The sequence below is a fragment of the Bradyrhizobium sp. genome (assembly GCF_016219575.1).
In the GTDB taxonomy this organism is placed as follows: Bacteria; Pseudomonadota; Alphaproteobacteria; order Rhizobiales; family Xanthobacteraceae; genus Bradyrhizobium.
In genome coordinates this window covers 280,856-330,359 of sequence record NZ_JACRMG010000023.1, presented here as the reverse complement: position 1 = coordinate 330,359, position 49,504 = coordinate 280,856, and the positions used below count along the sequence as shown (strand labels likewise).

Genomic DNA, 49,504 nt, shown 5'->3' with positions numbered 1-49,504 from the left:
CCGGCTAACCCTGCGCAGATTAGCTTTACGCAGGAACCCTTGGACTTTCGGCGACAGTGTCTTTCACACTGTTTGTCGTTACTCGTGCCAGCATTCGCACTTCCAATACCTCCAGGAGCCCTCACGGGTCTCCCTTCGCAGGTCTATGGAACGCTCCGCTACCGCGTACACTTGCGTGTACACCCTAAGCTTCGGCTCGTGGCTTGAGCCCCGTTACATTTTCGGCGCAGGAACCCTTATTTAGACCAGTGAGCTGTTACGCTTTCTTTAAAGGATGGCTGCTTCTAAGCCAACCTCCTGGTTGTTTTGGGATTCCCACATCCTTTCCCACTTAGCCACGAATTAGGGGCCTTAGCTGTAGGTCAGGGTTTTTTCCCTCTCCACGACGGACGTTAGCACCCGCCGTGTGTCTCCCGGATAGTACTCTCAGGTATTCGGAGTTTGGTTAGGTTTGGTAAGACGGTAAGTCCCCCTAGCCCATCCAGTGCTCTACCCCCTGAGGTATTCGTCCGAGGCGCTACCTAAATAGCTTTCGCGGAGAACCAGCTATTTCCCAGTTTGATTGGCCTTTCACCCCTAACCACAAGTCATCGGAGCCTTTTTCAACAGGCACCCGTTCGGTCCTCCAGTGAGTGTTACCTCACCTTCAACCTGCTCATGGCTAGATCACTAGGTTTCGGGTCTAATACAACGAACTTGACGCCCTATTCAGACTCGCTTTCGCTACGCCTTCGCCTATCGGCTTAAGCTTGCTCGTTAAATTAAGTCGCTGGCCCATAATACAAAAGGTACGACGTCACCCAGAACGTATCTTGGGCTCCGTCTGTTTGTAGGTGTCCGGTTTCAGGTCTATTTCACTCCCCTCGTCGGGGTGCTTTTCACCTTTCCCTCACGGTACTGGTTCACTATCGGTCGCTGAGGAGTACTTAGGCTTGGAGGGTGGTCCCCCCGCGTTCAGACAGGATTGCACGTGTCCCGCCTTACTCGAGCATCAATGTTTGCATTACTTGTACGGGGCTATCACCCTCTGAGGCTCTGCTTTCCTGACAGATTCCAATTGTCGCACATTGATGACTGGCCTGGTCCGCGTTCGCTCGCCACTACTAACGGAGTCTCTGTTGATGTCCTTTCCTCCAGGTACTTAGATGTTTCAGTTCCCTGGGTTTGCTTGAAACCTCCTATTTTATTCGGAAGTCTCATACCTTCACTTGATAACCAGAAATCCAAAACCTCGCAGGTTTCCCCGCACGATCTGGCTTCTCGCATTTCTGGTCGAACACCAAGACACAAGGTCTTGGAGTTCTGGCTATCGAAGGTGGGTTTCCCCATTCGGAAATCCGCGGATCAAAGCTTCTTCGCAGCTCCCCACGGCTTATCGCAGCGTAGCACGTCCTTCGTCGCCTCTCAGCGCCAAGGCATCCACCGAACACCCTTAAGGCACTTGATTGCTCTCATTATCAATGTCCACACACTCGGCAGAATGTATGCCGCACATCTGTTTGGGACCGAGATCCCGAACGCGCACCCTCGATGAATGCTCTGTCGCGGCCGGACATTGACTAGAAAGACCAGCTTGCTTCGTAAGATCGTTCCGATAGCCAGGCGGTCAAGCTTGGCTAAAAGGATCATTTACAACTCGTCATCTGCCTCACGGCTGATAGCGAGCGCCGAAATGATCCGGAGATAATGAAGTACCGCGCGATTGCTCGCACGATCCAACTCGGATCGATCTCCTCTTTACGATGTCAGAAATCACGCAATCACAGTCTTTGGTGAAGACTTGCGAAATGCGAAGTGATGTTTCGCGGACGACGGTCGAGATGTCGGTGATCAAACCATCTGGTGGAGCCAGACGGGATCGAACCGACGACCTCATGCTTGCAAAGCACGCGCTCTCCCAGCTGAGCTATGGCCCCGTAACCAGAAGACGAATGCTCACTCGATGAAAGTGGTGGGCCTGGGAAGACTTGAACTTCCGACCTCACGCTTATCAAGCGCGCGCTCTAACCAACTGAGCTACAAGCCCCTAACGCATATCCTTTGAAGGATTAGGGATCTTGCTCGCGTGCGGCCGGCGCAAAGCGCCAACGTGATCGCACAGCGCAGCCCCCTGGCGCGTGTTCGTCCGCGAAGAAAGAGAAACGAAGACGGCGAAATCCCGCCAATGGAGCTCAACAATCCTGAAACTGTTGGCCCCTGAATGTTTCTAAAACGGTCCGATAGCGAGCGTGAGCTCTCTGAAGGACCATCCTTAGAAAGGAGGTGATCCAGCCGCAGGTTCCCCTACGGCTACCTTGTTACGACTTCACCCCAGTCGCTGACCCTACCGTGGCCGGCTGCCCCCTTTCGGTTAGCGCACCGTCTTCAGGTAAAACCAACTCCCATGGTGTGACGGGCGGTGTGTACAAGGCCCGGGAACGTATTCACCGTGGCATGCTGATCCACGATTACTAGCGATTCCAACTTCATGGGCTCGAGTTGCAGAGCCCAATCCGAACTGAGACGGCTTTTTGAGATTTGCTAAGGGTTGCCCCTTCGCTTCCCATTGTCACCGCCATTGTAGCACGTGTGTAGCCCAGCCCGTAAGGGCCATGAGGACTTGACGTCATGGGTTGCGCTCGTTGCGGGACTTAACCCAACATCTCACGACACGAGCTGACGACAGCCATGCAGCACCTGTCTCCGGTCCAGCCGAACTGAAGAACTCCGTCTCTGGAGTCCGCGACCGGGATGTCAAGGGCTGGTAAGGTTCTGCGCGTTGCGTCGAATTAAACCACATGCTCCACCGCTTGTGCGGGCCCCCGTCAATTCCTTTGAGTTTTAATCTTGCGACCGTACTCCCCAGGCGGAATGCTTAAAGCGTTAGCTGCGCCACTAGTGAGTAAACCCACTAACGGCTGGCATTCATCGTTTACGGCGTGGACTACCAGGGTATCTAATCCTGTTTGCTCCCCACGCTTTCGTGCCTCAGCGTCAGTACCGGGCCAGTGAGCCGCCTTCGCCACTGGTGTTCTTGCGAATATCTACGAATTTCACCTCTACACTCGCAGTTCCACTCACCTCTCCCGGACTCAAGATCCTCAGTATCAAAGGCAGTTCTGGAGTTGAGCTCCAGGATTTCACCCCTGACTTAAAGACCCGCCTACGCACCCTTTACGCCCAGTGATTCCGAGCAACGCTAGCCCCCTTCGTATTACCGCGGCTGCTGGCACGAAGTTAGCCGGGGCTTATTCTTGCGGTACCGTCATTATCTTCCCGCACAAAAGAGCTTTACAACCCTAGGGCCTTCATCACTCACGCGGCATGGCTGGATCAGGGTTGCCCCCATTGTCCAATATTCCCCACTGCTGCCTCCCGTAGGAGTTTGGGCCGTGTCTCAGTCCCAATGTGGCTGATCATCCTCTCAGACCAGCTACTGATCGTCGCCTTGGTGAGCCATTACCTCACCAACTAGCTAATCAGACGCGGGCCGATCTTTCGGCGATAAATCTTTCCCCGTAAGGGCTTATTCGGTATTAGCACAAGTTTCCCTGTGTTGTTCCGAACCAAAAGGTACGTTCCCACGCGTTACTCACCCGTCTGCCGCTGACGTATTGCTACGCCCGCTCGACTTGCATGTGTTAAGCCTGCCGCCAGCGTTCGCTCTGAGCCAGGATCAAACTCTCAAGTTGGACTTGAACTTTGAACCGGCTGATCACAACGTTTGACGAGGTCCACACCAAAATCGCCCGCGATTCACATCGCTGACGACCCGATCTCAATGAAGAGATCATGGTGTAACCTTTTAAAACGTGTACCGCCGAAGTCTTTCGTCCGGCCCCGAACGTTGAAAACCGAAGTTTCCAAGTATTCGAGACCCGCAAGGACTCCGCCGTCCACGTTTCTCTTTCTTCATCTTCACTTGTCAAACAGCCCGGGGTCCGAGAACCCCAACTCCCCTTGGCGGGGAGGTCCGCAAAACTCTCATTCGACGGCAAATGACAACCGATGGGTATCGGCTGTTGATTCACTCATCATCATGAGGAGCTTGACGGGCACGACAAACTGCCTTGGCCAAGGGGCCAATGCAGCGCCGCGCTCAGTGGTCGGGTTATAGGCCCGCCCAATCGGCGTTGTCAACGCCTATCGTCAACAAAACTTCACATCGAAAGCGGGAATCTTTGGCAGCGAGGAAACCCCTTTATTTCGGGGCTTTGCGCCGTACTTGAGCCACAATCCTGCGACGTTCTGAGACTAGTTAAGTATTGAATCGCCGGGACGCCAGAGGGGGCTGCCGGCGGTTTGACTGGGGGAATGGCGGCCAGTATTCGCTGCTCCCCATACGGCCGAGAAACATCGAGAGCTCTGCGCACCATTGACCTTCGAGATTCCGGCCGCTCTTCAAGGGCCCCTGATTCCCGAATTCCATCCGTGCGACGCGCCATGCTCCGGAGGTACCCCTTTGATCGGGGGTGCGTGCGGGACCGGGGTTTGAGCGACGAGGTAATCGAATGTTAACGGAACTTGGGGGGACGGCGGCTTGAGCCAACGGACGTCACGTGGGGGCGGATACGGGCGCGAGGCAGGGATCATCGATCTCGGCCACGAGCCGCCGCTTTCCGTCGACGGTACCGAGGCCGCGGTGATCGATCGCCGCCGCGTCTCCGTACAGTGGTTCAGCGGCACCATCCTGACGGGCCTGTGCGGCGCAGCTCTGATCGGCGGCGCCGTTTTCGCGTCGCTCGACGGCGAGATGACCTTCGCCAAAATCCCCGAACGCGTCGAGGGGGCGTTGCGCGGGGGATTCGGCGCCAACGACAAGACCGCAAGCCTGCACAAGAGCGACCGGCTGCCGCCGCCCAGCGAATCCTCCGCCGCGCGCAACGTCATCCGCGTCTCGACCGCCACCCGCGTCGGCAACCGCGACGTCATGCGGGTGCGGCCTTTCATCCGCATCTCCGGCAATCTGTCGATGGCCACCAGCGACCTGTCGGCCAAGATCCCGCCGTTCAACGCCCAGCGCATGCTGACCGATGTCGGCTCCCCCACCCAGACCGCCGCCGACGATCCCAACAATCCCGATGCCGTCGAGCCCGACGCCGAAGTCTCCTTCGTGATGAAGGATCTCGGCACGATCCTGCCGAAGGCCAAGATCGCCGCCAACGTGCCGCTGGACGAGATCATCCTGCGCGTGCGCGACGCCTCGAACTGGCGCGGCAATTCCGGCGGCGTCCGCTACGCCACGCTCGCCAACGCCACGGCCGACGCCAGCGGCGTGAAATCGGACATCAAGCTGGCCTATGCAACCGAGGGCGTCTCCTCCGACCCCTATGCCGGCTTCGAGACGCGCGTGGTGCCGGAAAACGTCACGCTGCTGCCGAAGACCAAGGACCAGGTCACCGGCGGCAATCCCACCGGCGAACGCGTCCATACGGTCAAGAAGGGCGATACCGTCACCTCGATCCTGCGCGACCAGGGCGCAACGCCCGAGGAAGCCAAGGCGATCGCCTACACGCTCGGCGCAAAGGGCCGCGACGGCGGCCTGAAGGAAGGCCAGAAGGTTCGCATCCTGATGGTGCCGGCCTCGCAGACGCCCGGCGCCAGGCTGCAGCCCTATCGCGTGATGGTCGCCAACGACGCCGCCATCGAAGCGGTGGCCGCGCTGTCGGATCTCGGCAAATACGTCGCCGTCGACGTGCAGAGCATGAACACCGTCACTGAAACCGCGGCCGCCGATGACGATGACGACGACGACGGCAGCGGCGTGAGGCTCTACCAGAGCATCTACGAAACCGCGCTGCGCAACAAGGTTCCGGCCAACGTCATCGAGGACATGATCCGGATCTACTCCTACGACGTCGACTTCCAGCGCAAGGTGCAGCCCGGCGATTCCTTCGACGTGTTCTACGCCGGCGAAGACGAAGGCGCGACGATCACGGAAAGGAACGAGGTGCTGTACGCCTCGCTCACGGTCGGCGGCGAAACCAAGAAATACTACCGGTTCCAGACCCCCGACGATTCCGTCGTCGACTTCTATGACGACACCGGCAAGAGCGCGAAGAAATTCCTGGTCCGCAAGCCCGTCAACAACGCCATCATGCGCTCCGGTTTCGGCGGCCGCCGCCATCCGATCCTCGGCTATGTGAAGATGCACACCGGCGTCGACTGGGCCACGCCCTACGGTACGCCGATCTTCGCCTCCGGCAACGGCGTGGTCGAGAAGGTCGGCTGGGAAGGCGGCTACGGAAAGTATGTCCGCATCAAGCACAACAACGGATACGAGACCGCCTACGGCCACATGTCCGCCTATGCCAAGGGCATGGAGCCCGGCAAACGCGTTCGCCAGGGCCAGGTCATCGGTTTCGTCGGTTCGACCGGCATGTCGACCGGCGCCCACGTCCACTATGAAATCCTGGTCAACGGCCGCTTCGTCGATCCCATGCGCATCAAGCTGCCGCGCGGCCGTTCGCTGGAGGGCGGAGTCCTTGCCGGCTTCGAGAAGGAACGCGATCGCCTCGACGGCATGATGCACAACCGCGGCGGCGCCGGCGCGCGCGTCTCGGATGCGACGGGCACCACCAGCGTCCGTCAGGTCAGCAACCGCTGACGAAGTGAACTCCCCGCCCCCCCGATTCAAGGCTGCCCAACTGGCGGCCTTTCATTTTGTGGCACTGGCTTGTGGCACTGGCTTGTGGCAGTGGCGCGCCGTCTATCCCGTGATCGGCGCCGCCAGCGCCTCGTCCACGCCGGCACGAGCAAAATCGGCGAAGTAGCGCTTGATGCGATCGGTATCGGTGTGGATCGAGAACCGGCGCACGCTTCCCCAGCTTATGTCGATCACGAAGACACCGAAATTTCCTCCCGCCGATCCGTCGGGCAGACCGAAGAAGTCGCGCCACTCGACCACGGCGGTCGTGTTCCAAGGCCATCCGGAGACGTGAATATCGTCGACCTCGAAGCGCAGGTCCGGGAACAGCCGATGCAGCCGTGCATACCACTCGTCGACCTTCGCCTTGCTCTCGCGGCGACCGCCGAGCGCATGGTCGCCGGCAAATTCGTGCCGGAGCGGTTCGGCGAACTGGGCGGTGACGTAGGCGATATCGCCCCTCGAAAGCCTGGCGAGCGTGTTGCGCAGCCGCCGCTCGACAATCGCATGATACATCGTGGCACCTCGACGCTTTGCTACCGCAGCGAATGCTATCTCTAAAAGTTGCATTATGCAACTTACTATGATAGCCGGACGAAATGAGAAGAACGCCCTTCGACACCATGAACTGCTCGCTTGCGAACGCGCTCGACCAGATCGGCGACTGGTGGACCCTGCTGATCCTGCGCGAGGTCATCATCGGCTGCGACCGCTTCGACGGAATCCAGGCGGCACTGGGCATCGCCAGAAACATTCTCACCGTTCGCCTCACGAAACTGGTCGAACACGGCATTCTCGAGCGGCAGAGCATTTCACCCGGCGGCAAGCGCACCGCCTATCGGCTGACCGAAAAAGGCGGGGAGTTGTTGCCGGCCCTGCTGGCCCTGATGCAATGGGGCGACCGCTGGATCAGCGGCAAGGGCAGAGAGCCGATGATCGCGACGGAAGCCGCGACTCCCCGGCGCCTGCCACGCCTGATCCTGCGCGATGCCAAGGGCAAACCACTCGGCGCTGCGGATATCAGGTTCCGGCCGGGTCCCGGAGCGAGGCCAGCGACGAAGTCGCATCTCGATCGGCTGCAGCGGTCGCGCAAGGGCTAACGCAGCGATTGTTTCCACGCGGCGGAATGTCGGGAGGCCGCGAGTGTCTTTGAGGCCAGTCGCCGTCGCGAAAAGTCGCAGCGATACTGCGCGATAGTCCTTGCAGCTCTACGGACAGCGGTTCACTCTCGCAATCAACAAGAGACGAGGGCGGAACGCGGGCATGCAGGCATATATCGCGCGGCGGCTATTGGCGCTGGTGCCGGCGCTGTTCTTCGCCAGCCTGATCGTGTTCGTCATCGTTCGTCTCGTACCGGGCAGCATCATTGACATGATGCTGGCGCAGAACGACGTCGGCGCCGACAAGCTCAGCCGCGATCAGCTCATCGCCACGCTCGGCCTCGACCGGCCGATGTGGCAGCAATATTTTTCCTGGATCGGCGGCATCCTGCTGCAGGGCGATTTCGGCAAGTCGCTGTGGCAGAACACGCCGGTGCGGGAACTGCTCGCCCAGCGACTGCCCGTTACCTTTCAGCTCGGCCTGATGGCGCTGATCGTGGCGCTGCTCGTCGCGATCCCGATCGGCATTTACTCGGCGATCCGGCAGGACACCGCGGGCGACTATCTCACCCGCTCCTTCTCCATCCTGATGCTGGCGGTGCCGAGCTTCTGGATGGGTACCATGGTGATGGTGTTCCCCTCGATCTGGTGGGGCTGGTCGCCGCAGGTGAAATTCGTGCCGTTCACCGAGCATCCCATCGAGAATGTCAAGCAGATGATCCTGCCGGCGCTCATCCTCGGCATGGCGCTGTCGGCGATCACCATGCGCCTGACCCGCACCATGATGCTGGAGGTGCTGCGGCAGGACTATATCCGCACCGCCTGGGCCAAGGGATTGTCCGAACGGCTGGTCGTGATCCGCCACGCGCTGCGCAACGCGCTGATCCCCGTCGTGACCCTGGTCGGCCTGCAGGCGCCGATCCTGATCGGCGGCGCCGTGATCGTGGAGCAGATCTTCGTCATTCCCGGCATGGGACTTCTGCTGCTCGACGCCATCAGCCAGCGCGACTATCCGATCATCACCGGCGTGAGTCTCGTGATCGGCTTCTGCGTGATGCTGATCAATCTCGTGGTCGACCTTTCCTACGGCCTGCTCGATCCCAAGGTGAGATACCGCTGATGACGCTGGCGATCGACATCCCCGCTGCCGGCGCACGCAAGGAACGCAACGGCGTCATCCGCTTTATCGTCCGCCTGTTCCGCGAGAAGCCGCTGGGCGCGGCCGGCGGCGTCATCTTCGTACTGTTCCTGTTCTGCGGCATCTTCGCCGACGTGCTGGCGCCCTACGGCATGAACCAGATATCGCCGCGCACGCGGCTGATGGCGCCGTCCTGGGCGCACTGGTTCGGCACCGACAATCTCGGCCGCGACATGCTCTCGCGCTGCCTCTACGGCGCGCAGATCTCCGTCATCATCGCCTTCACCACCGCAACGCTCGCGACCGTCATCTCGATCGTGGTCGGCATCGTCACCGGCTATCTCGGCGGCAAGATCGACCTGGTCGTGCAGCGCTTCGTCGACGCCTGGATGAGCTTTCCCGATCTCATCATCCTCCTGGTCGTCGTCTCCGTGCTCGGCCCCGGCGTGCCGCAGATCATCTTCACCCTCGGCTGCCTGCTCGGCATCGCCGGCTCGCGCATCATCCGCTCCGCGGTCGTCTCGGTGCGCGAGAACATGTATGTGCATGCCGCGCAATCGATCGGCGCCTCCACCGGCCGCATCCTGCTGCGCCATATTCTCCCGAATATCATGCCGCCGATCATCGTGCTGTTCACGACCCGCGTCGGCACCGTGATCCTGGCGGAGTCCAGCCTGTCTTTCCTCGGCCTCGGCGTGCCGCCGCCGACCCCGACCTGGGGCGGCATGCTGTCGGGCTCGGGCCGCACCTTCATGTTCCAGGGACCCTGGCTGGCGCTGGCGCCCGGCCTGTGCCTGACCGTCGTCGTCTACGCCACCAACGTGTTTGGAGACGCGCTGCGCGATCTCCTCGATCCGCGCATGCGCGGCTCGCGATAGTTCAACCGATCAAAACGGGAGGGAAGCCATGAAAAAGTTCAGGACAGCGCTGCTCGCGGCAGCGTCGATCGCGGCGACGCTCGCCTTCACCAGCCCCGTCTCGGCGCAGTCGGAGCAGCCGCCGAAGCCCGGCGGGACGCTCGAAATCGGCACAGTCTATGTGACGCTGTCGGCGCTGTCCTGGGACAATGCCGACTGGAACTGGAAGCACAATCACGACACCGGCCAGGTCTATGAGCAGCTGTTTGCCGCCGACCTCTCCAAGTCGAAGCGGCTCGGCGGCAAGCATCCCTTCTATGCCGATGCGTGGCTGCCGACCGACGCGATCCGCGGCGAGCTCGCCGAGAGCTGGGAGTGGAAGAAGGACCCGCTGCGCATGGAGGTGAAGCTGCGCAAGGGCGTCATGTTCCCCGAAAAGCCCGGCGTGATGGCGGCGCGTGAATTCGTCGCCGACGACGTCGTCACCACCTTCAACCGCCTCGACAAGAGCCCGAAGAAGATTTCCACCTATTTCGACCACGTCGAGAAGGTGGAGGCCGCCGACAAGCACACCGTGGTGTTCACCTTCAAGAACTACAACGCCGAATGGGACTACCGCTTCGGCTGGGGCTACTATTCCGGCATCATCCCGAAGGAAGTCGCCGACGCCGGCGCCGGCAACTGGAAGAACGTCAACGGCACCGGGCCGTTCATGCTCGCCGACTTCGTCCAGGGCAACTCCAACACTTACGTGAAAAACCCGAACTACTGGGACAAGGAAAAGATCAACGGCATCGAGGTGAAGCTGCCGCTGGTCGACAAGCTCGTGTTCCGCACCATCAAGGACGAGGCGACCTACCTCACGGCGCTACGCACCGGCAAGCTCGACATCCTCGAAAGCATCCGCTGGTCGGCGGTGGACGAACTGAAGAAGAGCGCGCCGCAATTGCAGTGGTCGAAATGGCTGTCGATGAGCGGCACGTTCCTCGCCATGCGGGTCGACACCAAGCCGTTCGACGACGTCCGCGTCCGCCGCGCGCTCAACATGGCCATCAACAAGCAGGAGATCGTCAAGGATTATTACGGCGGCAACGCCGAGCTGTTCGCCTACCCGCAGCACCCCGATTATCTCGGCTATTTCGAGCCGCTGGAGGCGATGCCGGATTCGATCAAGGAGCTCTACACCTACAATCCGGCAAAGGCGAAGAAGCTGCTGGCGGAAGCCGGCGTGCCCAACGGCTTCACCTTCAAGGTCCAGGTCTGCTCCTGCTCGCCCGACCACATGGACCTGCTGCCGCTGGTCGCGGCCTATCTGGAACAGGTCGGCGTCAAGGTCGAGATCCAGCCGATGGAATATGGCGCGTTCCTCTCCGCCATGACCACCAAGACCAACACGCCCGGCTATTTCATGAACAACGGCCACACCAACCCCACCACGAGCATCCGCAAGAGCTTCGTGAAGGGCCAGGTGTGGAATCCCTCGCAGTGGAACGACCCCGAATACGACAAGAAGATGGAAGCGGTCTATCAGGAGCAGGATGAAGGCAAGCGCCAGGTCATGCTGAAGGAGATGACCCGCGAGATCCTCGACAAGGCGCCCTATGTCTGGCTGCCGACGCCCTACATCTTCACGGCATGGTGGCCGTGGGTGAAGAACTATGGCGGCGAGCTGCGCGCCGGCGCGGTACGTCCGGGTCCGATCTATGCGCGGATGTGGATCGACCAGGAGATGAAGAAGAAGATGGGCCACTGAACGGCAGCGAGAGAAGCGATGACGTCCCCGCTGCTCGAGGTCAAAGGCCTGACGACACGGTTCCGCACCGAGCGCGGAACCGTGACGGCGGTCGATGACGTCTCCTTCCATGTCGATCCCGGCGAGACGCTCGCCATCGTCGGCGAGTCCGGTTCGGGCAAGAGCGTCACCGCGCTCTCGGTCCTGCGCCTGATCCCGAACCCGCCGGGACAGATCGAGCGCGGCGAGATCTTGTTCGACGGCGAAGACCTCCTCAAGCTCGACGATCCCGGCATCCGCGAGGTGCGCGGCAACAAGATCGCCATGATCTTCCAGGAGCCGATGTCCTCGCTCAATCCGGCGCTCACCGTCGGGCTGCAGGTGGCCGAGCCGATCAACGTCCACCGCGGCACGGCATGGACGAAAGCCTACGAGGCCGCGACCGAGCTGATCGGCCGCGTGCGCATCGCGGATGCCGCAAGCCGGCTCAATTCCTATCCGCATCAATATTCCGGCGGTATGCGCCAGCGCGTGATGATCGCGATGGCGCTGGCCTGCGCGCCGCGGCTGATCATCGCGGACGAACCGACCACCGCGCTCGACGTCACCGTGCAGGCGCAGATCCTCGATCTCTTGAAGGAACTGACGCGCGAGACCGGCTCGTCGCTGATCCTGATCACCCACGACCTCGGCGTCGTCGCCCGCTATGCCGACCGCGTCGCCGTCATGTATGGCGGCCGCATCGTCGAGGTCGCCCCGGCACGTGAGCTCTATGCGCGGCCGAAACACCCCTACACCTCCGGCCTGATGGCTTCCGTGCCGCGGCTCGACGGCGGCGGCCGCAGACGGCTGATGCCGATCGAAGGCCAGCCGCCCGATCTCGCCAGCCTGCCCGCCGGCTGCTCCTTTGGTCCGCGCTGCCGCGCCATCCTCGACCAGTGCCGCGCCGCGCGCCCCGAGCTGGTACAGGTCGGCGACCGACACTCCAAGGCCTGCTTTGCCGATGTCTGACGCGCTGCCGCAAGTCCCCGCCAACGAGCCGATCCTCCGCGTCGAGGATCTCAAGGTGCATTTCCCCGTCACCAAGGGGATCATCATCCAGCGCCAAGTGGCGACGGTGAAGGCCGTAGACGGCGTCTCCTTCACCATCCGCCGCGGCGAGACGCTTGGCCTCGTCGGCGAGAGCGGCTCGGGCAAATCCACCACGGGGCTCGCGGTGCTGCGCATGCTGACGCCGACCGCCGGCCGCATCGTGTTCGAGGGGCAGGACATCGCCCATCATGACGGCGCGGAACTGCTGGAAGTCCGCCGCCGCATGCAGATGGTCTATCAGGACCCCTACGGCTCGCTGAATCCGCGCATGACGATCCGCACCATCGTCGGCGAACCGCTGGCCGTGCACGGGCTCGACGCCGACAGGAAGGCAACGCGCGACAAGATCGCCGAGCTGATCGCCTCCGTCGGCCTGTTGCCCGACATGGCCGATCGCTATCCGCACGAATTCTCGGGCGGCCAGCGCCAGCGCATCGGCATTGCGCGCGCGCTTGCGCTGGAGCCGAGCCTCCTGATCGCAGACGAGCCGGTCTCCGCGCTGGACGTCTCGATCCAGGCCCAGGTGATCAATTTGTTCATGGACCTGCAGGAGCGACTAGGGCTGACCTATCTCTTCATCGCCCACGATCTCGCGGTTGTCCGCCACATCTCGACCCGCATCGCCGTGATGTATCTCGGCCGCCTGGTCGAGATCGCCGACCGCGACGAGCTCTACCAGAATCCCCTGCACCCCTACACCGAAGCGCTGATGGCGGCGGTTCCCGTTGCCGACCCCGAGGTCGAGGCCAAGCGTCCGCGTACCGTGATCTCCGGCGAGGTGCCGAGCGCGCTGCGCCCGCCGCCGGGCTGCGCCTTCCACACCCGCTGCCCACGGGTGATGGCGCGGTGCAAGACCGAGCAGCCGCAATTGCGCGAGGTTGCGCCGGGACGCGCAGTGTCGTGTCATTTGCACAGCAATTGAAATGAAGAAGCCTCCCCTCGCGTGAGGGGAGGCTTGGATAGTGAACCTTCTATCGGCAGGCGTCAGTTCAGCTTGCGCTTCGGAACCGGAGCCTCGAACTGCGCGATCTCGGCGGTCTGCGCCGGCTTGCCGTTGAAGGTCAGCACATTGCCCTTGGTCGCGATTTTGACCTTGTCGCCGTCGGAAACCTCGCCGGCCAGGATCATCTCGGCGAGAGGGTCCTGCACGCTGCGCTGGATCACCCGCTTCAGCGGACGGGCGCCGTAGGCCGGGTCCCAGCCCTTGTCGGCGAGCCAGTCGCGCGCCGCCGTATCGAGCGTCAGCTCGATCTTGCGGTCTTCCAGCAACTTCTGCAGCCGGGTGAACTGGATCTCGACGATCCGCCCCATCTCGCTCTTCTGCAGGCGATGGAACAGGATGATCTCGTCGACGCGGTTGAGGAATTCGGGACGGAAATGCGCCCGTACCATCCCCATCACCTGATCGCGCACGGCCGAGGTGTCTTCGCCTTCCGGCTGGTTCACCAGGAACTCCGAACCGAGGTTCGAGGTCATGATGATCAGCGTGTTGCGGAAATCCACCGTGCGGCCCTGGCCGTCGGTCAGCCGGCCGTCGTCGAGCACCTGCAACAGCACGTTGAAGACGTCGGGATGCGCCTTCTCGATCTCGTCGAACAGCACCACCTGGTACGGACGCCGCCGCACCGCCTCGGTGAGCGCGCCGCCCTCGTCATAGCCGACATAGCCCGGAGGCGCGCCGATCAGACGGGAGACCGAGTGCTTCTCCATGTATTCGGACATGTCGAGGCGGACCATCGCGGTCTCGTCGTTGAACAGATATTCCGCCAGCGCCTTGGTCAACTCGGTCTTGCCGACGCCGGTGGGGCCCAGGAACATGAACGATCCGGTCGGCCGGTGCGGGTCCTGCAAGCCGGCGCGCGAACGCCGCACGGCGGTCGCGACCGCACGCACCGCCTCGGCCTGGCCGACGACGCGTTTGCCGAGCGCCTCCTCCATCTTGAGGAGCTTGTCCTTTTCGCCTTCCAGCATCTTGTCGACGGGCACGCCGGTCCAGCGCGACACCACCTGCGCGATGTGGTTGGCGGTGACCGCCTCCTCCATCATCTCGCCGGGGGCCTCGTTCTCCTCGATCTCGGCCAGCTTCTTCTCCAGCTCGGGGATCCTGCCATAGGCCAGCTCGCCCGCACGCTGGAATTCGCCGCGGCGCTGCGCGTTGGCGAGTTCGATGCGCAAGCCGTCGAGCTCGCTCTTCAGCTTGGCCGCGTCCGAAAGCTTGTTCTTCTCCTTGCTCCAGCGCGCCGTCAGCGCCGCCGACTTCTCCTCGAGGTCGGCTAGCTCCTTTTCCAGCGTCTGCAGCCGGCTCTTGGAGCCCGGATCGCTTTCCTTCTTCAGCGCCTCCTGCTCGATCTTGAGGCGGATGATGTCGCGGTCGAGCAGATCGAGCTCTTCCGGCTTGGAATCGACCTGCATCTTCAACCGCGCCGCCGCCTCGTCCATCAGGTCGATGGCCTTGTCGGGCAGGAAGCGGTCGGTGATGTAGCGGTTCGACAGCATGGTGGCCGCTACCAGCGCGGAATCGGTGATGCGCACGCCGTGATGCTGCTCGTACTTGTCCTTCAGGCCGCGCAGGATCGAGATAGTGTCCTCGACCGTGGGCTCGCTGACATAGATCGGCTGGAATCTGCGGGCGAGCGCCGCGTCCTTTTCGACATGCTTCTGGTACTCATCGAGCGTGGTGGCACCGATGCAGTGCAGCTCGCCGCGCGCCAGCGCGGGCTTCAGCAGGTTGGACGCATCCATCGCGCCGTCGGCCTTGCCGGCGCCGATCAGCGTGTGCATCTCGTCGATGAACAGGATGATGCCGCCCTCCGCGGAAGTGACCTCCTGCAGCACGGCCTTCAGCCGCTCCTCGAACTCGCCGCGATACTTTGCACCGGCAATCAGCGCGCCCATGTCGAGCGAAAGAAGCTTCTTGTCCTTCAGGCTCTCCGGCACGTCGCCGTTGACGATGCGCAGCGCCAGACCCTCGACGATGGCGGTCTTGCCGACGCCGGGCTCGCCGATCAGCACCGGATTGTTCTTGGTGCGGCGGGAGAGCACCTGGATGGTGCGGCGGATTTCCTCGTCGCGGCCGATCACCGGGTCGAGCTTGCCGTCGCGTGCGGCCTGGGTGAGGTCGCGGGCATATTTCTTCAGCGCGTCATAGGCGTTCTCGGCGGTCGCGGAATCCGCGGTGCGGCCCTTTCGCAGGGCCTCGATCGCCGCATTGAGGTTTTGCGCGCTGACGCCGCCCTTGCTCAAAATGCCGCCGGCTTCGCTGTTCTTGTCCAGTGCAAGACCGAGCAGCAGCCGCTCGACGGTGACAAAGCTGTCGCCGGCCTTTTCGGCCGCCTTCTCGGAGGCATCGAAGGCGCGCGCCAGTTCGGGCGCGAGATAGACCTGTCCGGCGCCGCTGCCGGAAACCTTCGGCAGCTTGTTCAGCGCCTCCTCGGTCGCCTTCAGGATGGCTCGGGAATTGCCGCCGGCGCGGTCGATCAAGCCGCTCGCCAGCCCCTCATTGTCGTCCAGGAGCACTTTCAGCACATGCAGCGTGGAGAACTGCTGGTGGCCGTCGCGCACGGCAAGCGACTGCGCCGACTGGATGAAGCCGCGCGCACGTTCGGTGTATTTTTCAATATTCATTGTTTGCATTCCCTCGGCATGCCTCAACCGCCCCTAAGGCACGATTGCGGCATCTTCATTGGGTATCCGCGGTCCGCGTTGACATTTCTCAACCGGCCGCGGTCGTCGCCCTCGGTAGGCTTGAAGCAGATATGGGCATGGGGTTCCCCGGGCGGAAGGGAGGCGCTCACAAAATCGCGAGCGGTGGCGCGGGGCCGGGGAATCCCCTAATAAACCGCATGCCCGAGCCCATCCCCGCCCCCGCTGAGATCACTGGCCTTTACCGCTACCCCGTTAAGGGCCTGACCCCGGAGCCCCTCACCAGCACGGTGCTCAAACCCGGCCAGACGCTGCTGGCGGACCGCCGCTACGCCATCGAGAACGGCCCCTCCGGCTTCGACCCGGCCGCGCCGGCCTGGCTGGCAAAGCCGCATTTCCTGATGCTGATGCGGGACGAATGGCTGGCAGGTCTACGCACGCATTTCGACGATGCCACCAATGTCCTAACCATCCGCCAAAACGGCAAGGTAGCTGCCCAAGGCGATCTGGAGACCGCGCAAGGCCGAGCCGCGATCGAGACCTTTTTCGCGACCGCCTATGCCGGCGAGATCAAAGGCCCGCCCAAGGTGCTGACCAGCCCCGGCCACAGCTTTTCCGACGTCGCCCGCAAGGTCGTCTCCATCATCAATCTGGCCAGCGTCCGCGCCATCGAGAACATGGTGGGCGGGCCGGTGCATCCGCTGCGCTTCCGCGCCAACCTCTATGTCGAGGGGTGGCCGGCCTGGTCCGAATTTGATCTCGTCGACCGCACGCTTGCGATCGGCGATGTCAGGCTGAAGGTGGTCAAGCGCATCGTCCGTTGCGCCGCCGTCAATGTCGATCCCGATACCGCCGAGCGGGACCTCGCGATCCCGCAGGCGCTGCAACGGCGGCTCGGCCATGGCGATTGCGGCATCTATGCCGAGGTGATCGCCGGGGGCACCATCGCCGTCGGCGACACGATTGCGGCAGAGCAGGTCGAGCTACTCTAGCGTGGCGATGTCCGTGGGCGCCGGAGCGGGCAGAATGAAACTGGCGTTCCTCACCCTCCTGATGATCGCGCTGCCCGAAACGGCAGCGCTGGCCGACCCGAAGCTCGACGCGCTGCTGGCCGCCTATCCCGATCGGCTTGCCTCCTATACCGACGACGAACTGGTCTGGAAGGACGGCACGCGGATGCCGCTCGGCAGCGCCGGCGCGCGGCACCCCTTCGCGGAAATGCTGGAGCGCGGCAGCATTCGCGAGCAGTTTGCCATTCCCTACCCGCTCGCGACGGCGCCGTTCCGGCCGCCGGCGACGGACGAAGATCCCGGGCGCATCCGCAACGAGGCGTTCTTCCTCAAGATGTACGGCGATTGCCGCCGCGGCGAGGTGACGGCGAAGCTGCGGTCCGTTGCATGGCTTCCCCGCCATGGCGGGGGCACAGTCCGCGCCACCACGGTCAATGGCGTTGCCGATCAGCTCGAGAAGGTGTCCCGCGAGCTGGATGCATTGCCGCAGGACATGATCCGCTATCTCATCCCGACGTCCGGCATCTACAACTGCCGGCCGATTGCCGGCACCAACCGCCTTTCCGTCCACGCCTTTGGCGCTGCGATCGACATCAATGCGGGCTTCGGCGACTACTGGCAGTGGACGAAGCGGCCCGAAGGGGCGCTGGTGTGGCGCAACAGGATCCCGCGCGAAATCGTCGAGATATTCGAGCGCCACGGCTTCATCTGGGGCGGTCGCTGGTACCATTTCGACAGCCTGCATTTCGAGTACCGCCCCGAACTGATTGCGCTTGCCAAGCGGGGATGGCCGCGCGAATAGTTTTGCATTGCCTGCCGGGTATGAAGGAAAGATCGATGAGGGCCTTCTGGGCGATCGGCGCCGCCATGCTGGGGATGCTGGCCACTGCGCCCGCGGCCGCCGAAAGCCGGCTGGCCTTCGTGGTCGGCAACGACGCCTATCGCAACGTCAATCCGTTGCAGAAGGCCGTCAACGACGCCCGCGCCGTCAGCCGCAGCTTGCAGGAACTCGGCTTCCGCGTCACGCTCGGGGAAAACCTGGCCTGGCGCGACTATGTGGAGAAGTTCAGCCTGTTCGAGAATTCGATCCGGCCGGGCGACGTCGCCTTCCTGTTCTATTCCGGCCACGGCGTCGAAATTGACGGCGCGAATTACCTGATACCGGTCGATGCGCCAAAAGTTTCTCCCGAGCAGCAGAGCCTGCTCAAGGATGTCTCGATCTCCACGGACAATCTGATCCAGCGGCTGAAGGCGCGCGGCACCCGCACGCAGATCATCGTGCTGGATGCCTGCCGCGAGAATCCGTTCCGGCTGGCCAGCGGCCGGTCGGTCGGCGGCGCGCGCGGTCTTGCCGATGCGCGCGTGCCGGGCGGCGTCTTCATGATCTATTCCGCTGGCGTCGGCGAAGTCGCGCTCGACCGCCTGTCGGACAGTGACGCCGATCCCAATTCGGTCTTCACGCGAAGCTTCCTGCCGCTCTTGGGCAATCCGGACAATTCGCTGGTCGCGGTCGCCAAGCAGACCCGCTCGAAGGTCAAGTCGCTGGCATCCACGATCGGCCAGACCCAGTCGCCCGCCTATTATGACGAGATCGACGGTGACATTTTCCTGGCCAAGGACTCGCCACTGACGCCGCCGCCCGCGGTACAGCCCCCGCCGCCGCAGGTGGCGATCCTGCCGCCGGTCCCGCCGCAAAGCCCGCCGCCCACGAGACCTGTCGAGCCAGCGCCGGTTGCCGTGCCGTCGCAGGACTTCGTCTTCCCGGACTCCGACCGGGTCCGGCTGACACGCGACATGGTGGCAAGGCTCTCGCCCGCCCAACTCCGGATCGCCCGCAACGAAATCTATGCGCGGCGCGGCCGCTACTTCCGCGACCCCGCGCTCGCCGCCTATTTCGGGCGCTTCGGCTGGTATCGCCCCTATACCTGGGACGTGCCGCTCAACGCCACCGAGCAGGCCAATGTCAGCCTGATCGCCTCGTTCGAACGCTGACCGAGCCAACAAACAACAACGGGGAGAAGCCGGGATGCCCTATGCCGTCGCCAAGGATAATGTCCGCCTTTATTTCGAAGAGGCGGGAAGCGGAACGCCGGTCATCTTCCTGCACGAATTCGCGGCCGACCACACCAATTGGGAGCCGCAGATGCGCTACTTCTCGCGCGGCCACCGCTGCATCGCCTATTCCGCACGCGGCTATACGCCCTCCGACGTTCCACCGACGGCCGACGTCTACACCTACAAGCACTTCTACACCGACGCGCTCGCCGTGCTCGATCATCTGAGCATCGATAAAGCGCATTTCGTCGGCCTCTCCATGGGCTCCTACTCATCGCTGCAGATCGGCCTCAACGCGCCCGGGCGTGCGCTGTCGATGACGCTCGCCGCCGTCGGCGCCGGCTCGCCCATCGAGAACCTCGAGGCCTTTCGCGCGCAGTGCCGCGCCAATGCCGAACAGTATGAAACGATCGGTTCGATCGAGGTCGCCAAGGTGACGCGCGAGGCGCCGAGCCGCATTCCATTCCTGCTGAAGGATCCGCGCGGCCACGCCGACTTCTACGCCGCGCTGGCGCGGCACAGTGCGAAGGGTTCGGCCAACACGATGCGCAGCTTCCAGGGCGGCAGGCCCTCGATCTACACCATGGTCGACGCGATCCGGAAAGTGCCGACACCGGCGCTGATCCTGTGCGGCGACGAGGACGACAATTGCATTGAGCCCAGCCTGTTCCTGAAGCAGCACCTGCCGGCGGCAGGTCTCGCCTTCTTTCCCAAATCGGGTCACGTGCTCAATCTGGAGGAGCCGGCGCTGTTCAACGAGATGGTCGAACGCTTCATTGCGCTGGTGGAAGCCGGCCGCTGGCCCGTGCGCGATCCGCGCTCACTAGTGCACGCGCCGGTCTAGCTGTCATTTCCCCCGGCTCAGCAAAAACACGCCCTGCTCGCCGAACATGTTCCAGACCCACCAGGGCAGGTTCAGCGGCACCGGGCGGCCGTAGAGATCGAGCGCCACCGAGCGCTCCATCTTGACGTTGATCGCGTCGCACAGCTCGACGAAATCCTTGATGGTGCAGAAATGGATATTGGCGGTGTCGTACCATGTCGCCGGCAGATTCTCCGTGCGCGGCATGTGCCCGCCGACCAAGAGCTGCAGCCGCATCTTCCAGAAGCCGAAATTGGGAAACGAGACGATGGCGCGGCGGCCGATGCGCAAGAGATTCTCCAGCACCACCCTCGGCTGCCGAGTGGCCTGCAGCGTCTGCGACAGGATCACGTAGTCGAAGGCATCGTCGGGATAGTTGACGAGGTCGGTGTCGGCGTCGCCCTGCACCACGGCAAGACCCTTGGCGACGCAGCGGTTGACGCCCTCGCGCGACAGTTCGATGCCTCGGCCGTCGATGCCGCGGCTCTCCAGGAGCTGCAGCAACTCGCCGTCGCCACAGCCGACATCGAGCACGCGCGAGCCGGGCTCGATCATCCCCGCGACCAGCAGATGATCGGTGCGATACTTGCCGGTGCGATCCGGCGCAATGCCCGGCAGCGGCAGCGTCTGTTCCTGGAGCGCCATATCAGCCACCCGCCTTCAGCCCGTGTGCCTTGCCTGCCGATTGCAGGAAGGCGCGGACTATGTCGAAGAATTCGGGCACGTCGAGCAGGAAGGCGTCGTGACCGCGATCGGTCTCGATCTCCGCGAACGACACCCGCGCGCTGGATGCGTTCAGCGCATGCACCAGCGCCCGCGATTCCGAGGTCGGGAACAGCCAGTCGGAGGTGAAGGACACCACGCAGAACCGCGTCTTGATGCCTCTGAACGCCTTTGCCAGCACGCCGCCGTGGTCGGCGGCGATGTCGAAATAGTCCATGGCGCGCGTCAAATAGAGATAGCTGTTGGCATCGAAGCGCTCGACAAAAGACGAGCCCTGGTAGCGCAGATAGCTCTCGACCTGGAAATCCGCGTCGAACGAGAACGTCGGCAGGTCGCGATCCTGCATCCGCCGGCCGAACTTGCGATGCAGCGCGGCATCCGAGAGATAGGTGATATGGCCCGCCATGCGCGCCACCGCGAGCCCGCGATGCGGGTGCGAGCCGTGGTCGACATAGCGGCCGCCGCGCCAGTCCGGATCGGCCATGATGGCCTGCCGCCCGAGCTCGTGGAACGCGATGTTCTGCGCCGAATGGCGCGTCGCACATGCGATCGGCAGCGCCGAGAACACGCGGTCCGGATAGGCCGCCGTCCATTGCAGCACCTGCATGCCGCCCATCGAGCCGCCGACCACGGAGAACAGCGTGTCGATGCCGAGACGATCGATCAGCATGGTCTGCGCGCGCACCATGTCGGGGATGGTGATGATCGGAAAATCCAGCCCCCAGGGCTTGCCGGTCGCGGGGTTGGTCGAGGCAGGCCCGGTCGAGCCCATGCAGCCGCCGATCACGTTGGCGCAGATGATGAAGTACTGGCTGGTGTCGAGCGGCAGGCCCGGTCCGACCATGGTGTCCCACCAGCCCGGCTTGCCCGTGATGGGATGCGTATTGAAGACATGCTGATCGCCGGTCAGCGCATGGCAGATCAGGATCGCGTTGGAGCGGTCGGCGTTGAGTTCGCCATAGGTCTGGTAGGCGATCTGGAACGGCGCGAGATCGACGCCGCAATCGAGCTTGAGCGGCTGGTCCATGCCGAACTTCGCGACCGCTGAGGAGGGATGATCGGCCTCGTGCAAACGATCGTCGATCTGGATCGCCGGACTTACAATCGACTTCAACTCTGTCATTTCAGCACCGGCCTCCGCGCAGGGAGGTCCTACAGACATCAGGCCAATAAAAAACCCGGCCTGAACGAGGTTCGGCCGGGATGTCTGTCCCCGGCCTGTTTAGCGATTTATTTAACGTGGCTGCAAGCCGGCCGGCTCAAATGACCACGGAACAAGGTTAAGGCTAGCGGCAGGACGGCGTTTCGTCAAGGCGAGGCGATGGTTAACCGGCGGCGCGTGCGCGTTGGGAGCGTGCCCAAATTCCGTCATTTCCTTTGCTTTCAGCGCCGGTCTTACCTAATCAATGCCCTTGTTCGCCGGTCTCTTTCCGGCATCTCGTTGGGTTCGTTCATGTCAAAGCCGCCCCCCGCTCCGCCCTCGCTGGCCGAGCTGCGCAAGGAGATCGATGCCATCGACGAGCAGGTGCATCGCCTGCTGATGGCGCGCGGCGACATCATCGACCGCCTGATCCAGGTGAAGCAGACCCAGGAAGTGGGTTCGGCATTCCGCCCCGCGCGCGAAGCCAGCATGATGCGGCAGCTGGTGGAGCGCCATCGCGGCATCCTGCCGCTCGACACCATCGAGAGCATCTGGCGCGTCATCATCTCGACCTTCACCTATGTCCAGGCGCCATTCTCGGTGCACGCCGACGTATCCGTCGGCGAATCCGCGATGCGGGATTCGGCGCGGTTTCACTTCGGCTTTGTCGTGCCCTATGTCGCGCATTTCAGCGGCACCGCGGCGGTCGAGGCAGTGGCGAAATCCAAGGGCGATTTGGCGCTGGTCTCGGCGGTGTCGAGCCGCACGCCGTGGTGGAACGAGCTCGAAGCCGATGGCGCGCCGAAGATCATCGCGCGGCTGCCCTTCCTCGAGCGCGCCGACCACCCGGCGGCGCTGCCGGTGTTCGTGATCTCGCGCGTCGCTGACGATGCGATGGTAACGGAAGTGCAGATGTGGAGCGTCCGCGTCTCCGGCTGGAATGCCGATATCGCGCGCGCACTGGCGCCGCTCGCCGAAATCGTCGCCGTGCCCGACACGGCCTTCGACGGCGCGGCGCTCCTGGTGTCGGTGGCCGGCGGCGGGTTCGAGAAGATCAAGCTGGCCCTGCTGAAAGCAGGCGCCTCGGTGCGCTCTTCGGCTCTCGTCGGCAGCCACGCAACGCGCTATACGGTGCCCCCGAGCGGGGCGGCGAGGTCCTAGGGCCGCCCTGACCATCCGGAGATGAAGATGTCCCGCCCTGTGCCGAATCCCGGCATTCTCGATATTGCGCCCTACACGCCGGGTAAGACCCCGGTGCCCGAGCCGGGCCGCAAGGTGTTCAAGCTGTCGGCGAACGAGACCCCGTTCGGGCCCTCGCCGAAGGCGATCGAAGCCTACAAGGCGGTGGCTGATCATCTAGAGGACTATCCGGAAGGCACCTCGCGGGTGCTGCGCGAGGCGATCGGCCGCGCCTTCGGACTCGATCCGGACCGCATCATCTGCGGCGCCGGCTCGGACGAAATCCTCAATTTGCTCGCCCACACCTATCTCAGCCAGGGCGACGAGGCGATCTCCACGGCGCACGGCTTTCTGGTCTATCCGATCGCGACCATGGCGAACGGCGCCAAAAATGTCGTCGCGCCGGAGACCGAGTACACCGCCGATGTCGATGCGATCCTCGCGCGCGTGACGCCGCGCACCAAGCTGGTGTGGCTCGCCAACCCGAACAATCCGACCGGCACCTATCTGCCGTTCGACCAGGTCAAGCGCCTGCGCGCCGGCCTGCCCGGCCATGTGCTGCTGGTGCTGGATGCCGCCTATTCCGATTATGTCTCGCGCAACGACTACGAGCTCGGCATCGAGCTGGTGGCGACCACCGAGAACACGGTGATGACGCACACCTTCTCCAAGATCCACGGGCTTGCTGCCTTGCGGATCGGCTGGATGTTCGGGCCTGCGCACATCGTCGACGCCGTCAACCGCATCCGCGGCCCCTTCAACGTCTCCACCTCGGCGATGAAGGCGGCGGTGGCGGCGATCGAAGACACCGCGCATGTCCAGATGTCGAAGGCGCACACCGAGAAGTGGCGCAACTGGCTCACCGAGGAGATCGGCAAGCTCGGTCTCAAGGTGACGCCGAGCGTCGCCAATTTCGTGCTGATCCATTTCCCGACGACCAAGGGCAAGACCGCGGCGGAGGCGGATGTGTTCCTCACGAAGCGCGGCCTCGTGCTGCGCGGACTCAACAATTACGGCCTGCCGCATGCGCTGCGCATGACCATCGGCACCGAGGAGGCCAACCGCCTCGTCGTGGAAGGCCTGCGCGACTTCATGGCGGGCAAGTGAGCGCACCGGGTTCATTCAAGCGTGTCGCGCTGATCGGCTTCGGACTGATCGGCGGCTCGATCGCGCGCGCCGCCCGCCTGCAGGGGCTGGCGGACGAGATCGTCACCACCGCGCGCTCGGAGAAGACACGCGCGCGCGTCAGGGAGCTCGGCGTCGTCGACCGCGTGGTCGAGAGCAATGTCGAGGCCGTCAGGGATGCCGACCTCGTCATCCTCTGCATCCCCGTCGGCGCCTGCGGCGCGGTCGCGGCCGAGATCGGACCGCATCTCAAGCCAGGGGCCATCGTCTCCGACGTCGGTTCCGTGAAGGGCGCCGTGGTGCGCGAGATGGCGCCGCATATTCCCGCCGGGGTCCACTTCGTGCCCGCACATCCCGTGGCCGGTACCGAACATTCGGGTCCGGATTCCGGTTTCGCCGAGCTCTTCATCAACCGCTGGTGCATCCTCACCCCGCCCGAGGGCGTGGCAGCCGAGGCAACCGAGAAGCTGCGCGCATTCTGGGCCGGGCTCGGCGCCAAGGTCGAGATCATGACGCCGGACCATCATGATCTCGTGCTCGCCATCACCAGCCATCTGCCGCATCTGATCGCCTACACCATCGTCGGCACTGCCGACGAGCTGGCGCAGGTGACGGAGTCCGAGGTCATCAAGTTCTCCGCCGGAGGCTTTCGCGATTTCACCCGCATCGCAGCCTCCGATCCCACGATGTGGCGCGACGTGTTCCTCACCAACAAGGAAGCCGTGCTGGAAATGCTCGGCACCTTCACCGAGGATCTCTCCAAGCTTACCCGCGCGATCCGTCGCGGCGACGGCGAGGCGCTGTTCGACCACTTCACCCGCACCCGCGCCATCCGCCGCGGCATCGTCGAGATCGGCCAGGATTCGGCGGCGCCCGATTTCGGCCGGCCGCATGAGGCCCTGAAAAAGTCCTAGAACAGCGGCGGCACCTGCCCGACCTTGACGGGCCCGAACAGCACCGCGCCGTTGGCGAAGCGCAGCGGGAAGGCGCGCGCCTTCTTGCCTTCCAGCACGGCCTCGCTGCCGATCGAGTTCAGCGTGGCGGCGACGCCGACATTGGCGTTCTTCTTGACCATCTTGCCCAGCCCCGGAATGGCCTTGTCGAGCGCGCCGAACAGGTTGTTGAGGTCCTGCGTCTTCACGCCCGGCGCAACGCGGTCGAGCGTGGCCTGCGGCACGCCCTCCTCCAGCAGCTTTTCGATGCCGAGCGCCGGCACGATGCGCTCGAGCCCCGTGACCGTCATCTGCAATTCGCCGTCGAGGTTGCCGTTGGCGTTGAGCGCCAGCGTACCGGCGGCGACCGCGATCATGTCGCCCTGCTGGATGCGCGACTGCACGATCTCGACCTTGCCGCCGGCTGCCGCAATCTCGCGAAAGCGTTCCGGCCAGGGTTTTGGCGCAAAATCCTTCAGGCCCGTGAACCTTGCGCGAACGTCGGCGTTGAAGGGCTCGGCCAGCACGGGATGCACGCCCTGCACGCTGCCGTCATTCAACTGCAGCACCGTCTCGATCACGGGATGATCGGCCGGCGAACCGTCGGCGAGGCGGCCGTGCAGCTCGAGATGCTTCGCCCGCGCGACCGGCACCTGGATCGAATTGGCGTTGACGCGGTCGATCGCGGCATCGTCGAATACGATCGATCCGCGCTGCGGCACGGCGGGCAATCCCACCACGCTGGCGCGGCCCTTGCTCCAGTCGACCCGCAGCGGCGCCTGTTCGGGGATCGCAACGCTTGCGGGCGATTTGAATTCCGCGATCACCCGCTTCGGATCGTAGATCTGCGCGACCACGAGGATCTCGCCGAGCTTCGCGGTGAACGGGACGTTCGACGCCGTCTGCGAGACCAGCGCGACGCTGGCGCCCTCGCAAGCGATTTCGAGGCGGAACGGAAAGCCCGCCACGCTGCGCTTCGAGCAGTCATAGTTGCGGCCGGATTTCGCTTCCTGCGCGCGCCAGGCGTCGGCACGCACGCCGACCTGGGAGGCGGCATAGAACCAGAAACCGCTCCATGCCGCGGCGGCGATCAGGAGCAATACGGGAGCGATGAACAGCCGCCAGAGCGGGCGCCGTCGCGGCGCGGAGATATCGACTTGCATGGGCGGGCCTTTGGCGGACGATTTTGTCAAATGTAAGCGGGCTTTCTCGCGCTTAAAGGCGTGGAATTCGCCTTTCAGTTCTGCTAGCCGTGCCCGCGATGGCGGCAATCAACGTTTCAGATCACGAATTCGGCAACGGCGACCTCTGGGTGTTCGGCTATGGCTCGCTGATGTGGCGGCCGGGCTTCGACTATATCGAAAAGGTTCCGGCCCGTCTGATCGGCGAGCACCGCGCGCTCTGCGTCTATTCCTTCGATCATCGCGGCACCCCGGAAAAGCCCGGCCTGGTGCTCGGGCTCGACCGCGGCGGCGCCTGCCGTGGCATCGCTTTCCGCGTCGCGCCGGAGCTGCGCCACACCACCATCGAATATCTGCGTGCCCGCGAGCAGACCACCCACGTCTATCGCGAGGTGATGCGCTCGGTCTGGCTCGGCAATGAGGCGCGCCAGCGCGTCAGCGCGCTGACCTATGTGGCCGACCGCGGCCATGTGCAATATGCCGGCCGGCTGCCTCTCAACGAGCAGCTTCGCATCGTCCGCCAGGGCCACGGCCGCTCCGGCAACAACCGCGACTACGTGCTCGCCACCGTCAAGGCGATCGAGGCCGAAGGATTCCGCGACGAGCAACTGCACAGGCTTGCGGCGATGTTGCACGATCCCCTGCACGTTCCCGCACCCTCCGCAGCCGGCTGAGCCGTCAGCCGTTCGGCCCCACATAGCTCGGCGCAGCGCCGATCATCTGCTCCTGCTCCCTGCGGCCGGCTTCGACGAGGCGGCCGGTCGCCTCCTCGATCGCGGCGCGGACGCGGACGATGAATTCATCCTTCGGCAGGCCGGGCGGCAGCGGGTCGAGGAACTCCACCACCAGCGTGCCGGGATAGCGCATGAAGGTGCGCCGCGGCCAGAACAGTCCGGAATTGAGCGCGACCGGCAGGCACTGCACGCCGCAGGCGGAATAGATCTGGGCAAAACCGGTCTTGTAATCCGCCGGCGCTCCCGGTGCGCGGCGCGTACCTTCCGGGTAGATCACGAGCTGGCAGCCGCTGCGCACCGCGTTGCGCGCCCGCCGCGTCATGTCGAGCAGCGCCTTGACGCCGGCCGAGCGATCGATCGCGATCATGCCGATCTTGGTCAGGAACTGGCCGAAGACGGGAATCAGCATCAGCTGACGCTTGAGGATGAAGATCGGGTGATGGAAGCAATGCAGCATCCCGAACGTCTCCCAGAACGACTGGTGTTTCGAGACGATCACGAGCGGCCCCTTCGGTATCTTCTCGGCGCCGCGGAATTCCACCTTGATGTTGCAGACCACGCGCATCAGGAACAGGCTGGCACTCGCCCACCAGCCGCCCACGGCCAGCATCGCACGGAACGGCATCAGGAAGGTCGGCAGCGCCACGATCGCCAGGATGACGAACACGGCATAGAACAGCACGTTGAAGACGAGCGAGCGCAGGAAGATCGAGGCCATCTTGTATCCGGAATTCAGTTGGCTTGCGCCGTCGAGGGCCGGTGCGGCGAGCCGGCCGGCTGGTCGGTAAATTCGGGCGCGAGGCCGGCCGTGGCCAGCCGCACCCGCACTTCCGCGGCAACGTATTTGGCGTATTCCGTTAGCAGGAGCCGCAGCGTTGCGCCACTCGTCCACCACGGCTCGTCGCGCCATTTCTCGCCGACCACGGCAAAGGGAATCAGCGTCACATCGGGCATGGCGTGGGACAATTCCACGATCGCCCGCGGCATGTGATAGTTCGATGTCACCACGATCAGCGACCTGAAGCCGCGCTCGTGCGCCCAGCGCCTCGTCTCGGCGGCATTGCTGCGGGTGTTGATCGCCGAGCGGTCGAGATCGACGCAGCAATTGAGCAGCTTGTGGTTGTCGGGCAGCGTGCGGGAAATGTCCTGAACGTGGTTGGTCGGGTGGACGCCGGAAATCAGCAGCCGCTTGCCGTAGCCGGCTGCGAGCAGCTCCATGGCATCCGACACCCGCGACGAGCCGCCGGTCAGCACCACGATGCCGTCGGCATTACGGACGGGCCGCTCCTCGCTGCCGCGCAGCTGCGACAGGAAGGCGATGAAGCCGAAACCCGCGCCGACGAAAGCAAGCGCCAGCGCGCCGACGATGGTCGCGCGCAGCCATCCGCGCGGCCGCCGGGCCGCAGCATTCCGCTCTTGCTCGTCAATCTGGCTCATACGAAGCTGAACATCCCTCCCAGCGCAATTTTAGAGCCTTTTGGGGCGAAGTGGAGTCCGCATCTGGCCATCAATCGATGTCGTCGAGCGTGGCCAGAAGCGTGCGCCGTGAGGCCCAGGCGGTGATCGCGGCGATGGCGACGGCCTGCAGCGCCAGCACCAGATAGCCGGACGGCCGCAGCGAGAAGGTGCCGAGCAGCGCGGCGAACTGGTCGCCGACCGGCGTGCCGGAAAACCAGCTTGCGATCGATTCCGAGAAGCCAAAGGCGAGCATGGCGGCACCCCCGCCGAGCACGCCGCCCTCCAGTCCCAGCCGCAGGAAATGGCGGAGGAAGCGGTTGGCGATGAAGGCATCGCCGGCGCCGACGAAGTGCAGCACCTCGACGATCGGCCGGTTCGCCGCCATGGCGCCGCGGGTGGCAAACGACACCGAGATGATGGTCGCGATGATGACGAGCACGAGGATGCCGATGCCGGCGAAGACGGTGGCGCCGGTCATCGAGCGCATGCGCTCGATCCAGGCGCGGTGATCGTCGACGCTCGCAGAAGGCGCAACCTTCATCACGCGGGCGCGCAGGCCGACCAGATCGAGCGAGGTGCCCGGCTGCACTCGCGCGATGATGACGCGCGGCACCGGCAACTGGTCCAGCGACAGGCCGGTGCCGAGCCATGGCTCGAGCAGTTTGGCCGACTCGTCCTTGCTGAACGGCCGCACCTCGACGATCCCGGGCTCGGCGCGCATCGCTTCCACCACGGCCGCGGTGTCGCGCTCGACGTCGCGGCCCGCGAGCGGACGAACCTGGATGGTGATTTCGCTGGCGACGTCGGACTGCCATTCGGCCGCGGAGGCACTGATCAGGAGCACCGCGCCCGTCGTGATGGAGGCGAGGAAGGTCATGATGGCGACGACCGCGACCAGCGCGCGGCCGGAGATCGAGGCGCGCGGCACGATCGGCGACATGATGCGCGCCTTCGCCGGCAGAAGGGGCCGCTCGTTACCGAGGTCGACCAGCGGCCGCTGTTCGTCGATCCTACTCATAGATGTGCAGCCTTCCCTGATGCAGCACCAGACGCCGAGCGTCGTACTGCTCCATCAGGGTGATATCGTGGGTGGCGATGATGACGGCGGTGCCGGACTTGTTCAGCTCGATGAAGAGCCGCAGCAGGCGCCGCCCGAGCGTCGGATCGACGCTGCCGGTCGGCTCGTCGGCCAAGAGCAATTGCGGCCGCGAGATCACCGCGCGCGCGATCGCGGCGCGCTGCTTCTCGCCGCCGGAAAGGATCGGCGGCAAGGCGTCCATGCGTTCGCCGAGCCCGACCCATTTCAGGAGATCGATCACCTCGCGGCGATAGCTCGATTCCTCGCGGCCCATGACGCGGAACGGCAGCGCCACGTTTTCGTAGGTCGTCATGTGGTCGAGCAGGCGGAAGTCCTGCAGCACGATGCCGATGCGCTTGCGCAAGTCGGCGATCTCTTCCTTGCCGAGCAGCGAGATGTCCTGGCCGAACAGGTTGACCAGCCCCCGGGTCGGCCGCAGCGACAGGAACAACAGGCGCAGCAGCGACGTCTTGCCGGCGCCGGAAGGGCCGGTCAGGAACTGGAAGGAATGCGCCGGGATCAGGAACGACAGGTCGCGCAGAATCTCCGGCCCGAGTCCGTAGCGCAATCCGACATTTTCGAACCGGACCAACCTCAGCTCCGTTCGATGGGCACCAAGCCCAGGGTTTTGCCCCCGCCCCGGCCACGAACCGCCCAAAAGGGTTGTGCGGCGTTTATGGTTTCCGATTCGTTAACGGTCGGCTTGTAGCATCCCGCCGCTACCATTGGAGATGGGCTCCATGCATATCGTTTGCCCCAATTGTACAACGTCTTTTTCCGTCAATCCCGCGGCCCTTGGCCCTGCGGGGCGCACCGTGCGTTGTTCCCGCTGCAAGTTGACGTGGCTGGCGCGGGCCGAGGATGCCCTGGAGACCGTGGCCCCGGCCATGGCTGCCGCCCCCGCAGCCGCCCAGCGCGACGTGGCGGCCGAATGGGAGGCCATGGCGCAGGAGGACGGCCCGCCCCCGGTGGTCGACAGCCCCTCCGTTGCCCCCGACTGGCCTTCGCAGGCCGCCCAGCACGAGGCTGAGGCCGACTGGACCACCGCCGCCCGTCACGATCTCCATGACGACGAGGAAGACCAGCCGAAGCGGTCGCGCCTGCGCCAGCTGTTCGCCCTGCCGCCCTTCCCGCCGATCCCGATGCTGCGCGGCGCGGGCCTCATTGCCACTTGCGGTGCCATGGCCGCGCTGGTCGTGGCCATGATCGTCTGGCGCAGCGACGTGGTGCGGCTGCTGCCGCAGACGGCCGCCTTCTACCGGCTGGTCGGGCTGGAGGTAAACCTGCGGGGGCTGGCGTTCAAGGACATCAAGATCACTTACGAGACGGTCGACGCCAAGCCCGTGCTCGTGATCGAGGGCATGATTGTCGGCGAGACCAAAAAGCCGGTCGAACTGCCGCGGCTGCGCTTCTCGGTTCGCGACGCCCAAGGCGCGGAAATCTACGCCTGGAACGCGGTGCTGGAGCAGACCGTGCTCAAGCCGGGCGACCGCGCCTGGTTCAAGTCCCGCCTTGCCTCGCCGCCGCCGGAAGGGCGTAATATCGACATCCGCTTCTTCAACAAGCGCGATCTCGCCGCCGGCCGCGCCTGAGCCCGTCGGCACGCGCGAGGGGGTTCTGAGCCGATGCCGCGCGTGCTGATCGCCGACGACGAGGATTCCATGCGCCGGCTGGTGTCGCGCGCCATCGCGATGGACGGCCATGACACCGTCACCGCCGAGGACGGCGCCGAGGCGCTGGAGATCCTGACGCGCGAGCGCGGCGCGTTCGATCTGCTGCTCACCGACATCCAGATGCCCGTGATGGACGGCATTGCGCTGGCACTTGCGGCGGCGCGCGACTTTCCGGAACTGAAGATCCTGCTGATGACCGGCTTTGCCGACCAGCGCGAGCGCGCCTCGGGACTGAATGCGATCGTGCATGACGTGATCACCAAGCCCTTCTCGGTGGCGGATATCCGCACGGCGGTGGCGGACGCGCTGGCGGCGAGGAAGGCTTAGGCCAACTCTCTCAACGTCATTGCGAGCGAAGCAATCCATAGAGGCGCAAGGACAAGCTGGGTTGCTTCCGCCTTCGCTCTCCGAGCTTCGGCGGACTCCCAGCCCGGCGTAGCTTGCGCAGCAAGCGTAGACGGGTCGTCGCTTCGCTCCTCGCAATGACGGGGAAACATGTCCCTGCGCTCGCAAAGCAGGGACGATAACTGCCTCACTAATCCTTCAGCAGCCGCTCGATGTAGTCGAGCTCGATCTGCGGGCGGTTGGGATCGGCGAGGCGGCGGCGGAGTTCCTCGAGGATGCGGCGGACGCGCTCGACGTCGATCTCGCCGGGAATCTTGACCGTGTAGTCGTCGCCGAATTCGCGGCCGTGCAGGGGACGGCCGAGCGGGTCGGTCTGGTTGCCGCCGCTCTGCTGGCGGCCTGCGCGGCTGCCGGGGCCGTCCGACTGGCCGTCGCCGTCGCCCGGCTGCATGGACTCGGCCAGGCTCTGCGCGCCCTTGCGCAAGGCGTCCAGTGCGCGACCTTGCGAGTCTACCGCGCCTTCGGCATTGCCGTCGCCGAGCCGGCCGGTGGCGTCGCCCATCGCGGAATCGGCCTGATCGAGACCGTCGTCGCCGTCGCCCTGGTCGCCCGGCTGACCCTGCTGGCCGGGATCGCCGCGCTGTCCCTTGTCGCCGCGCTGGTTGGGGCTCATGCCGCGCTTGGCCAGCTCATCCTGCAGCTTCTTGAGGCGGTCGCGCAGCGCCTGCTGGTCCTGCTGCAGGTCGCCCATGTTCTGGTCGCCCTGCTTGCCGCGCATGCGGTCGCGCCGCGAGTCCTGGCCCTGCTTGAAGGTCTTGTCGCGCAATTGCTGCTGCTTGCGAATCATGTCGCCGAGCTCGTTGAGCGCCTGCTGCATGTCGTCGTCGCCCTGGCCGGGCCGCGCCATCTGCAGCTCGCGCATGAGATCGCCGAGACGCTTGAGCGCCTCCATCGCCGCCTCGCGGTTGCCGCGGCGCGCCTCGCGCTCGATCTGCTGCAACAGGCTGTCGAGATCGCGCTGGGTCAGCATCTTGGTGTTGGGGTCGAGCGGGCGCGACAGCTGCTGCGGGTTGTTCTTGAGCTGCTCGGCGAGCTGGCGCAGGTACTTGTCGAGCGCCGCGCGCAGATTCTCGGTGAGCTTCTTGATCTCCTCGTCGCTGGCGCCGCGCTCCAGCGCCTGCCTGAGCGCTTCCTCGGCCGCGCGCAGCGCCTTCTCGACGTCGGAAATGTCGCCGTCCTCGATGGTGACGGCGAGCGCCCACAGGCTCGCCACGACGGCGCGCATGGCATCGTCGGTGCGGGCGGCCTCCAGCTCCCGCGCCACGCTGTAGAGGCCGAGATAATGGCCGGCCTGCGGCGTGAACAATTCCGGCGCGATCATCAGCGCGTCGAGCGCGGCATAGACCTTGTCATTCTGGTTGGCGTCGAGCGCGAGGATGCGGCGTTGCTCGATCAGCGCGCGCGCCAGCGGCTTGGAGAACAGCCGCTCCGGCAGGCGCATGTTGAAGGGCTCGCTCTTGCCGGCATTGCCGGCCTCGTCCTTTGCGGTCAGCGTCAGCGTGACGTCGGCGCCGGCGTAGGGGTCTTCGCTCAGATCCTTCAGGGTCTGGCCGACGCCGTTGCGGGTGCGCGCATTGGGCAGCACCAGTCCGAACTGCGGCGGCTCGAACAGCGGGCGCGGGGCCGCCGCTACCTTGCCGGCCTCGGTGTTGCGCGCGACAAACTGCGCGCGGGCTTCTGTGACGCCGTAGTCGTCCTCGATCTTGTAGGACATCTGCAGCGAGCCGCGCGGCTGCCGCTCGGGGTCCTTGGCGAGCGCAATGGTCGGCGGGCGATCGGGCGTCGCGGTGAATTTCCATTGCGGTTGCCCGGACGGCGCACGGACGTGAACCGTGCCGTCGCCCGTCACGGTGAAGTGCCGCTCATTGGTGCCCTTGGGCGCCTGCTCGGTTGCCGCCGCCTCGGTCACGCCGCCGCCAGCGACGACGTCGAGCGTGCCGCCGCTGGAGCGCACGATCACCGTGCTGCCCGCGGGCACCGGCAACGGGCCGCTGGTCAGCGCCGCGCTCTCCTTGTTGGCGGAAGACAGGATGATCGGCGGCCTGCCGGTATAGACCGGCGGCGTCACCCAGGCATCGACCCGTATGCTGGCCGGCGCCAGCACGCCGTTCCAGTCGAAGGCCGAAGCCACGCGCAGATTGCGTTCGTCGCCGGCGGCGATGAAGGCCGCGACCATCATGACGACGACGAGGCCGCGCACGGCCCAGGGATCGTGGATCGCAAGGCGCGGCGACGGCAGGCCGGCGCGGATTCGCGTCAGCGAGGCCAGCGTGCGGGCGCGGCTCTCCTGCCACAGCGCCAGCGCGACCGGGTCCGTGGTGGCGACGGTGTCGCTCAGCGCGGTGGCCGGCCGATGACGGATGCCGGTGCTGCGGTCGAGCCGGCCGAGTGCCTCGGTGCGGGTGGGCCAGCGGAAGCGAATCAGCGGCCACAGCACGAAAACCGCCGCCGCGGCAAACAGCGCGAGCCCGGCGGCGCGCGCGGGGAAGGGCAGCGCCAGCCAGAGGCCGGCCCAGGAAACGGTGAGGAAAAGTCCGGCAAGCGTCAAAAGCCGCGCCAGATGCGGCCAGGCGCGCTCCCACGCGATCGCCCAAGTGGCCCGTTCGAGGGCCTGCGTCAATTTCAGCCGCGCCACATCGTCCGGCTCGCGCGCGGGCTTTGAGGGATCGGGGTTGGCGCCGTTCAACAACATCTCCGGAGTTGACCGAAGCACACACTAACATAACGGCGGCCCTGAGGCACGCGTTCCCCGCCCTATCCCACCCCTAATCGCGCATAACACGAAGGCGTGACTGGCGCGGACAGACCCCGTAATTTCCCGGCCGAAGCAACGCCAAAATGGCCAAACAGAGGAAACGTCATGGATCAGAAGATGTGGGACAAGGGACTGGGCATCCGCAAGGCCGTGCTGGGCGAAGCCTATGTCGCCAATGCGATGAAGAACGTCGACAGTTTCAACGCGCCGTTCCAGGACCTGCTCAACGAATATTGCTGGGGCTCGGTGTGGGGCCGCGAGGAACTGCCGCGCAAGACCCGCAGCATGCTCAACATCGCCATGATCTCGATCCTCAACCGCCCGCACGAGCTGCGCGTGCATCTGAAGGGCGCGCTGACCAACGGCGTGTCGCGCGAGGAGATCCGCGAGATCCTGATGCAGGTCGCGATCTATGCCGGCATGCCGGCGGCCGTCGACAGCTTCCGCATCGCGCGCGAGGTGTTCGCGGAGATCGACAAGGGGTAGGCGTTCCGCTTTCGCCACACCGTCATTGCGAGCGAAGCGAAGCAATCCAGCTTCCTTCGCCACAACAAGAGACTGGATTGCTTCGTCGCTTGCGCTCCTCGCAATGACGAACGGGAGGAACTTCCAAATGGATATCGGATTCATCGGCCTCGGAAAGATGGGCTTCCCGATGGCGCGGCGGCTGATCGAGGCCGGCCACAGGCTCACCGTGTTCGACACGCAGAAGGCGGCGGTGGACAGGCTCACAGCTCTCGGTGCCAAGGCGGGCGCTTCGCCAAAGGACATTGCCGACGAGGTCGAGACCGTGATGGCGAGCCTGCCGTCGCTGCAGGCTTCGCTGGAGGTTGCCACCGGCCAGGGCGGCGTGATCGAGGGCAGGAAGGTGAAACGCTTCGTCGATCTCTCCACCGTCGGCTCGCAGATGGCGATGAAAATCCACGGCCTGCTGGCCGCCAGGAACATCGCGCAGATCGACAGCCCCGTGAGCGGCGGCGTCGGCGGCGCCGAGAAGGGCACGCTGGCGGTGATGGTGTCGGGCCCGCGCGCCGATTTCGAGGCGGTGAAGGCCGCCCTCGGCGTGATCGGCAAGGTGTTCTACATCGGCGAGAAGCCCGGCTCCGGACAAACCATGAAGCTCGCCAACAATTTCCTGTCGGCGACCGCGATGGTGGCTACATCAGAGGCGGTGGTAATGGGCGTGAAGTCCGGCCTCGATCCGGCCGTGATGATCGACGTCATCAATGCCGGCTCCGGCATGAACACCGCGAGCCGCGACAAGTTTCCGCGCTCCGTGTTGCCGCGCAGTTTCGATTTCGGCTTCGCCACGGGACTGATGGTGAAGGACGTGCGGCTGGCGGTCGAGGAGATGCGCTCGCTCGGGCTGTCGATGGAGGTCGCCGAGGCAGTCGGGCGTCTCTGGGAAACCATCATCCGCGAAGAGGGCGCGGAGTCGGATTTCACGGCCGCGATCAAGCCGATCGAGAAGGCCGCGGGCGTGATCGTCGGCGGCAAGGAAAGCCACGCGGCGAAGTAGCTCCCGTCGTCCCGGGCAAGCGAAGCGCGACCCGGGACCCATAACCACAGGAAGCGCTTTTGCGAAGGCTGGGGCTCCAGCGCACAAACTTCGGAGCCCTGGGGTTATGGGTTCCGGCCTGCGCCGGAACGACAGTTGTTGTGTGGCGGCAGCTCCGCCTTCACAACCACGGCGCCGTTCGATCCATCGCGATCAGCGCGTCGACGTCGATGCGGGGGCGGACCACGGCGTACTGGTCATCCTTGACCAGCACTTCCGGCACCAGGGGCCGCGTGTTGTAGGTGCCGGACTGCACGGCGCCATAGGCGCCCGAGCTCATGATGGCGATGAGGTCGCCGGCCGCAAGCTCCGGCAGCTTGCGATCGAGGGCGAGATAGTCGCCGGTTTCGCAGACCGGGCCGACCACGTCGGCGGTGATGACAGAAGCACCGGCGGCCGGCTGGCGCACCGGCAGAATGTCGTGGTGTGCTTCATAAAGCGTCGGGCGAATCAAATCGTTCATCGCGGCATCGATGATGACGAAATTCTTGCCGTCGCCGCGCTTCATGAAGATCACGCGCGCCACCAGGATGCCGGCATTGCCGACGATCAGCCGGCCCGGTTCGAACATCAGCGTGCAGCCGAGATTGTGGGTGACGCGCTTGACCATGGCGCCATAGAGGTCCGGTGTCGGCGGGGCCTCGCGATCCATGTGGTACGGGATGCCCAGCCCGCCGCCGAAATCGATATGCGAGATGGTGTGGCCGTCGGCGCGCAGCACGTGCACGAAGTCCGACAGGATGCGGTAGGCGGTCTCCAGCCGGCTCAGATCGGTGATCTGGCTGCCGATATGCATGTCGATGCCGGTGACCACAAGGCCCGGCAGCTTTGCCGCGCGCGCGTAAACCTCGCGGGCGTGCGCGATGGGAATGCCGAACTTGTTCTCGGACTTGCCGGTGGAGATCTTGGCGTGCGTGCCGGCGTCGACGTCGGGATTGACGCGCACGGAGATGCGCGCGGTCTTGCCGGTCTCGACCGCAAGGCGCGAGAGCAGTTCGAGCTCGGGCTCGGATTCGACGTTGATGCAGAGGATGTCGGCGGCGAGCGCCGCGCGCAGTTCGGCCTCCGTCTTGCCGACGCCGGAAAACAATATCTTGCTGGCGGGAATGCCGGCGGCCAGCGCGCGCTTCAATTCGCCGCCGGAGACGACGTCGGCGCCGGCGCCGAGTTTTGCCAGCGTGCGCAGCACCGACTGGTTGGAGTTCGCCTTCATGGCGTAGCACACCAAAACCTTCTCGCTCGCAAAGGCTTCGGTGAACACGCGATAGTGCCGCTCCAGCGTCGCGCTGGAGTAGCAATAGAACGGCGTGCCGACGGCATCGGCGATATCGGAAAGGCTGACCGCCTCGGCGTGCAGCACGCCGTTGCGATAATCGAAATGATTCATGGAACTGGCTTAATTGGAACGAGCTTAATTGCCGAGAAGCGGGTCGAGAACGAACGGACGTTTGCGGCCTTTCGGCGCGACCGGTCCGGACTCGGTACTGGCGACGCCGGGAGGAGCAACACGGTCGGCATCGTCAGGCTCGGCCGTGGACGCGGCATTCATGGCGTTCGGCGGCAGGTCGAGGCCGCCCTTGCGGCCGCAGCCGCCGAGCGCGAGCGCAGTGGCGCTCAGGACAATGATGGCCCACCCCGACGGGGTCAGGCGCCGCTTGCTCTTCACTTCGAAATCCCCAATGCGGGCCGCACCATACAAAGATTGCCTCGTTCTGGCGAGACCCGGATAATCATGAAATCCCAGCGAAATTTGGGACGCAGGCCCTACTTTCGCTGTTTTTCCAACCGCTTCGCCCAGGCCTTGGCCTGGGCTGCCACGTTCTTCGGCGCGGTGCCGCCGAACGAGGTGCGGCTCTTCACCGAGGAATCCACCGACAGCACCTTCAGCGCCTCGGCCGTGATCCTCGGCTCGACCTCCTGCATCGCCTTCAGCGGCAGCTCGTGCAGCGCCACGCCCTGTTTGGAGGCAAGGCCGACGATGCGGCCGGTGACGTGGTGGGCCTCGCGAAACGGCATTTTCAGGGTGCGCACCAGCCAGTCGGCAAGATCGGTGGCGGTGGCGTAGCCGTCGCCGGCCGCCAGCCGCATCTTCGCTTCGTCCGGCACGAGGTCGAGCACCATGCCGGTCATTGCGCGGATCGCGAGCGACAGCGCGGCAAAGGCTTCCATCGCGCCCTGCTTGTCCTCCTGCATGTCCTTTTGATAGGCGAGCGGCAGGCCCTTCATCACGATGAAGAGCGCGTTGAGCGCGCCGATCACCCGGCCGGTCTTTGCGCGCACCAGTTCCGCCGCATCCGGATTGCGCTTCTGCGGCATGATGGAGGAGCCGGTGGTGAACTTGTCGCTCAAGCGCACCAGGCCGACCAGCGGCGAGGTCCACACCACGATCTCCTCGGCAAAGCGCGACAGGTGAATCGCCGTGATCGACGCCGCCGACAGCGTCTCCAGCACGAAATCGCGGTCGGAGACCGCATCGAGCGAATTGGCCATCGGCCGGTCGAAGCCGAGCGCCTTGGCGGTGGCGGCGCGATCGATCGGGAACGAGGTGCCGGCAAGCGCCGCAGCGCCCAGCGGGGATTCGTTGAGCCGCTTGCGCGCATCGGCAAAGCGGCCGCGGTCGCGCGCCGCCATCTCGACATAGGCGAGCAGATGATGGCCGAAGGTCACGGGCTGCGCGGTCTGCAGATGGGTGAAGCCGGGCATCACGGTTGCGGCATGCTCCAGCGCCCGCATCACCAGCGCATGCTGGAAGGCGGCGAGCGCCTCGTCCGTTTCGTCGATGACGTCGCGGACATAGAGACGGAAGTCGGTCGCGACCTGGTCGTTGCGGGAGCGCGCGGTGTGCAGCCTCCCCGCAGCGGGGCCGATCAGCTCCGACAGCCGGCTCTCGACATTCATGTGGATGTCTTCCAGAGCGCGCTTGAAGTCGAAATCGCCCTTGCCGATCTCGGCCAGGATCGCGTCGAGGCCCTTGGCGATGTTCTTCGCATCGGAAGCGGTGATGATGCCCTGCGCGGCCAGCATCGCGGCATGCGCCTTGGAGGCGGCGATGTCCTGGGCATACATGTGGCGATCGACGTCGATGGAGACGTTGATTTCCTCCATGATCGCGTCGGGGCGCTCGGAGAATCGCCCGCCCCACATCTTGTTGCTCATGACCTCACTCGTCGCTTGATCGTGACTTCGATAGTTCTTGCCAAAATCGGCCGGGCGCGCGAAACGCCCTGCGGCCGCGGCGCGTAATAGCTCTGCATAGCCATATCTGACCCAGGAAGACAAACGATATGCCGGAAAACCCCTCGCCCCTCCCCGCCTCCAGCCGTCGGCTGCCGGTCGCGATCGGCGCGGTCGTGGCCGGCGCCCTGATCGGGTTGGCGGGGTATTACGGCCTCTCCTCGCTGAAGCGCGGTTCGGGCGGCGATGCCGCCTGCGCCGCAGCAGTCGATCTGGCGAAGAAGATCGCCCCGCTGGCCCATGGCGAGGTGGCGGCGGTGACCATGGCCTCCTCGGCCCTGCGGCTGCCCGACCTCGCCTTCGAGGACGCCGCCGGCAAGCCGAGGAAGCTGTCGGACTGGCGCGGCAAGACCATCCTGTTGAACCTGTGGGCCACCTGGTGCGTGCCGTGCCGGAAGGAGATGCCCGCGCTGGACGAGCTGCAGGGGAAGCTCGGCGGCAAGGACTTCGAGGTGGTGGCGATCAATATCGACACCCGCGATCCCGACAAGCCGAAGAATTTCCTGAAAGAGGCCAACCTGACCAAATTGGCCTATTTCACCGACCAGAAAGCCAAAGTTTTTCAGGATCTTAAGGCGGTGGGTCGGGCATTGGGCATGCCGACCTCGGTGCTGGTGGATGCGCAGGGCTGCGAAATCGGCACCATCGCCGGCCCCGCCGAATGGGCGAGCGAGGACGCGGTCAAACTGATCAAGGCGGCGGTGAAGCCGGCGGCCGCGGGTTCTTAAGCCAGCTTGTCGAGGGAGCCGCCGACACCGGGCCCGAGATTGGCTTGGGAGGGCTGGCCGAGCAGGGTCGCAACCGCGAATTTCTCCGCGTCGGCATTGTTCTTGATGATGGTCGCCGCGATCTGCCCCTGGGTGTTGCCGGCCTGCATGGCAAGCAGGCTCGAAACCATAGCCATCATTTCCATACGCGGTACCCCTTCCTTGCGGGGCACCCTAGCCGTGGAGGGTTAACGAGACTTCACCGCGGCGGCGCGTATTAGTCCGGGGATTTGTCGGGTGGACAAAGGCGCCCTTGCGCCGTGCCCCCTTCAAGAGCACGGCCGAAAAAGAGCACGCTTTCGCTTTGCCCACCCTACAAATTCCTTGGAAGCGGATGGATTGCCGGGTCGAGCCCGGCAATGACAGTCCCTAGCGCGTCGGGACCGGCTTGTCGCCGCGGTAGTCGTAAAAACCGCGCTGCGTCTTGCGGCCGAGCCAGCCGGCCTCGACATATTTCACCAGCAGCGGGCACGGGCGGTACTTGGAGTCGGCCAGGCCCTCATGCAGCACCTGCATGATGGACAGGCAGGTATCGAGGCCGATGAAATCGGCAAGCTCCAGCGGGCCCATCGGGTGGTGGGCGCCGAGCTTCATCGCCGCGTCGATCGCCTCGACATTGCCGACGCCTTCATAGAGCGTGTAGATCGCCTCGTTGATCATCGGCAGCAGGATGCGGTTGACGATGAAGGCCGGGAAATCCTCGGAGACCGCGACCTGCTTGCCGAGCTTGCCGACGAAGGCCTTGGCGGCGTCGAACGTCTCGTCGTTGGTGGCGATGCCGCGGATCAGCTCGACCAGTTCCATCAGGGGCACCGGATTCATGAAGTGAATGCCGATGAAGCGCTCGGGGCGGTCGGTGGCGGCGGCGAGCCGCGTGATCGAGATCGAGGAGGTGTTGGAGGCGATGATCGCCTCCGGCTTCAGCACGGCGCAGAGATCGTGGAAGATCTTGCGCTTGACCTCTTCCTTCTCCACCGCGGTCTCGATCACGAGATCGCAGGCGGCGAGGCCGTCGAAGGACTCGGTGGAGGCGATGCGGCCGAGCGCCGCCTTGCGGGCGTCTTCGGTGATGTGCTGCTTGGCGACCTGGCGCGACAGATTGCCGTTGATGGTCGCCATGGCGGATTTCAGCCGGTCGGCGGAGATGTCGCTGAGCACCACATCGAGGCCGGCGAGCGCCGCGACATGGGCAATGCCGTTGCCCATCTGGCCCGAGCCGATCACGCCGACTTTCCTGACTGTAACCGTCATCTCACCCACCGGATCTTTTTGCCGGAACGGCGCGCAGTTCGCGCGCAGCCGGTCCATCCCCCTAAATAGACACCGGCCGGATGTTCGTCATCCGGCCGGTGCAATCATCGTTACTTTCCGAGCTTGGCGAGCTCGCCGGTGAGTTCCGGAACCGCCTGGTAGAGGTCGGCGACCAGGCCGTAATCGGCGACCTGGAAGATCGGCGCGTCCTCGTCCTTGTTGATCGCGACGATCACCTTGGAGTCCTTCATGCCGGCCAGATGCTGGATCGCGCCCGAAATGCCGATGGCAATATAGAGTTCCGGCGCCACCACCTTGCCGGTCTGGCCGACCTGCCAGTCGTTGGGCGCATAGCCGGCGTCCACCGCAGCGCGCGAGGCGCCGACGCCGGCGCCCAGCTTGTCGGCGAGCGGCTCGATATATTTGGCGAAGTTCTCGCGGCTCTGCATGGCGCGGCCGCCGGAGACGATGATCTTGGCCGAGGTCAGCTCGGGGCGATCGCTCTTGGCGACTTCCTCGCCGACGAAGGTCGACAGACCCGGATCGGCCGCTGCCGCGGCGTTCTCCACCGGCGCGCTGCCGCCCTCGCCGGCCGCGGCGAAGGTCGAGGTACGCACCGTGATCACCTTCTTGGCGTCCTTCGACTTCACGGTCTGGATGGCGTTGCCGGCATAGATCGGCCGCTCGTAGGTGTCGGGCGCGACCACCTTGATGATCTCGGAGACCTGCATGACGTCTAGCAGGGCCGCGACGCGCGGCATCACGTTCTTGAAACGCGAGGTCGCCGGCGCAACGAAGGCGTCATAGCCTCCGGCGAGCGAGACGATCAGCGCGGCCAGCGGCTCGGCGAGGTCGTGCGCATAGGCCTCGCCCTCGGCGAGCAGCACCTTCTTGACGCCGGCGAGCTTGGCGGCGGTATCGGCGGCAGCCTTGGCGCTGCTTCCGCCCGCGACCAGCACATGCACGTCGCCGCCAAGCTGGCTGGCGGCGGTCAGCGCCTTGTTGGTGGCATCCTTCAGGACGCCTGCTTCGTGTTCTGCAATCAGCAACGTAGTCATCAGAGAACCCCGGCTTCGGTCTTCAGCTTGGAGACGAGTTCGGCGACGTCCTTTACCTTGACGCCTGCCTTGCGGCCCGCCGGTTCGGTAGTCTTGAGAACTTCGAGATGCGGCGTGAGATCGACGCCGTAATCGGCGGCGGCCTTGTCGTCGATCGGCTTCTTCTTCGCCTTCATGATGTTGGGCAGCGACGCATAACGCGGCTCGTTGAGGCGCAGGTCCGTGGTGACGATCGCCGGGCCCTTGAGCTTGATGGTCTGCAGGCCGCCGTCGACTTCGCGGGTCACCTTGAAATCGCTTCCTTCGACCTCGAGCTTGGAGGCGAAAGTCGCCTGCGACCAGCCGAGCAGCGCGGCCAGCATCTGGCCGGTCTGGTTGGAATCGTCGTCGATCGCCTGCTTGCCGAGAATGACGAGGCCGGGCTTCTCCGCATCGACCACCGCCTTGAGGATCTTGGCGACCGCCAGGGGCTCAACATTGCCGTCGGCCTTCACCAGGATGCCGCGGTCGGCGCCCATGGCCAGACCCGTGCGGATGGTTTCCGACGCCTGCGCCGGTCCGATCGAGACCACCACCACTTCGGTGGCCTTGCCGGCCTCTTTCAGGCGCAGCGCCTCCTCGACGGCGATCTCGTCGAACGGATTCATCGACATCTTGACGTTGGCGAGCTCGACGCCCGATCCGTCACCCTTGACGCGGACCTTGACGTTGTAGTCGACGACCCGCTTTACCGGCACAAGAACCTTCATCGATCCTTCTTTCGCTCAAATCTAAAGGGAAATTGATTGCTCGGGCGCGGAACCTAGAGCGCCGGTCCCCCCCGGTCAACGCGTGAAAGCGCAAAAATTGGCCCGGAAAGCAAGCCCGAAGGGCCACTCCTCTAGCGGTTCTGGCCGGGCACCCAGAGCACGTCGCCCGCCCCATTATGGTTGGCCGCGCGGGCGGCCACAAACAGGAAGTCGGACAGGCGGTTCATATAATGTATGGCAGCCTCGCTGACGGGCTCCTCAGGCTTGGCGGCGAGTTCCACGATCACCCGTTCCGCCCTGCGGCAAATGGTGCGGGCGACATGCAGGTATGCGGCTCCCGGCGTACCGCCGGGCAGGATGAACGAGGTCAACGGCGCAAGCTTTTCGTTCAGCGCATCGATATCGCGCTCGAGCCGCTCGACCTGGCTCGACAACACCCGCAGCCGCTCGGCCTTGCCCTCGCGCTGGGGCACGGCGAGATCGGCGCCGAGGTCGAACAAGTCGTTCTGGATCAGGCCGAGCATGCGGTCGAGCGCCGGCTGCTCCGCCAGATGCAGCCGCACCACGCCGATCGCGGCATTGGTCTCGTCCACGGTGCCATAGGCTTCCACCCGGAGATCGTATTTCGGCCGCCGCTCGCCGCTGCCGAGCGCGGTAGTGCCGTCATCGCCGGTGCGGGTGTAGATGCGGTTGAGCACGACCATGATTAGCTCCGGTGTCTGTTACCACCTCTCCCGCAAGGAGAGGTCGCGAGCATCTTGCGAGCGGGTGAGGGGTTACGGTCCATCGATAGAGTGTAACCCCTCACCCGGATCGCTGCGCGATCCGACCTCTCCCCATGGGAGAGGTGAAGACCGCTGTACCTAACGCCCCATCGCCCAGACGGCGATCATAGTGATGACGATGGCGACGAATTGCAGCAGCACGCGCAGCCGCATCAGGCTTTGCGATCGATTGGGTGAGCCGCCCCTCACCATATTTATAAGACCGAGCAGCAGGACCAACGCGACGGCGCCGACCGCAATGGGAAGCAGAATCGTACTGAGAAAGGAGGCCATCGGCGCTACATAACACCGCACCGGCCGGTCCGCCACACGTGGAGGAACTTGGCAACGATCTGGCTTTTAGTTCAATAATATCAGATGGTAGCGGGACTAGAGCATTTTCGGTTCTGATTGAATCAGAACCGAAGCTCTAGATTCTTGATTTGACGCGTTTTCTTCAGGCGAACCGGTATCCACTTCGCTTGAAAACGCTCCAGGGGTCGAACTCAGGCAGGGGTGGCAGTGAAGGCTGTTCGCTACGTCTACCACGTCGTGGAGGATGCGTTTTACACGTTCCTTGCCGATGACGGCTGGGCCATCGCCAGCCATATCGCGCTGTCGACGCTGATGGCGCTGTTCCCGTTCCTGATCGTGCTGACGGCGCTGGCCGGCTTCTTCGGCTCCAAGGAGCTGGCCGACCAAGCCGCCGACCTGTTGCTGCAGGTCTGGCCCAAGCGGGTGGCGGACGCGATCTCGGGCGAGATCCACGACGTATTGACCACCACCCGCACCGACATCCTCACCATCGGCGCGGCACTTGCGATCTACTTCGCCTCCAACGGCGTGGAGGCGCTGCGAACCGCACTCAACCGCGCCTATGCGGTGGTCGAGCCGCGGCGCTGGTACTGGCTGCGGCTGGAATCGATCGGCTATACGCTGGTCGCCGCGTTCGCCTCGCTGGCGATGGCGTTCCTGATCGTGCTCGGTCCGCTGATCCTCGAAACCGCGCGGCTCTACATCCCGTTCTTCGTCGAGAGCAACGAGCGGCTGCTGTTCTACGCCCGCTACGGCGTCGCCATCGGGGCGCTGGTCGTTGCGCTGTTCTTCCTGCACGCCTGGCTGCCGGCGGGACGCCGCGGCTTCCTGCAGATCCTGCCCGGCATCGTCTTCACCATGGTGGCATCGCTGATCTCCGGCATCGTGTTCGGCCAGTATCTGACGCGCTTCGCCGGCAACTACGTCACGATGTATGCGGGGCTGGCGTCGGTGATCATCGCGCTGGTGTTCCTGTATTTCATCGCCGCGATCTTCGTCTATGGCGGCGAGCTCAATGCCGCGATCATCAAGTCGCGGCTGCCGCATGGCGTGTCGCTTCAAGCAGCGCAGTCGCTAAAGCCCGCGGAGACACAGGCTTGACCAGGAAGGCGTCGGCGCCGGCCGCGCGCGCCGCCGCCTCGTCCTCGGCACGCCCGGATATGCCGATGACGGCGATGTGCCGAAGCGGCGCGTCCAGCGCGCGGATGCGCCGGATCGCCTCGACGCCGTTGATGCCGGGCAGCACCATGTCCATCAGCACCGCGTCGAACGCGGCACCTTGCGCGAGGCGCTCGGCCACCGCCTCGCCGCGGCCGACGAATTCGGCATGATGACCGAGCTCGGTCAGGATCGCATTCAGCACCACCCGGCCGAATGGATTGTCCTCGACGCTGAGCAGCCGCAGCGGCCTCGCCGCGCCCTGCGCCGCTTCGGCGCTGGCGCCGGACGCGGGCTCAGCCTTGGCCAGCGGCAGCGTCACCATCAGCGTGAAGGTGGTGCCGCCGCCCTTGCGCGGCGCGACCACGATGTCGCCGCCCATGGCGCGCGCGAGCTGCTTGACCGAGGACAGCCCCAAGCCCGCGCCGCCGAAGCGCGAGGCGATCGAGACATTGGCCTGCGAGAACGGACGGAACAGCCGCTCGATCTCCTTTAGCGAAAGACCGATCCCGCTGTCGGAGACCGCGAAGGCAATGCCGGCCTTGCCGTTGACGTCGCGCACCGGCGCCGCCGACAGCCCAACCGCACCCGCTTCGGTGAACTTGACGGCGTTGTCGATCAGGTTTTCCAGCGCCGCGCGCAGGCGGACGGCATCGCCGACCACCAGCGCCGGAAGCTCGTCGGAAATCTCGATCGAAGCCTGCAGGCCCCTGGCTGCCGCCCGCCCGGCCAGCGAATCGCCGACGCTGCGGGCGAGCGCGCGCAGGTCGAACAGGTCCTGCCGGCCGGCCTGCGCCCCCCGTGCCGCATCGACGAAAAGAGTGGCGAGGCTCGCCAGATGCTCGGCCCCGGCTTTGATGGTGTCCACCCAGCGCCGTTCGCGCTCGCCGAGGTCGGAGGTCGCCAGCAGGTTGCTGATCGCAAGGATGCCGGTGAGCGGCGTGCGAACCTCATGCGCAAAGGCGGCAAGCGCGGCTTCCACCACGCCGGTCGCGGCCCTCGACGCCTTCGCCTTTGTCTTGTCCCGCTTGCGCGGCTTTGACTTGGCCGCAGGCCGCGTGGCGCGCTTCCTCGTCGGCCGCTTTTTCGGCGGCCGGGCCTTGCGCGTTGGCCGCGATCTTGCCGCCATGATTCTGCGTCCCCGGATAGAACCAGCATGGCAGGCCAGGCCGACGGAGTCACGGCAGGGTAATAGCGTTTGTCCCCGAAAAACTACGGCAGCCCCACAAGCTGTCGGATTTTCGCCGGCGTGGCGCCGCCCGCGCGCAACTCGCGCAAGCCGGTGGCCAGCGTCGACTTGGAGAGCTTCCGGCCTGCATCGTCCCGGATCAGACGGTGATGCCGGTAGGCTGGTTGCGGAATGCCGAGCAGTTGCTGCAGCAGCCGATGCACGCTGGTTGACCAGAACAGGTCTTCGCCGCGCACGACATGCGTGATGCCCTGCAGCGCGTCGTCGATCACGACCGACAGATGATAGCTGGTCGGCGTCTCCTTGCGCGCAAGGATCACATCGCCCCAGGCTTCCGGGCGGGCAGCGACCGCTCCGGTCTCGCCGTTCGGGCCTGCGCCCTGCTCCGTCCAGCCGACCGAACCCACGCGCGCCATCGCCGCTTCCATGTCGAGCCTGAGCGCAAAGGGCGCACCGGAGGCGATCAGCCTTCCCCGCTCGGCCGGCGTCAGCGATTTCGCCGTGCCGGGATAGAGCGGCGCGCCATCGGGGTCGCGCGGCCAGGGCGCATCTTTCTCGCGAGCTTCCACCAGCCGCGCGATTTCGGCGCGGCTCTCGAAGCCCGGATAGATCAGGCCCAGCGCCGACAATCTCTCGATGGCTTCGCGATAGGCGGGAAAATGTTCGGACTGCCGCCGCACCGGCGTTTCCCAGCAAAGGCCGAGCCAGGCGAGGTCTTCGTGGATCGCCGCCTCATATTCCGGCCGGCAGCGCGTGGCGTCGATATCCTCGATGCGCAGCAAGAACCTGCCGCCGCTCTGCCGCGCCAGGTCGAAATTGAGCAGCGCCGAAAAGGCATGGCCAAGGTGGAGATAGCCGTTCGGGCTTGGCGCAAATCGGAAAACGGGTGGCGGCATGTGTCAGTAATACCCGTCATGGCCTGGGCGGGCGAGTCTTGCCAGCCAGCCATGACGACGAGCAAAAAAATCCGTAAACTCGCTCCGCCATGCTCGTCCGCTTCGAAACCCAGTCCGACCTCGAAGACGCCATGCAGACGCTGGTGAAGCAGGACCCGCGGCTGAAGCCGATCCTTGGGCAGACCGGCATGCCGGCGCTGCGCCAGCGCGAGCCGGGCTTTGCGGGGCTGGCCCATATCGTCTGCGGCCAGCAGCTTTCTACCGCCAGCGCGGGAGCGATCTGGGCCCGCCTCTCGGCCGCCTTCGATCCGTTCGACCATCACGCGATCCGAAAAGCGCGCGCCGACCGGCTCGGGCGGCTCGGCCTTTCGGCAGCCAAGATCAAGACGCTCAAATTCATCGCGAGGGAACTCGCGGCCGAGCGGCTCAACCTCGATGTCATCGCCAACGAGGACGTCGACGCCGCGCACCACGCGCTGACTGCGCTACACGGCATCGGGCCATGGACCGCCGACATTTATCTACTTTTCTGTCTTGGCCACGGCGATGCCTGGCCGGCCGGCGATCTCGCCGTGCAGGAAGCGGTGAAGATCGGCCTTGGCCTCAAGGAACGGCCGACGTCAAAGCAGATGGCGCCGCTGGCCGAACCCTGGCGGCCCTATCGGGGCGCGGCGGCGCATCTGTGGTGGGCGTACTACCGCGTTCTGAAGAAGCGCGAGGGTGTGGCCTCGAACTAAAATCGCGAAAACAACCCCATGCAAAGTAGCAGGGACTCCGCTCGCAGCACTCACCCCCGCAGCAGCGCGCGGTCCTCCCGCGCACAATCCGCGACAAAGCCGATCACCGCGCGCACGGCGGGCAGATCGACCAGATCGGGATGCGCCAGCAGCCAGAGATCGGCGACGCTGATCAGCTTTTGCGGCGCGACGCGGACCAGATCGGGATGCGCCGCTGCGACGAAGCAGGACAGCGCGGAGATGCCGAGCCCGGCGCGCACCGCGGCGAGCATGTCGCCCTGCGACGAACAGCGCATCACCACCGTGCCGTGGCGGGTGATGTTGTCGCTCCAGCGCGCCAGGTCGGCGTTGGAAGCGCGGTCGGCGAAGCCGATGATGCTGTGGTCCTTCCACTCGTCGCGCCGTTCGGGGAGTTTCCGGCGCGCCGCATAGTCGCGCGAGGCATAGAAGCCGGTGCCGAGCCGGCCGATGCGGCGGCCGACGAGGTTTTCCTCGCCGGCATCGACGGGGCGCAGCACCACGTCGGCCTCGCGGCGGCGCACGCTCGCCGGAAACGGATGGGTGATGATCTCGATCTGCAGGTGATCGTGCTCGCGCAGGAACCTGCCCATGCGCGGCATCAGCCAGTGCGCGGCGAGCGTCGCGCCGATCGATATCTTGACCACGCCGCGGGCCTGGCGCCCGGTCGCGGAGACCGCGGATTCGGCGCGCAATGCGGCCGCGGCCATCGCATCGACATGTTCGCGGAACTTGCGGCCCTGCGCGGTCAGCGACAGCCCCTGGTCGGAGCGCACGAACAGGCGGGTGCCGAGCTGCCGCTCCAGGCTAGCGACCTTGCGGCCGACGGTCGGATGGCTCGAGCGCAACTGGCGCGCCGCCGCGGCCAGGCTGCCCTTCTCGGCCACCGCGACGAAGGTCTTGCAGAGGTCCCAGTCCATCGCGCTGCCCATGTTCATTCGTGAATGATGGTCTGTCCAATATTGAACAGCGCCGCCCGCGCGTCCAGCCCTATAATCGCAGACGTCAGTGGGCCCTTCCGGGTGGGCCGCTCGCCGGAAGGCGCAGCGAATTCCCGGCGCATCAGGAAATACAGCCGGCCTCAAGGCCCATTTGTCGAGGGAACATTCGCATGCCGCTACCCGCTTCGCTCAAGGACACGCTCGAACTGCCCGTGCTCGGCTCGCCGCTGTTCATCGTCTCAGGCCCCGAGCTCGTGATCGCCCAGTGCAAGGCCGGCATCATCGGCTCGTTCCCGGCGCTGAATGCGCGGCCGGTCGAGAAGCTCGACGAGTGGCTCTCCCGGATCGAGAACGAGCTCGGCGAATACAAGG

At 64.9% G+C, this 49,504-nt stretch carries 45 protein-coding genes, 2 tRNA genes, 2 rRNA genes and 1 riboswitch (1 of these 50 only partly in view); of the genes, 23 read left to right on the top strand and 26 right to left on the bottom strand.

The window, feature by feature from the left end:
- From HZB49_RS19985 to HZB49_RS19970, 4 genes are all read right to left on the bottom strand, one after another.
- Positions 1–1,447: ribosomal RNA gene (locus HZB49_RS19985) — 23S ribosomal RNA — on the bottom strand; the annotation flags it as partial.
- A 393-nt stretch (positions 1,448–1,840) separates the two neighbouring features.
- Positions 1,841–1,916: transfer RNA gene (locus HZB49_RS19980), tRNA-Ala, on the bottom strand.
- 33 nt (positions 1,917–1,949) lie between these two features.
- Positions 1,950–2,026 (bottom strand) — tRNA-Ile (locus tag HZB49_RS19975).
- A gap of 229 nt (positions 2,027–2,255) precedes the next feature.
- A 16S ribosomal RNA gene (locus tag HZB49_RS19970) occupies positions 2,256–3,671 on the bottom strand.
- Positions 3,672–4,519: 848 nt separating this feature from the next.
- Here HZB49_RS19970 and HZB49_RS19965 point away from each other — a divergent pair.
- Positions 4,520–6,586, top strand: a complete 2,067-nt coding sequence (locus HZB49_RS19965) for a M23 family metallopeptidase (protein WP_291614497.1) — start codon at positions 4,520–4,522, stop codon at positions 6,584–6,586.
- Between the two features lie 102 nt (positions 6,587–6,688).
- On the opposite strand, the gene HZB49_RS19960 is transcribed toward HZB49_RS19965, so the two are convergent.
- Positions 6,689–7,141, bottom strand: coding sequence for a nuclear transport factor 2 family protein (locus HZB49_RS19960; protein ID WP_291614494.1), 453 nt, complete (start codon positions 7,139–7,141; stop codon positions 6,689–6,691).
- 83 nt (positions 7,142–7,224) lie between these two features.
- On the opposite strand from HZB49_RS19960, the gene HZB49_RS19955 reads away from it, so the two are divergent.
- The 6 genes from HZB49_RS19955 (at position 7,225) to HZB49_RS19930 (ending at position 13,466) form a co-directional block, all read left to right on the top strand.
- Entirely contained in the window at positions 7,225–7,725 is a 501-nt protein-coding gene (locus tag HZB49_RS19955) for a helix-turn-helix domain-containing protein (protein WP_291614492.1), read from the top strand.
- Positions 7,726–7,888: 163 nt separating this feature from the next.
- Positions 7,889–8,845 carry an ABC transporter permease gene (locus HZB49_RS19950; RefSeq protein WP_291614490.1) on the top strand — a complete coding sequence of 319 codons (957 nt, stop codon included), beginning with the start codon at positions 7,889–7,891 and terminating at the stop codon, positions 8,843–8,845.
- Entirely contained in the window at positions 8,845–9,741 is an 897-nt protein-coding gene (locus HZB49_RS19945; RefSeq protein ID WP_291614488.1) for an ABC transporter permease, read from the top strand. Before HZB49_RS19950 ends, HZB49_RS19945 begins: the two co-directional genes overlap by 1 nt.
- 28 nt (positions 9,742–9,769) lie before the next feature.
- Complete coding sequence (locus tag HZB49_RS19940) at positions 9,770–11,473, top strand: ABC transporter substrate-binding protein (RefSeq protein ID WP_291614486.1); 1,704 nt, start codon at positions 9,770–9,772, stop codon at positions 11,471–11,473.
- An 18-nt stretch (positions 11,474–11,491) separates the two neighbouring features.
- A complete protein-coding gene (locus HZB49_RS19935; RefSeq protein WP_291614484.1) occupies positions 11,492–12,463 on the top strand; it encodes an ABC transporter ATP-binding protein in 972 nt (323 codons plus the stop codon).
- On the top strand, positions 12,456–13,466 hold the full coding sequence (locus HZB49_RS19930) for a dipeptide ABC transporter ATP-binding protein (RefSeq protein ID WP_291614483.1): 1,011 nt from the start codon (positions 12,456–12,458) through the stop codon (positions 13,464–13,466). Before HZB49_RS19935 ends, HZB49_RS19930 begins: the two co-directional genes overlap by 8 nt.
- 62 nt (positions 13,467–13,528) lie before the next feature.
- Here HZB49_RS19930 and clpB read toward each other — a convergent pair whose 3' ends face one another.
- Entirely contained in the window at positions 13,529–16,168 is a 2,640-nt protein-coding gene (gene clpB / locus HZB49_RS19925) for an ATP-dependent chaperone ClpB (RefSeq protein ID WP_291614481.1), read from the bottom strand.
- Between the two features lie 218 nt (positions 16,169–16,386).
- On the opposite strand from clpB, the gene HZB49_RS19920 reads away from it, so the two are divergent.
- From HZB49_RS19920 to HZB49_RS19905, 4 genes are read left to right on the top strand one after another with little or no spacing between them, the layout of a single operon-like run.
- Positions 16,387–17,178, top strand: a complete 792-nt coding sequence (locus HZB49_RS19920) for an MOSC domain-containing protein (protein ID WP_291614479.1) — start codon at positions 16,387–16,389, stop codon at positions 17,176–17,178.
- A 34-nt stretch (positions 17,179–17,212) separates the two neighbouring features.
- Positions 17,213–17,998 carry a M15 family metallopeptidase gene (locus HZB49_RS19915; protein WP_291614478.1) on the top strand — a complete coding sequence of 262 codons (786 nt, stop codon included), beginning with the start codon at positions 17,213–17,215 and terminating at the stop codon, positions 17,996–17,998.
- 35 nt (positions 17,999–18,033) lie between these two features.
- Entirely contained in the window at positions 18,034–19,188 is a 1,155-nt protein-coding gene (locus HZB49_RS19910) for a caspase family protein (RefSeq protein ID WP_291614476.1), read from the top strand.
- Between the two features lie 34 nt (positions 19,189–19,222).
- Positions 19,223–20,095, top strand: coding sequence for an alpha/beta hydrolase (locus HZB49_RS19905; RefSeq protein WP_291614475.1), 873 nt, complete (start codon positions 19,223–19,225; stop codon positions 20,093–20,095).
- A 3-nt stretch (positions 20,096–20,098) separates the two neighbouring features.
- Here HZB49_RS19905 and metW read toward each other — a convergent pair whose 3' ends face one another.
- Entirely contained in the window at positions 20,099–20,758 is a 660-nt protein-coding gene (gene metW, locus HZB49_RS19900) for a methionine biosynthesis protein MetW (protein WP_291614473.1), read from the bottom strand.
- Between the two features lies 1 nt (position 20,759).
- Positions 20,760–21,959, bottom strand: a complete 1,200-nt coding sequence (locus HZB49_RS19895) for a homoserine O-acetyltransferase (protein ID WP_291614471.1) — start codon at positions 21,957–21,959, stop codon at positions 20,760–20,762.
- 78 nt (positions 21,960–22,037) lie between these two features.
- A riboswitch (SAM riboswitch) is annotated at positions 22,038–22,117 on the bottom strand.
- Positions 22,118–22,289: 172 nt separating this feature from the next.
- On the opposite strand from HZB49_RS19895, the gene HZB49_RS19890 reads away from it, so the two are divergent.
- The 3 genes from HZB49_RS19890 to HZB49_RS19880 are packed head-to-tail and all read left to right on the top strand — an operon-like array spanning position 22,290 to position 25,195.
- A complete protein-coding gene (locus tag HZB49_RS19890; RefSeq protein ID WP_291614469.1) occupies positions 22,290–23,138 on the top strand; it encodes a chorismate mutase in 849 nt (282 codons plus the stop codon).
- Between the two features lie 27 nt (positions 23,139–23,165).
- Positions 23,166–24,263, top strand: a complete 1,098-nt coding sequence (hisC, locus tag HZB49_RS19885; protein ID WP_291614467.1) for a histidinol-phosphate transaminase — start codon at positions 23,166–23,168, stop codon at positions 24,261–24,263.
- Positions 24,260–25,195: a prephenate/arogenate dehydrogenase family protein gene (locus HZB49_RS19880; RefSeq protein ID WP_291614465.1), complete on the top strand. Its 936-nt coding sequence runs from the start codon at positions 24,260–24,262 to the stop codon at positions 25,193–25,195. The genes hisC and HZB49_RS19880 overlap by 4 nt, the downstream gene beginning before the upstream one ends.
- Here the strand turns inward: HZB49_RS19880 and HZB49_RS19875 are convergent.
- Complete coding sequence (locus HZB49_RS19875) at positions 25,192–26,376, bottom strand: DUF2125 domain-containing protein (RefSeq protein WP_291614463.1); 1,185 nt, start codon at positions 26,374–26,376, stop codon at positions 25,192–25,194. The genes HZB49_RS19880 and HZB49_RS19875 overlap by 4 nt on opposite strands.
- A 98-nt stretch (positions 26,377–26,474) precedes the next feature.
- Between HZB49_RS19875 and HZB49_RS19870 the strand changes: the two genes are divergently transcribed.
- Positions 26,475–27,068: a gamma-glutamylcyclotransferase gene (locus tag HZB49_RS19870; protein WP_291614461.1), complete on the top strand. Its 594-nt coding sequence runs from the start codon at positions 26,475–26,477 to the stop codon at positions 27,066–27,068.
- 4 nt (positions 27,069–27,072) lie between these two features.
- Here HZB49_RS19870 and HZB49_RS19865 read toward each other — a convergent pair whose 3' ends face one another.
- The 4 genes from HZB49_RS19865 to ftsE form a co-directional block, all read right to left on the bottom strand.
- Entirely contained in the window at positions 27,073–27,846 is a 774-nt protein-coding gene (locus HZB49_RS19865) for a lysophospholipid acyltransferase family protein (protein ID WP_291614459.1), read from the bottom strand.
- A 14-nt stretch (positions 27,847–27,860) separates the two neighbouring features.
- Positions 27,861–28,565 carry a YdcF family protein gene (locus HZB49_RS19860; RefSeq protein WP_291614457.1) on the bottom strand — a complete coding sequence of 235 codons (705 nt, stop codon included), beginning with the start codon at positions 28,563–28,565 and terminating at the stop codon, positions 27,861–27,863.
- 70 nt (positions 28,566–28,635) lie between these two features.
- On the bottom strand, positions 28,636–29,604 hold the full coding sequence (locus HZB49_RS19855; RefSeq protein ID WP_291614455.1) for an ABC transporter permease: 969 nt from the start codon (positions 29,602–29,604) through the stop codon (positions 28,636–28,638).
- Entirely contained in the window at positions 29,597–30,256 is a 660-nt protein-coding gene (ftsE, locus tag HZB49_RS19850) for a cell division ATP-binding protein FtsE (RefSeq protein WP_291614453.1), read from the bottom strand. The genes HZB49_RS19855 and ftsE overlap by 8 nt, the downstream gene beginning before the upstream one ends.
- A 148-nt stretch (positions 30,257–30,404) precedes the next feature.
- Here ftsE and HZB49_RS19845 point away from each other — a divergent pair, with 148 nt between their 5' ends.
- Complete coding sequence (locus tag HZB49_RS19845) at positions 30,405–31,256, top strand: MJ0042-type zinc finger domain-containing protein (RefSeq protein WP_291614451.1); 852 nt, start codon at positions 30,405–30,407, stop codon at positions 31,254–31,256.
- A 33-nt stretch (positions 31,257–31,289) separates the two neighbouring features.
- Entirely contained in the window at positions 31,290–31,664 is a 375-nt protein-coding gene (locus tag HZB49_RS19840) for a response regulator (RefSeq protein WP_291614449.1), read from the top strand.
- Positions 31,665–31,872: 208 nt separating this feature from the next.
- Here the strand turns inward: HZB49_RS19840 and HZB49_RS19835 are convergent, their stop codons facing one another.
- Positions 31,873–34,428 (bottom strand): TIGR02302 family protein, encoded by a 2,556-nt coding sequence (locus tag HZB49_RS19835; RefSeq protein WP_291614447.1) that lies wholly within the window; start codon positions 34,426–34,428, stop codon positions 31,873–31,875.
- 174 nt (positions 34,429–34,602) lie between these two features.
- Between HZB49_RS19835 and HZB49_RS19830 the strand changes: the two genes are divergently transcribed.
- Positions 34,603–34,983, top strand: a complete 381-nt coding sequence (locus HZB49_RS19830) for a carboxymuconolactone decarboxylase family protein (protein WP_291614445.1) — start codon at positions 34,603–34,605, stop codon at positions 34,981–34,983.
- Positions 34,984–35,110: 127 nt separating this feature from the next.
- Complete coding sequence (locus HZB49_RS19825) at positions 35,111–36,016, top strand: NAD(P)-dependent oxidoreductase (protein WP_291614443.1); 906 nt, start codon at positions 35,111–35,113, stop codon at positions 36,014–36,016.
- Between the two features lie 160 nt (positions 36,017–36,176).
- Here the strand turns inward: HZB49_RS19825 and lysA are convergent, their stop codons facing one another.
- The 3 genes from lysA to argH all read right to left on the bottom strand — a co-directional run bounded on the left by lysA (position 36,177) and on the right by argH (position 39,211).
- A complete protein-coding gene (gene lysA, locus HZB49_RS19820; RefSeq protein WP_291614441.1) occupies positions 36,177–37,442 on the bottom strand; it encodes a diaminopimelate decarboxylase in 1,266 nt (421 codons plus the stop codon).
- Positions 37,443–37,466: 24 nt separating this feature from the next.
- Positions 37,467–37,721 carry a lipoprotein gene (locus HZB49_RS19815; RefSeq protein WP_291614439.1) on the bottom strand — a complete coding sequence of 85 codons (255 nt, stop codon included), beginning with the start codon at positions 37,719–37,721 and terminating at the stop codon, positions 37,467–37,469.
- A 98-nt stretch (positions 37,722–37,819) separates the two neighbouring features.
- Positions 37,820–39,211, bottom strand: coding sequence for an argininosuccinate lyase (gene argH / locus HZB49_RS19810; protein ID WP_291614437.1), 1,392 nt, complete (start codon positions 39,209–39,211; stop codon positions 37,820–37,822).
- A 128-nt stretch (positions 39,212–39,339) separates the two neighbouring features.
- Here argH and HZB49_RS19805 point away from each other — a divergent pair, with 128 nt between their 5' ends.
- Complete coding sequence (locus tag HZB49_RS19805) at positions 39,340–40,017, top strand: TlpA disulfide reductase family protein (RefSeq protein ID WP_291614435.1); 678 nt, start codon at positions 39,340–39,342, stop codon at positions 40,015–40,017.
- Here HZB49_RS19805 and HZB49_RS19800 read toward each other — a convergent pair.
- From HZB49_RS19800 to HZB49_RS19775, 6 genes are all read right to left on the bottom strand, one after another.
- The gene (locus tag HZB49_RS19800; protein ID WP_291614434.1) at positions 40,014–40,202 is read right to left on the bottom strand and encodes a hypothetical protein; all 189 of its coding nucleotides are present in this window, start codon (positions 40,200–40,202) and stop codon (positions 40,014–40,016) included. The two genes, HZB49_RS19805 and HZB49_RS19800, sit on opposite strands and share 4 nt — an antisense overlap.
- A 223-nt stretch (positions 40,203–40,425) precedes the next feature.
- Positions 40,426–41,307: a 3-hydroxybutyryl-CoA dehydrogenase gene (locus tag HZB49_RS19795; protein WP_291614432.1), complete on the bottom strand. Its 882-nt coding sequence runs from the start codon at positions 41,305–41,307 to the stop codon at positions 40,426–40,428.
- A gap of 110 nt (positions 41,308–41,417) precedes the next feature.
- Positions 41,418–42,365, bottom strand: coding sequence for an FAD-binding protein (locus tag HZB49_RS19790; protein ID WP_291614430.1), 948 nt, complete (start codon positions 42,363–42,365; stop codon positions 41,418–41,420).
- A complete protein-coding gene (locus HZB49_RS19785; protein ID WP_291614428.1) occupies positions 42,365–43,114 on the bottom strand; it encodes an electron transfer flavoprotein subunit beta/FixA family protein in 750 nt (249 codons plus the stop codon). The genes HZB49_RS19790 and HZB49_RS19785 overlap by 1 nt, the downstream gene beginning before the upstream one ends.
- A gap of 131 nt (positions 43,115–43,245) precedes the next feature.
- Complete coding sequence (locus tag HZB49_RS19780) at positions 43,246–43,818, bottom strand: cob(I)yrinic acid a,c-diamide adenosyltransferase (RefSeq protein ID WP_291614426.1); 573 nt, start codon at positions 43,816–43,818, stop codon at positions 43,246–43,248.
- 159 nt (positions 43,819–43,977) lie between these two features.
- The gene (locus tag HZB49_RS19775) at positions 43,978–44,172 is read right to left on the bottom strand and encodes a twin transmembrane helix small protein (RefSeq protein WP_291614423.1); all 195 of its coding nucleotides are present in this window, start codon (positions 44,170–44,172) and stop codon (positions 43,978–43,980) included.
- Between the two features lie 228 nt (positions 44,173–44,400).
- Here HZB49_RS19775 and HZB49_RS19770 point away from each other — a divergent pair, with 228 nt between their 5' ends.
- Positions 44,401–45,294: a YihY/virulence factor BrkB family protein gene (locus tag HZB49_RS19770; RefSeq protein ID WP_291614421.1), complete on the top strand. Its 894-nt coding sequence runs from the start codon at positions 44,401–44,403 to the stop codon at positions 45,292–45,294.
- Here the strand turns inward: HZB49_RS19770 and HZB49_RS19765 are convergent.
- Entirely contained in the window at positions 45,221–46,480 is a 1,260-nt protein-coding gene (locus HZB49_RS19765; RefSeq protein ID WP_291614419.1) for an ATP-binding protein, read from the bottom strand. The genes HZB49_RS19770 and HZB49_RS19765 overlap by 74 nt on opposite strands.
- Positions 46,481–46,563: 83 nt before the next feature.
- Positions 46,564–47,436 (bottom strand): tRNA glutamyl-Q(34) synthetase GluQRS, encoded by an 873-nt coding sequence (gene gluQRS / locus HZB49_RS19760; RefSeq protein ID WP_291614416.1) that lies wholly within the window; start codon positions 47,434–47,436, stop codon positions 46,564–46,566.
- Between the two features lie 89 nt (positions 47,437–47,525).
- On the opposite strand from gluQRS, the gene HZB49_RS19755 reads away from it, so the two are divergent.
- A complete protein-coding gene (locus HZB49_RS19755; protein ID WP_291614415.1) occupies positions 47,526–48,173 on the top strand; it encodes a DNA-3-methyladenine glycosylase 2 family protein in 648 nt (215 codons plus the stop codon).
- Positions 48,174–48,223: 50 nt separating this feature from the next.
- Here the strand turns inward: HZB49_RS19755 and HZB49_RS19750 are convergent, their stop codons facing one another.
- Positions 48,224–49,111 carry a LysR family transcriptional regulator gene (locus HZB49_RS19750; RefSeq protein WP_291614519.1) on the bottom strand — a complete coding sequence of 296 codons (888 nt, stop codon included), beginning with the start codon at positions 49,109–49,111 and terminating at the stop codon, positions 48,224–48,226.
- A 191-nt stretch (positions 49,112–49,302) separates the two neighbouring features.
- Here HZB49_RS19750 and HZB49_RS19745 point away from each other — a divergent pair, with 191 nt between their 5' ends.
- Positions 49,303–49,504: the beginning of a nitronate monooxygenase family protein gene (locus tag HZB49_RS19745; protein ID WP_291614413.1), read on the top strand. 773 nt of this gene lie beyond the right edge of the window; 202 of the gene's 975 nt are visible here — the first part of the coding sequence; it begins with the start codon at positions 49,303–49,305; its stop codon lies beyond the right edge, outside the window.

Coding starts and splice junctions, on each gene's coding strand:
- HZB49_RS19960 (WP_291614494.1), bottom strand. CDS start 7,141: ATGTATCATGCGATTGTCGAGCGGCGGCTGCGCAACACGCTCGCCAGG.
- HZB49_RS19955 (WP_291614492.1), top strand. CDS start 7,225: ATGAGAAGAACGCCCTTCGACACCATGAACTGCTCGCTTGCGAACGCG.
- HZB49_RS19950 (WP_291614490.1), top strand. CDS start 7,889: ATGCAGGCATATATCGCGCGGCGGCTATTGGCGCTGGTGCCGGCGCTG.
- HZB49_RS19945 (WP_291614488.1), top strand. CDS start 8,845: ATGACGCTGGCGATCGACATCCCCGCTGCCGGCGCACGCAAGGAACGC.
- HZB49_RS19940 (WP_291614486.1), top strand. CDS start 9,770: ATGAAAAAGTTCAGGACAGCGCTGCTCGCGGCAGCGTCGATCGCGGCG.
- HZB49_RS19935 (WP_291614484.1), top strand. CDS start 11,492: ATGACGTCCCCGCTGCTCGAGGTCAAAGGCCTGACGACACGGTTCCGC.
- HZB49_RS19930 (WP_291614483.1), top strand. CDS start 12,456: ATGTCTGACGCGCTGCCGCAAGTCCCCGCCAACGAGCCGATCCTCCGC.
- clpB (WP_291614481.1), bottom strand. CDS start 16,168: ATGAATATTGAAAAATACACCGAACGTGCGCGCGGCTTCATCCAGTCG.
- HZB49_RS19920 (WP_291614479.1), top strand. CDS start 16,387: ATGCCCGAGCCCATCCCCGCCCCCGCTGAGATCACTGGCCTTTACCGC.
- HZB49_RS19915 (WP_291614478.1), top strand. CDS start 17,213: ATGAAACTGGCGTTCCTCACCCTCCTGATGATCGCGCTGCCCGAAACG.
- HZB49_RS19910 (WP_291614476.1), top strand. CDS start 18,034: ATGAGGGCCTTCTGGGCGATCGGCGCCGCCATGCTGGGGATGCTGGCC.
- HZB49_RS19905 (WP_291614475.1), top strand. CDS start 19,223: ATGCCCTATGCCGTCGCCAAGGATAATGTCCGCCTTTATTTCGAAGAG.
- metW (WP_291614473.1), bottom strand. CDS start 20,758: ATGGCGCTCCAGGAACAGACGCTGCCGCTGCCGGGCATTGCGCCGGAT.
- HZB49_RS19895 (WP_291614471.1), bottom strand. CDS start 21,959: ATGACAGAGTTGAAGTCGATTGTAAGTCCGGCGATCCAGATCGACGAT.
- HZB49_RS19890 (WP_291614469.1), top strand. CDS start 22,290: ATGTCAAAGCCGCCCCCCGCTCCGCCCTCGCTGGCCGAGCTGCGCAAG.
- hisC (WP_291614467.1), top strand. CDS start 23,166: ATGTCCCGCCCTGTGCCGAATCCCGGCATTCTCGATATTGCGCCCTAC.
- HZB49_RS19875 (WP_291614463.1), bottom strand. CDS start 26,376: ATGCAAGTCGATATCTCCGCGCCGCGACGGCGCCCGCTCTGGCGGCTG.
- HZB49_RS19870 (WP_291614461.1), top strand. CDS start 26,475: ATGGCGGCAATCAACGTTTCAGATCACGAATTCGGCAACGGCGACCTC.
- HZB49_RS19865 (WP_291614459.1), bottom strand. CDS start 27,846: ATGGCCTCGATCTTCCTGCGCTCGCTCGTCTTCAACGTGCTGTTCTAT.
- HZB49_RS19860 (WP_291614457.1), bottom strand. CDS start 28,565: ATGAGCCAGATTGACGAGCAAGAGCGGAATGCTGCGGCCCGGCGGCCG.
- HZB49_RS19855 (WP_291614455.1), bottom strand. CDS start 29,604: ATGAGTAGGATCGACGAACAGCGGCCGCTGGTCGACCTCGGTAACGAG.
- HZB49_RS19845 (WP_291614451.1), top strand. CDS start 30,405: ATGCATATCGTTTGCCCCAATTGTACAACGTCTTTTTCCGTCAATCCC.
- HZB49_RS19840 (WP_291614449.1), top strand. CDS start 31,290: ATGCCGCGCGTGCTGATCGCCGACGACGAGGATTCCATGCGCCGGCTG.
- HZB49_RS19830 (WP_291614445.1), top strand. CDS start 34,603: ATGGATCAGAAGATGTGGGACAAGGGACTGGGCATCCGCAAGGCCGTG.
- HZB49_RS19825 (WP_291614443.1), top strand. CDS start 35,111: ATGGATATCGGATTCATCGGCCTCGGAAAGATGGGCTTCCCGATGGCG.
- lysA (WP_291614441.1), bottom strand. CDS start 37,442: ATGAATCATTTCGATTATCGCAACGGCGTGCTGCACGCCGAGGCGGTC.
- argH (WP_291614437.1), bottom strand. CDS start 39,211: ATGAGCAACAAGATGTGGGGCGGGCGATTCTCCGAGCGCCCCGACGCG.
- HZB49_RS19805 (WP_291614435.1), top strand. CDS start 39,340: ATGCCGGAAAACCCCTCGCCCCTCCCCGCCTCCAGCCGTCGGCTGCCG.
- HZB49_RS19800 (WP_291614434.1), bottom strand. CDS start 40,202: ATGGAAATGATGGCTATGGTTTCGAGCCTGCTTGCCATGCAGGCCGGC.
- HZB49_RS19795 (WP_291614432.1), bottom strand. CDS start 41,307: ATGACGGTTACAGTCAGGAAAGTCGGCGTGATCGGCTCGGGCCAGATG.
- HZB49_RS19790 (WP_291614430.1), bottom strand. CDS start 42,365: ATGACTACGTTGCTGATTGCAGAACACGAAGCAGGCGTCCTGAAGGAT.
- HZB49_RS19785 (WP_291614428.1), bottom strand. CDS start 43,114: ATGAAGGTTCTTGTGCCGGTAAAGCGGGTCGTCGACTACAACGTCAAG.
- HZB49_RS19780 (WP_291614426.1), bottom strand. CDS start 43,818: ATGGTCGTGCTCAACCGCATCTACACCCGCACCGGCGATGACGGCACT.
- HZB49_RS19775 (WP_291614423.1), bottom strand. CDS start 44,172: ATGGCCTCCTTTCTCAGTACGATTCTGCTTCCCATTGCGGTCGGCGCC.
- HZB49_RS19765 (WP_291614419.1), bottom strand. CDS start 46,480: ATGGCGGCAAGATCGCGGCCAACGCGCAAGGCCCGGCCGCCGAAAAAG.
- gluQRS (WP_291614416.1), bottom strand. CDS start 47,436: ATGCCGCCACCCGTTTTCCGATTTGCGCCAAGCCCGAACGGCTATCTC.
- HZB49_RS19755 (WP_291614415.1), top strand. CDS start 47,526: ATGCTCGTCCGCTTCGAAACCCAGTCCGACCTCGAAGACGCCATGCAG.
- HZB49_RS19750 (WP_291614519.1), bottom strand. CDS start 49,111: ATGGACTGGGACCTCTGCAAGACCTTCGTCGCGGTGGCCGAGAAGGGC.